This window comes from Streptococcus parasanguinis (assembly GCF_015556095.1).
Taxonomy (GTDB): Bacteria; Bacillota; Bacilli; order Lactobacillales; family Streptococcaceae; genus Streptococcus; species Streptococcus parasanguinis_Q.
This window is the reverse complement of sequence record NZ_JADNLT010000001.1, coordinates 561,172-618,335: the sequence shown is the minus strand read 5'-3', so window position 1 is coordinate 618,335 and position 57,164 is coordinate 561,172. Positions and strand designations below refer to the sequence as shown.

Genomic DNA, 57,164 nt, shown 5'->3' with positions numbered 1-57,164 from the left:
ACAAGTAGAGGTTGTAGCCATCTCTGGAAGTCTTCCTGCTGGTTTACCAGCGGACTACTATGCTAGCCTTGTCAAGGTTGCAAGGGAAGCTGGGAAACCAGTCGTACTCGATTGCTCGGGAGCTTCTTTAGAAGCTGCCATTCAAGCAGCTGTTAAGCCTACGGTCATTAAACCAAACAATGAAGAATTATCACAGTTGTTAGGAAAAGAAGTGAGTAAGAATGTGGAAGACTTAAAAGAAGTTCTTCAGGATGCTCTCTTTGATGGCATCGAATGGGTGATAGTCTCTCTTGGAGCAAATGGCGCTTTTGCGAAGCACGGGGATGTCTTCTATAAGGTAGATATTCCTAAGATTGATGTCGTCAATCCAGTCGGATCTGGTGATTCGACTGTTGCAGGGATTGCATCTGGTCTCTATCATCATGAGAGTGACGCAGACTTGCTCAAGAAAGCAAATGTTCTTGGAATGTTAAATGCGCAAGAAGCACAAACAGGACATGTCAACATGGGGCACTATGATGCCTTGTATCAACAATTAATCGTAAAAGAGGTATAAAATGGTATTAACAGAACAAAAACGCAACTATTTGGAACGTCTTAGTACAAAAGACGGTGTTATTTCAGCTTTGGCCTTCGACCAACGTGGGGCTTTGAAACGCTTGATGGCCAAATACCAAGACACTGAGCCAACTGTAGCACAAATGGAAGAATTGAAAGTTCTTGTGGCAGATGAATTGACAAAATATGCTTCATCTATGTTGTTGGACCCAGAATATGGTTTGCCTGCTACGAAAGCCTTGGATAAAGATGCTGGGCTCTTGCTTGCATACGAAAAAACAGGTTACGATACATCTAGCACCAAACGCTTGCCCGACTGCTTGAACCTTTGGTCAGCAAAACGCATCAAAGAACAAGGTGCAGATGCTGTGAAATTCTTGCTCTACTATGATGTAGATAGTGCAGAAGAACTCAACCAAGAAAAACAAGCTTATATCGAACGCATCGGTTCAGAATGTGTGGCAGAAGACATTCCGTTCTTCCTTGAAATCTTGGCTTATGACGAAGGAATTGCAGATGCAACCTCTGCTGAATATGCAAAAGTGAAACCTCGTAAAGTCATTGAAGCTATGAAAGTCTTCTCAGATCCTCGTTTCAATATCGATGTATTGAAAGTAGAAGTTCCTGTCAATGTCAACTACGTGGAAGGATTTGGAGAAGGTGAAGTTGTCTATAGTCGTGAAGAAGCGGCTGCCTTCTTTAAAGAACAAGAAGAAGCAACTAACCTTCCATACATCTACCTCAGTGCTGGTGTATCAGCAAAACTCTTCCAAGAAACTTTGGAATTTGCTCATGAATCAGGTGCTAACTTCAACGGTGTTCTTTGTGGACGTGCGACATGGGCAGGTTCAGTAGAAGCTTACATCAAAGATGGAGAAGCAGCTGCTCGTGAATGGCTTCGTACAGAAGGTCGTCAAAATATTGAAGAATTGAATGCGGTCTTGGCTAAAGTGGCAACACCTTGGACAGAACGCGTGTAAGAAACAAATCGTTATTGCCTCCTAAAGCAACATTTAGAACATTGGAAGGAAGAAATTCCTTCCAATGTTCTTCATTATATTTAGGCTTTGTTTATTTTTTATAAAAAAATGTTTAAAAATTTTCGCTGTAAGGGTTTACAAAATAAAAAACTTATGATAGAATAAGTCCATAAGTTAAATAGCAGTGAGCGTTACTAAGTTAGATTAGGCGTGACCACAAGTAGATGAACAATTAGTGTATGCTAGTTTTTTCAGTTGCTTCGTGGTCATTTTTATTTGCTTTTAACAAATTTTACAAAGGAGAGCCTCATGTATCGTATTATCCATCCAATGAACAATAATGTTGCTTTGGTTCAAAATGAACTACAACAAGAGTTGATTGTTATTGGGAGTGGGATTGCTTTTGGGAAAAAGAAAAATGATCTAGTAGCTGATGATAAGGTAGAAAAAGTATTTCGTTTAAATACGGATGAGTCAAGAGAAAACTTTATGGCCCTTCTAAAGGATGTTCCTCTTGATTTCATTACAACCACTTATGAAGTGATTGATACCTTGTCTAAGAAATATGCCTATCCTGTTCAAGAATATATCTATGTGACATTAACAGATCACATCTTTTGTTCTTACCAGGCAGTTCATCAGGGAAGATATAAACACAGTGACCTTCCTGATGCGTCTGCTATGCATCCGATTCCCTATAAAATCGCAAAAGAAGCGATTGAGATCTTTCGAAAGCGGCTCTTGGATCAATTTCCTGACGATGAAGTAAATCGCATTGCTTATCATTTCATTAATGCACAAGGGGAAATGATTCATGAGCAAGATCCAGATGTCCAGGACCGACAAGTTATTTTGAAAGCTGTAGAAGAAAAACTAGCTCAAAATGGCTTGAAACGGAAAGAAGAGAACAGTCATTTCTACGATCGCTTTATGATCCATCTCAATTATTTCCTTGACTCCCTAGATAAGGGAAGAGAGGATCCTGAAGGCTTGAGCGAGATGGAACAACTGATCCAGCTAAGTTATCCAAAGGCTTATGAGATTAGTCATCAGATCTACCAAACCATCGCTGAACAGACCGGAGCTAAAATATCTCCTAATGAAAAAGTCTATTTAGCCCTTCATATTCAACGTCTATTATAAAAATTTTCAAAAGGTATCATAAGGAGGAACCAACATGAATAAAGAAGAAGTCCAATTACTTGGGTTTGAAATTGTCGCTTATGCCGGTGACGCTCGATCAAAATTAATAGAAGCATTAAAAGCTGCTGAAAATGGTGATTTTGCGAAAGCAGAATCCTTAGTAGAAGAAGCAGGGTCCTGTATCGCTGAGGCTCACAAATCTCAAACGACCATGCTAGCGCAAGAAGCTGCAGGAGAAGAAATCCCCTATAGCATCACCATGATGCATGGTCAAGACCATCTCATGACAACGATCTTATTAAAAGACGTGATTCACCATCTGATTGAACTATATAAAAGAGGAGCAAAATAATGAATAAACTGATTGAACTAATTGAAAAAGGGAAACCTTTCTTTGAAAAGATTTCTCGTAATAAATATTTGCGAGCGATTCGGGATGGTTTCATTGCAGGGATGCCTGTGATCCTCTTCTCATCTATCTTCATCCTAATTGCGTATGTACCAAACGCTTGGGGGTTCCATTGGTCTAAAGATATTGAAACTTTATTGATGACTCCATATAGCTATTCTATGGGCATCTTGGCCTTCTTCGTTGGTGGGACAACGGCTAAGGCTTTGACAGATTCAATGAACCGTGACCTCCCAGCAACCAACCAAATAAACTTCATTTCAACAATGTTGGCTTCTATGGTTGGCTTCTTGCTCATGGCTGCTGAACCTGTTAAAGAAGGCGGATTCTTAACAGCATTCATGGGGACTAAAGGGTTGTTAACAGCCTTTATTGCTGCATTCATTACTGTTAATGTTTACAAAGTCTGTGTGAAAAACAATGTGACCATCCGCATGCCGGACGAGGTTCCACCAAATATTTCACAAGTATTTAAAGACTTGATTCCATTTACATTATCAGTTGTACTCTTGTACGCACTTGAATTAGTTGTTAAAGCAAGCCTTCATGTAACGGTTGCTGAATCAATCGGTACCCTTCTTGCTCCTCTATTCTCAGCAGCAGACGGTTATGTTGGTATTACGATTATTTTCGGTGCCTTTGCATTCTTCTGGTTTATTGGTATCCATGGCCCATCTATCGTTGAGCCTGCGATTGCAGCGATTACTTATGCCAATGCTGAAGTCAACTTGAACCTTCTCCAACAAGGTATGCACGCTGATAAGATCCTTACATCTGGTACACAAATGTTCATCGTCACTATGGGTGGTACAGGAGCAACTCTTGTGGTTCCATTCATGTTTATGTGGTTGTGTAAATCGAAACGAAATCGTGCTATTGGACGCGCTTCAGTAGTTCCTACATTCTTTGGTGTAAACGAACCAATCTTGTTTGGTGCACCGCTTGTTTTGAACCCAATCTTCTTTATCCCATTCATCTTTGCACCAATTGCAAACGTATGGATCTTTAAGTTCTTTATTGAAACACTTGGCATGAACTCATTTACTGCCAACCTTCCATGGACTACACCAGGACCTCTTGGTATTGTTCTTGGTACAAACTTCCAGTTCTTATCATTCGCTCTTGCAGCATTGTTAATTGTAGTAGATATTGTTATCTACTATCCATTCCTCAAGGTTTATGATGAACAAATTCTTGAAGAAGAACGTTCAGGTAAAACTAATGATGAATTAAAAGAAAAGGTAGCTGCAAACTTTAACACTGCAAAAGCAGATGCTATTCTTGAAAAAGCTGGAGTAGATTCAGCACAAAATACAATTACTGAAGAAACAAACGTCCTCGTTCTTTGTGCTGGTGGAGGAACAAGTGGTCTTCTTGCCAATGCTTTGAATAAAGCCGCAGAAGAGTATAAAGTTCCAGTTAAAGCTGCAGCAGGTGGCTATGGAGCCCACCGTGAAATGTTGCCAGAATTTGACCTTGTTATCTTGGCGCCTCAGGTTGCTTCCAACTTCGAAGATATGAAGGCTGAAACAGATAAACTGGGCATCAAATTGGCTAAGACTGAAGGAGCTCAATACATCAAGTTGACTCGTGATGGTAAAGGCGCTCTCGCATTCGTTCAGGCGCAATTTGAAGAATAAGAACTAAAAAGTGAGATGGAGATGGATGGCTCACTAACTCCTCTCCCCTCACTTTTCATTTTATCCAATCAAGAAATAGGTGAAAAAATGACAAAAACACTTCCTAAAGATTTTATTTTTGGTGGGGCAACGGCTGCCTATCAAGCAGAAGGAGCTACGCATACAGATGGTAAAGGTCCTGTTGCCTGGGACAAATACTTAGCAGACAACTATTGGTATACTGCTGAACCAGCAAGTGATTTCTACCATAAATATCCAGTAGATTTACAGTTGGCGGAAGAATATGGCGTAAACGGAATTCGTATTTCTATTGCTTGGTCACGTATTTTCCCAACTGGCTATGGTGAAGTAAATCCAAAAGGGGTAGAATTCTATCATAAGTTATTTGCAGAATGTCATAAACGTCATGTAGAACCATTCGTAACTCTTCACCACTTTGATAGTCCGGAAGCTCTTCACTCAAACGGAGACTTCTTGAATCGTGAAAATATCGAACACTTCGTAGATTATGCTGCCTTCTGTTTTGAAGAGTTCCCAGAAGTCAACTACTGGACAACCTTCAATGAAATTGGCCCAATCGGTGATGGTCAATACTTAGTCGGTAAATTCCCACCAGGCATTCAGTATGATCTTGCCAAAGTGTTCCAATCACACCACAATATGATGGTTTCTCATGCGCGTGCTGTGAAATTGTATAAAGACAAAGGGTATGAAGGTGAAATTGGAGTTGTTCACGCCCTTCCAACTAAATATCCATTGGATCCTAAAAATCCTGCAGACGTTCGGGCTGCTGAGTTGGAAGATATCATCCACAACAAATTTATCTTGGATGCTACTTACCTTGGTCACTATTCAGATGCAACCATGGAAGGGGTAAATCACATCTTATCCGTTAATGGTGGCGAGTTGGATCTTCGAGACGAAGACTTTGTGGCACTTGAAGCAGCTAAAGATTTGAACGACTTCCTTGGAATCAACTACTACATGAGTGACTGGATGGAAGCCTTTGATGGTGAAACTGAAATCATTCATAATGGTAAAGGGGAGAAAGGAAGCTCTAAATACCAAATCAAAGGTGTTGGACGTCGTGTGGCTCCTGACTATGTACCTCGTACGGACTGGGACTGGATCATCTATCCGCAAGGCTTGTATGACCAAATCATGCGCGTCAAGAAAGATTATCCAAACTACAAGAAGATCTACATCACTGAAAACGGACTGGGATACAAAGATGAGTTTGTGGACAACACTGTTTATGACGATGGCCGGATTGATTATGTGAAACAACACTTGGAAGTCTTGTCTGATGCGATTGCCGATGGTGCAAACGTCAAGGGCTACTTCATCTGGTCATTAATGGATGTCTTCTCATGGTCAAATGGTTATGAAAAACGCTATGGTCTCTTCTATGTTGATTTCGATACACAAGAACGTTATCCTAAGAAATCGGCTCATTGGTACAAGAAATTAGCTGAAACTCAAGTGATTGAATAAGTATCAACTGGAACTGTTTTAGTTCCAGTTTTTTATTTTCACTTGATGAAGGTCTCTTAAACGCATCTCTTCTTTCAGCCCCTAATTTATGGTATAATAGATCGATACTGTAGTAAGGAAAATAGAATGAATATACAACAATTACGATATGTAGTGGCGATTGCCAATAGTGGTACTTTTCGTGAGGCTGCTGAAAAAATGTATGTGAGTCAGCCGAGCTTGTCCATCTCCGTCAGAGATCTGGAAAAAGAATTGGGCTTTAAGATTTTTCGTCGGACCAGTTCTGGGACTTTTTTGACCCGTCGGGGAATGGAATTTTATGAAAAAGCGCAGGATGTGGTCAAAGGGTTTGATATTTTTCAAAATCAATATGCCAGTCCTGAAGAAGAGAAGAAAGAATTCTCTATTTCTAGTCAACACTATGACTTCTTGCCGCCTTTGATGACGGAATTTTCGATCCGCTATCCGGAAAATAAAAACTTCCGCATTTTTGAGTCAACGACAGTTCAAATTTTGGATGAAGTGGCTCAAGGGCATAGTGAGTTGGGGATTATTTATCTCAACCGTCAAAATACCAAGGGGATTATGCAACGGGTCGATAAATTAGGGCTTGAAGTGGTGGATTTGATTCCTTTTCAGACTCATATTTACCTTCGCAAGGGACACCCTCTGGCTAAGAAGAAAAAACTGGTCATGGAAGATCTAGCTCAATTGCCAACTGTTCGCTTTACCCAAGAAAAAGATGAGTACCTCTATTATTCAGAGAACTTTGTCGATACCAGTTCGAGCTCCCAAATGTTTAATGTAACCGACCGGGCTACCTTGAATGGGATCTTGGAGCGGACAGATGCTTATGCGACAGGATCAGGCTTTTTAGATAGCCAGTCAGTGAATGGCATAACCGTGATTCCTTTAGAAGACAACTTGGACAATAAAATGGTCTATGTCAAACGCGAAGAGATGGATCTCTCTCCTGTAGCAGAGAAGTTTGTCGAGGTCATGGTAGAGTATTTTGATCAAAAGAGGTAAGAAATGAAGAGAAAAACAATGGTTCCGGTAGCAATCGTGCTATTGGTCCTACTGGATCAGTTGGTCAAATGGTATGTAGTCAAGAACATTCCACTGGGTGTCGTTAAGTCGTTTATTCCCCATGTGGTCAGCCTGACCTATCTTCAAAACACAGGTGCAGCTTTTTCGCTTCTTGAAAATCAGCAATGGTTCTTTACCCTCATCACTCTAGTCGTGATGGTGGGGGCCTTTTACTATCTTTATAAGCACCTCAAGGGGTCGCTTTGGATGGTGACGGGCTTGACCTTGGTGATTGCAGGTGGCTTGGGGAATTTTATCGATCGCCTGCGTCAAGGCTTTGTGGTCGATATGTTCCACCTGGATTTTATGAATTTTGCCATTTTTAATGTAGCAGATAGTTATTTGACAGTTGGAGTTTTCTTGCTCCTGATCCTGATGTTGAAAGAGGAAACGCATGGAAATTAAAATCGAAGTAGCCGGTGCGCGACTGGATAAGGTTTTGGCGGATTTGACTCCCTTGTCACGAGCTGTAGCCAATGAGCAGATCAAAGAAGGAAAAGTTCTGGTCAATGGAACTGTGAAAAAAGCTAAGTATACGGTCAAAGAAGGAGACATCATCCAGTATGAAGTCCCAGAAGTGGAAGAGGTCAGCTATGACGCAGAAGATCTGCCCTTAGACATCGTTTATGAGGACCAGGATGTTGTGGTGGTCAATAAGCCTCAAGGCATGGTCGTTCACCCAAGTGCGGGTCATACCAGCGGGACCTTGGTCAATGCCCTTTTATACCATGTCAAGGACCTTTCAGGGATCAATGGGGAATTGCGTCCAGGGATCGTTCACCGGATTGACAAAGACACGTCAGGCCTCTTGATGGTCGCAAAAAATGACCAAGCCCACGTCGCCTTAGCAGAGGAACTAAAAGACAAAAAATCTCTCCGGAAGTATTGGGCCATTGTCCATGGCAATCTTCCTAACGATCGGGGCATGATCGAAGCACCAATTGGTCGCAGTGAAAAGGACCGGAAAAAACAAGCGGTGACGGCTAAAGGAAAACCTGCAGTGACCCGTTTTCAAGTCTTGGAACGCTTTGGAAATTACACCTTGGTAGAGTTGCAACTGGAGACTGGTCGCACCCACCAAATTCGGGTGCACATGGCCTATATTGGCCATCCAGTAGCCGGAGATCCTGCTTATGGACCTAAGAAAACACTCAAAGGACAAGGACAGTTTCTTCATGCGCGGACACTTGGTTTTACCCACCCTCGCACAGGAGAGACTTTGGAATTTACAGCAGAAGTGCCAGCGATCTTTGAGAAAACGCTGGAAGACCTTCGAAAAGGATAATGAAGAATGGCTGAATGGAGATTCAGTCACTTTCATTACATACGAAATAAATAGTATTAGAAAGTATCATAGAGATGAAAGCAAAACGAATCGTCTTTAAAGTAGGGACCTCGTCTTTGACCAATCCCAATGGGAGTCTCTCCAGACAGAAGGTCAAGGTCATTACCCAGCAGTTGGCTCTCTTACACGAATCGGGCCATGAGTTGATCTTGGTCTCATCAGGGGCGGTTGCTGCTGGGTTTGGTGCCCTTGGTTTTAAGAAACGGCCGACTAAGGTGGCAGACAAGCAAGCCTCTGCGGCAGTTGGTCAAGGTTTATTGATGGAAGAATATACCTCTAATCTTCTTTTACGCAACATTGTTTCTGCACAAATTTTATTAACCCAGGATGACTTTGCGGATCAACGTCGCTATAAGAATGCCCACCAGGCCCTTTCTGTCCTACTCAACCGTGGGGCCATTCCGATTATCAATGAAAATGATACGGTCTCTATCGCTGAGCTAAAAGTTGGTGACAATGATACCTTGAGTGCGCAGGTTGCGGCCATGGCCCAAGCGGATCTTTTGGTGCTGTTGACGGATGTCGATGGCCTCTATACAGCCAATCCTTCTCAGGATCCAACAGCCAAGCGTTTGGAGCGGATTGATCACATTTCTCGCGAGATGATCGAGATGGCTGGAGGTGCGGGTAGTAGCAATGGAACTGGCGGAATGCTGACCAAACTCAAGGCAGCGACCCTGGCGACAGAGTCTGGGGTTCCTGTCTATATTTGCTCATCTCTCAAGCCTGATGCCTTGATCGAAGCGGCGCAAAAGCAAGCAGATGGCAGTTACTTCCTTGCAGAGGACAAGGGGTTAAAAAACCAGAAGCAATGGCTAGCCTTTTATGCAGAAAGTAAAGGAGCTCTTTGGGTGGATGCTGGAGCTGCTGAGGCCTTGTTGCAATACGGAAAGAGCTTATTAATATCTGGTGTGACCAAGGCAGAAGGGGATTTTTCTTATCAAGACATCGTCAGCGTCTATCATCAAGAGTCAGGACAATTACTAGGGAAAGGGAAAGTTCGTCTCGGCCAGTCGGCTGTGCGCGATATGCTCCAATCTAAAAAAGCCAAGGGAATCCTCATCCACCGTGATGATTGGATCTCGGTAACTCCTGAGATTGACATACTCTTTACAGAATTCTAAAGGAAAATGTATGGAAACAACACAAGAACAATTAGCCTTAGCGAGATTGGCTAAGAAAAGTATCAATACGGCCAGTACAGCTCTTAAAAATCAGGCCTTAGAAGCTATGGCCAGCCAACTTCTGAAAGCGACGGAAGCCATTTTAGCAGCCAATCAAATCGATATGGAAGCAGCACGCGGGAAGATCTCTGAAGTCATGCTCGATCGTCTATTTCTTGATCAAGAGCGGATTGAAGGGATGGCACAAGGTATCCGTGCTTTAATCGATCTGCTAGATCCGATTGGGGAAGTGCTGGATACTGAAGTTTTAGATAATGGCCTTGAAATCCAGAAAGTTCGAGTCGCTATGGGCGTCATTGGGATCATTTATGAAATCCGTCCAAATGTAACGTCAGACGCTGCAGCGCTTGCCATCAAGAGTGGAAATGCAGTGATTCTTCGTACTGGAAGGGATGCCTTTCATTCTGCCCAAGCGATCGTGACCGCTCTTAAGGCTGGATTGGGAGAAGCTGGACTCAATCCAGACCTTCTCCAATTGATCCAAGATACGAGTCGAGCTTCTAGCCTTGCTATGATGAAGGCTAAGGGCTACCTGGACTTGCTTATTCCACGAGGTGGTGCTGGCTTGATCCAAGCAGTGGTTGAAAATGCCATTGTCCCCGTGATCGAGACAGGAACTGGAATTGTTCATGTCTATGTGGACAAGGATGCTGATTTCCAGAAAGCCCTAGCCATTATTGAAAATGCCAAGACCAGTCGCCCCTCTGTCTGCAATGCCATGGAGGTCTTGCTGGTCGATCAAGCGATCGCGTCTGATTTCTTGACCTTGGTCAAAGAGCGCTTAGTGGATGAGCAGGAAAGATCGGTTGAGTTGCGTCTAGATGAGGACGCACAGGCTATCATTTCGGGGACAGCAGCGCAGGAGCAGGATTTTGATACCGAATTTTTAGATTATATATTAGCAGTAAAGGTTGTTGATGGAGTCGATGAAGCGGTAGGCCACATAGAAGCTCATAGTACCCATCATTCGGATGCCATTGTGACTGAAAATCCTGAGACAGCAGCTTATTTTACCAAGCAAGTAGATTCAGCAGCCGTTTATGTCAATGCTTCTACCCGCTTTACAGACGGAGGTCAATTTGGCCTAGGTTGTGAAATGGGGATCTCGACCCAAAAACTCCATGCGCGGGGACCAATGGGACTGCGGGAGATGACTAGTTACAAGTATATCGTCAGTGGAAATGGTCAAGTGAGGTAAGTCATGAAAGTAGCATTTATTGGACTAGGAAACATGGGGACTAGTCTAGCCAAAGCAGTCGCAAAAGAAGTGGCTAGCACAGACCTGCTCTTGGTCAACCGTTCCCCTCAAAAGGTGGAAGAGTTTATCAGCCAGTATGGGGGAACGGCGTCTGGGCTTGAAGAGGCTTTTAAAGAGGCTGAAGTGATCTTTTTAGGTGTCAAACCCTATCAGATTTGCCCTTTACTTGAAGAGTACCAGGACATTTTGGGCCAACGTTCCAATCTCCTCTTGGTGTCTATGGCAGCAGGTCTGGAACTGGAGCAAATGGCAAGTGTAGTTAAAAATGAGCGGGTGGGGCTCATCCGCATCATGCCTAATACGCCCGTAGCCATTGGTCAAGGTGTCATCAGTCTGACCCGCGCCCAAGCAGTGATAGATCAGCAAGTAGCCCAGGTCAACCAGCTCTTAGCAGGAGCAGGGGCCCTCTACGAAATCGAAGAAAATTTGATGGATCCTGCAACTGCTGTTGCAGGCTGTGGTCCAGCCTTTGTCTATCAGATGATCGAGGCCATGGCAGATGCAGGGGTTGCCATGGGATTGCCACGTAGTCAGTCTCTTCAGATGGCGGCTCAGACTTTCAAAGGGGCCGCCAGTATGGTCTTGGAGACGGGGCAACATCCTGGAAGCTTGAAGGATGCAGTTTGTAGCCCAGGTGGCTCTACCATCGCAGGAGTCAATCGCTTAGAAAAAGTTGGCCTGCGGGGCGACATTATTGCAGGTGTGGAAGCGGCCTACAAACGCACCCAAGAAATGGGACAAGAGGCAGGGTGAAATTAGATAAAATAATTGGTCAAAACCAAGCTTGTAGAACGTTGACGAACTGTTCTTTTATACAAATCTAACAAATTCAGAGTTATCCAATCCTCTATTGAAACTTTTCGCCGTGAGAAAAGTGCCTGAAACTTAATGGTTTCAAGCACTCGGGAGTTTTGAGAGTAAAACAGTTCGGGGAACTGTTTTAGCCTGAGCCTAAAAATTGAAAAGCGAAGGGGTTCAAAACGAATTGAACACGGGCTGCGGATTGTGTCAAAAAGATAAGTTCTCCTAGAATCTAAAGATTCTGCGTCAAACTTCCTATTTTGACTTTATCCGCAGACGCCCTCTGTATCTTGATTTAGTCATGGAACTTCTATGAAGTTCGCTGACGTCCGTTCTCGCCTAAGGAAAGTTTCTAAGAGGACTTTATTTTAAATGTAAAAGATTGGTTTTTTGGCCGATCTTTTTTTACGTTAGAGCGACTCTATCTCTACGAAGCCATTTTCCGTCAGACGATAGATTTTTTGGCAGACTTCTTTGAGGAAGGTCCGATCGTGGGAGACTGTAACCAGTCCGCCTGGGTAGTCTGCGAATAGGTGACGAATTTCTGGTTGGGAAGTGGGGGAAAAATTACGAGTAGGCTCGTCCAAGAGCAGAAACTGGGGACTTGTGAGTACTAATTGAAGGAGGAAGAGTTTTCCTTGCTGGCCACCAGAAAGTTCAAAGATAGGATGATGCATTTCAGAATAAGTAAAGTTGAGGGAGGCTAAATGCAATTGAATGGTGTTGATTTCTTCGCGATCACCTGAATGCTGTAGAAATTGAACCGGTGTCTGAGTCAGAGGGAGGCCTTCAGTGTAATCTTGAGGCATATAGGCAGTACGGATGCTCTCATTCTTCCGTAAGATCTCCCAGATCTTTTTTAGGAAAGTGGATTTCCCAACACCGTTGGAACCGATAATCCCTATCTTATCCTGCCCTTGAAGTGTGAGGGAGAGGTTCTTGACCAGGACACGATCCCCAATTGCAAGCTCTTCTTGATCTAAGAGAATGACACGTTTTTGAGGAGACAAGGGAGTGAGGGGAGGGAAATGCAGATTGATGATTTCCTCATCATAGGGTTGGGAAGTCATGGCTTGGAATTCTCGCTCGTAGCGCTTTTCTTGTGAGAGGAGGGACTTCATTTTCTTTGCCAGGAGACGTCCGGCAGTGCTATCCTTGGTGTTTCGTAAGGAAGTTTCGACTCGCTGACGGACGCGACGATGCTTCTCCATTGTTTTTCGGTAGGTTCGTTGATCGTTGGCCGCTTGCTGAGACTGTTGCTTAAATTGTTGTTCCCTCTGGCTACTGTAGTCTTGATAGCCTAGGTGCTCTACGATGGTTTCAGCTTCTTTGCGGTGTTTGATCTGTCTGAGGTGAATGATCGTATCAGCCGTCTGAGTCAAAAAATCCTCATGATGGGAAATAAATATGATGGTTTGGGGACTCGTTTGGATCATCTGCTGGAGCCAATCCAAGGTCTCCAAATCCAGATCATTTGAAGGTTCATCTAAAAATAGCAATTCATGAGGACAACAAAGTTCGTGAAGCAGTTGGACTTTGAGGGCTTCTCCTCCAGATAGACTTCCGATAGCTTGATCGCTTGCAAAGCGCTCGCTATTAAAATGCAATTGATCAGCCAATCTGTAGAGGCTGGCATAGTCTAGCTCGTCCTCTCCAAAAAAATAATCTTCCAAGGTTTTTCCCTTCAAAGCTTCCGGTAAAGTTTGGGGAATATAGGCATAGGAGTGAAAGGAAGTGGTGATTTCTCCTTCTATGGTCAGATAATCTGGTAGAGATTTTGGGGACATGAGGACCTGAAGTAAGGAAGATTTTCCATTCCCTTCTTCGCCAATAATGGCAACTTTTTCTCCTTCATGAATGGTTAGGGACAGATCACGAACCAGATCGCGTAAATCTTTTGTATGTCGGATAGTGAGGTGGGATAGTTTTAGCATAAGATTCCTTTCTACTGGGACAAAAAACAGCTCTACCTATTTAGTAGAGCTGTATTCATGTGGAACCCAAGCAGAAAAAAACCTTATTTAGCCAACAAATGGTTGGAGAATAGGCGAGAGGGTACACAAAAAGAGATAGAACAAGCAGTCCACTAAATAAAGTATTTTATTTAACGAAACTTAGTTGTTCATATCTCCTTACCTCCGAATATGATTAGATTTATTCTATTCCTTTTATTCGTTAATGTCAAGGAATTCCTTGCTTCTTATTCCCTTTTCTTTTCGGACTCGGGGGGATTTTATGGTATAATTAAAGATATGCATACAAAACCAACGTCCGCTTACGTCCACATCCCATTTTGTACCCAGATTTGTTTTTATTGTGATTTTTCGAAGGTCTTTATTAAGAACCAACCAGTCGATGCTTATTTGGATCATTTGATCCAAGAATTTCGTCGGGAAGAAATCACACACTTACGGACTCTCTATATTGGGGGTGGGACACCGACAGCCTTATCTGCAGATCAGCTAGCCTATCTGCTCAAGGAACTGACCAAGTCGCTTGATCTGTCTCAGATGGAAGAGCTGACGATCGAGGCCAATCCTGGTGATTTGGATCCGGATAAGATTGCGGTCTTGAAGGATTCGCCAGTTAATCGGGTTTCATTGGGCGTGCAGACCTTTGATAATCGCTTGCTCAAGAAGATTGGTCGAAGTCACCAAGAGCAGGACATTTATGACAATATCGACCGTCTGAAGCTGGCTGGTTTTGACAATATTTCGATCGACCTCATCTATGCGCTTCCGACACAAACCATGGACCAGGTCAAAGAGAATGTTGCTAAGGCTCGTGCCCTTGACATTCCCCACATGAGTCTTTATAGCTTGATTCTGGAGAATCACACGGTCTTTATGAATCGCATGAGACGGGGCAAGCTTCCTCTACCAAAAGAGGAGTTAGAAGCGGAGATGTTTGAATACATCATTCAGGAGTTGGAGCGTGCGGGCTTTGAGCATTATGAAATTTCTAATTTCTCCAAGCCTGGTTTTGAAAGTCGACATAATCTCATGTATTGGGACAATGCTGAGTATTATGGTCTGGGAGCTGGAGCATCCGGCTATGTCGATGGGATTCGCTACAAGAATCATGGCCCCATTCGTCACTATATGCAGGCTGTCGAAGAGGGAAATGCGCGTGTCCAAGAAGAGTATCTGACTCAGACAGAAATGATGGAAGAAGAGATGTTTCTAGGACTACGTAAGAAAACAGGCGTTTCCAAGAAGCGTTTTGAAGAGAAGTTTGGTGTGAATTTTGACCAACAATATGGACCAGTGGTTGAGGAATTGACCCAGCAGGGCCTTTTAGTACCTGACAAGGACATTGTACGAATGACCAAGAAAGGTCTCTTTTTAGGAGACACTGTAGCAGAGAAGTTTATTTTGGAGTAGAAAATGGCAAAAACATTTGAATACAGCATGAAAATTCCGTTTGATATGAGCGATGTCAATGGTTATATTAAGATTCCCCAATTGATCTTGCTGTCTTTACAGGTATCGGGCATGCAATCGATTGAGCTGGGTATGAGTGATATGTACATTTTAGAGAACTACAATCTAGTCTGGATTATCACGGATTACAATATGAAGATCGAGCGTCTCCCTGTTTTTGATGAGAAAATCACTATCGAAACCTATGCCAAGAGTCACAATCGACTTTTCTGCTACCGGGCCTTTAATATCAAGGATGAAGCAGGAAATACTATCATTGAGATGGTCGCGACCTTTGTCTTGATGGATCGTGATACACGCAAGGTTCATCCTGTTATGAGTGAAATCACGGATGCCTTTGACTCTGAATTTTCAAAAACCATGCTCCGTGGTCCCCGTTTCAAAGAATTAGAAGGCGGCGTCGAACAAGAATACCGGGTTCGGTTTTACGACTTGGATATGAACGGACATGTCAACAATAGCAAGTACTTGGACTGGGTTTTTGAGGTGATGGGAGCAGACTTCTTGACCCATCATATCCCTAAAAAAGTTCATCTAAAATATGTCAAAGAAGTGCTAGCAGGAGGTCTCATCACCTCTCAATATGAACAAGAGGGCTTGAAAACTCAGCACCAAATTACTTCAGATAGTCAGATCAATGCCCAAGCTGAAATTGAGTGGGAAGAAGTAGAAGAAAAGGGTTGGAATTATGGAAAGTAGAAGATTAAAAAATAAAAAACAGGAACTTGAAAGCTATCAAAAACGGGTTGTGGCCTATGCCAAGCGTCAAAAGAACCCTTTGTACATGTTGGGAGATTGGCTCTTGACTCTTTGTGCTTTGGGCATCATCCTGGTAGAGGAAATTTATAAATTTTTCCGCTATCGCTTGAATTTAGAGAGTTTTAATCGCTTTTTAAGAGAAGATATACGCTGGTATCGGGTCTGGATCCATTTCACCTTGGCCTTTCTTTTACCGGTCATGATCTTCTCGATTGGGATTACTAGCCAATCAGGATCCTTCTGGTCCAATTTCTATCACCGCTTGTCTCAAGGCGTGCTCTTTAGCACAACAGTCAGCCTCGCTGCGACCTTAGTGACGGATTTTGTCGAGAATTTGCAACCAGAAACTAAGTCTGACGGGAAAAATCGGAGCACTAAACGCACGGTTTATCAAATCAGTGTGGATCAGGCAACCGTGATAGGCTTGTTATTGACCATTGTCATCCTCATGGTAGCATCCTTCTTGTTCACCCAATCGGGAAGTCAAGGGATTAATTTTACAGGTTTGGTGTTACAATTTGTCCTCTATGCTGGAGCCTTGCTCTTATATGGTTCTGGTGGACGAGTCGATGCAGAGAAGTTACATGAAGAAGCTGACACAGAAAGGGAAGAATAAATGCACTATAAGGGCTATTTGATTGATTTGGATGGCACTATTTACAAAGGAAAATCACGAATTCCTGCAGGAGAAGCTTTTGTTCATGAACTGCAGGCGCGTGAGATTCCCTATCTCTTTGTGACCAACAATACAACCCGCACACCAGAGACTGTTCGGGATATGCTGGCCACTCATTTCAATATTGAAACCCCAGTTTCGACTATCTATACAGCTACCCTTGCGACCATTGACTACATGAATGACCAAAATTTGGGCAAAAAGGTCTATGTGATCGGAGAAGCGGGGCTCAAAGATGCTATTGAAGAAGCTGGCTATATCATCGATGAAGAAGCACCTAATTATGTCGTGATTGGCCTCGATTGGCAAGTGGATTATGAGAAGTTTGCTAAAGCAACCTTGGCGATTCAAAAGGGAGCACACTTTATCGGGACCAATCCGGACCTGAATATCCCGACGGAGCGTGGCTTGCTGCCAGGTGCAGGATCCTTGATTGCTCTTGTCGAAGCAGCAACACGGGTGGAGCCTGTGATTATTGGAAAACCAAAGGCCATCATCATGGATAAGGCTATTGAACACTTGGGTCTTGAAAGAGAAGAAGTCGTAATGGTCGGGGACAATTATCTAACAGATATTCGTGCAGGTATTGACAATGGGATTCCAACCCTTTTGGTGACGACAGGTTTTACCAAACCAGAAGAAGTGCCGACCTTACCAATTGCACCGACACATGTTGTTTCCAGTCTAGCGGAGTGGGATTTTGATGCTTAAAAGTCTGAAATCAATCAACCAATTTTTCTTTATCTTGTCAGCTACGATCCTTCTCACCATTGCTCTGGCTTGGGTCCTCTATCCTATGGAGATTCATTGGTTGGGGATTCAAAGCCGAACTGGTTTTTCGGCTTCAGTCATCATGAAGAATTTTAATGTCTTGATGAACTACTTGACCAATCCTTTTCAATGGGTGTTGAAGATGCCTCAATTCCCCTCTTCAAAAAATGGCTTGCACCATTTTGAGGCCGTCAAGTACCTGTTTCATTTGGTGACGGTCGTTTTCTTGGTGACTCTACCTGGTTTTATCCAGTTTATGCGGACAGTCGTTAAAAAAGGTTACCTGGCCTTGTACCGAAGTCTCTTCTTTTGGATGATGGTTTTACCAGTAGTGCTTGCAGTGATGACTGTTATAATTGGCTTTGATCAATTCTTTACGCTCTTTCATCAGGTCTTATTTGCTGGGGACAATACTTGGCTCTTTGATCCGCGCGTGGATTCGATTATTCTTGCATTACCAGAAGACTACTTTATGCATGCCTTTTTGATTTTCTTTGTCTTATACGAAGGAGTCTGTGCGAGTTTTTATCTATTTTCTAGGAGGAAGAAATGAACCAATATAACAGATTATTAGACCCTAAAAAAGATATAGGAAGGTATTCTGGGACACTTGCCATTTATCTCTTGGTAATGACCTTAGTAACCGTCCTGTGGGAAGTCCTCTTAGGCTTAACCCTAGCAGGCTCTCTCAGAAAAGATCCAAGTCAAGTAACGGAGAAACTAAACGCCCTGAATGTTTGGGCTGGTATTCCCTACCTCATCTCTATTTCCATTGGACTCTTTCTTTTTAATGCCTATCGCAAGAAGGCCCTTTATAAATATGATCTTAAGCATAAGGGACGTAAGATGACACTTTCAGTCTTCTTTATTCTTCTCGCCTTTCTTGGCTTTTCTCAAGTCTTTTCATCTGTGATGACACAAGTGATTGAGCGCATGTTTGAGACCATTGGCCTTCATTCTCCAACACCAGATCTAGGAGATACGATTGAGCGATCTTGGACTATGCTCTTGTATGCTGGCTTTTTTGGTCCTATCACAGAGGAATTCTTCTTCCGTGGGGCTGGCTTGCGAGGCTTGGAACGGTATGGCAAAATCTTTGCCATTGTCATGACGGCTATTTTATTCGGCCTCTTCCATGCCAATTTTGACCAGCTCTTTTTTGCAAGTATCATTGGTCTAGGATTTGGCTACATTGCTTTTGAATACAATATCTGGTGGGCGATTTTCTATCACATATTCAACAACTTTGTCATTTCCCAAGGTTTGCATTATGTGGCCTATCATGTGGATGAAGGATTAGCGAATTGGCTCCAAATCGGCGTTTTAGCCATTGGTTCCATTGTCATGATAGTGGTTCTTGCGACTAAATGGCCAGCTATCAAGGCTTATATTCAGGCCAATAAACCACAGCCGGGAGTTTTCCAGCGTGCCCTCGCTTCCTTCTGGTTCTGGTTCTTCGTGCTATTCACTATCCTGATGTCTATTGTTCCTTATGTGATTCCGCTCTTCCAGATGGCTAATCTCAAAGGATAAAGATTATCGATTGCTAGTAAAGGGGGATCCTTTTAGATCTCTCTTTTTTGCTATAATAGAGAAAGTAGAAATGCAAAATTTGAACATGAAAATAACACAACTTAAAAGATTAAAAATGGAGTAATGACTACTGATGAAAAATAAATCTAAAAAATGGAAATGGTTTCTATTGATAATCCCTGCACTGATGATTTTAGGGATTATCAGGATTAACCTTGATGAGATGAAATCAAAAGATGGAATATACTATCTGACAGTAAAAAATGAATCTACTAAAACGGCCTCCCTAGATAAAACATCATGGATAAAAATAGACGGAGAGCAGATCACCATAAAGGAAGGTAGTTCAGAGCATACTTACTCATATGACCCTGAAAATGAAGAATTTACAAGAGATTCAGAGAAGTATTCTTGTATGATATATGATGGACTTTTAACTCTTTCAGGAGATCAGCCACAAAAGGAATTACCTGAATATGTCAGTCCAGATAGCAGTTGGTATTCAGCATACGAAAAAGGGCAAGTGAAGATAAAGGATTGAGGATGAGGGTCTGATATATCATTTAAAAATTATTTTTAACTTGGTGAAGGTGGATAACAATAATACAAACATACTAGAGAGAGGCTAACCCCTCCCTTTTTTGCTATAATAGAGAGTATGAATAACTTGATTAAATCCAAGCTCGAGCTCTTGCCGACGAGTCCGGGCTGTTACATTCACAAAGATAAGAACGGTACCATCATCTATGTGGGGAAGGCCAAGAATCTTCGCAATCGGGTGAGGTCCTATTTCAGAGGGAGCCACGATACCAAGACGGAAGCCCTGGTATCTGAGATTGTGGATTTTGAGTTTATCGTTACCGAGTCCAATATTGAGGCCTTGCTTCTTGAGATCAACCTCATCAAGGAGAACAAGCCTAAGTACAATATCATGCTCAAGGATGACAAGTCCTATCCCTTCATCAAGATTACCAATGAGCGCTATCCACGCCTCATCATCACGCGCCAGGTCAAAAAGGACGGTGGACTCTATTTTGGTCCCTATCCAGATGTGGGAGCGGCCAATGAGATCAAGCGGCTTTTGGATCGGATTTTCCCATTCCGCAAGTGTACCAATCCGCCTTCCAAGATCTGCTTTTACTACCATCTAGGGCAATGTATGGCCCATACAGTCTGCCACAAAGACGAGGCCTATTTCAAGGGCATGGCGCAGGAGGTTTCTGATTTCCTCAAGGGGCAGGATGATAAGATTATCGATGAGCTCAAGCTCAAGATGAATACTGCTGCGCAAAACATGGAATTCGAGCGGGCAGCCGAGTACCGCGATCTGATCCAGGCCATCGGGACCCTGCGGACCAAACAGCGGGTCATGGCTAAGGATTTGCAGAACCGGGATGTCTTTGGCTACTACGTGGACAAGGGCTGGATGTGTGTGCAGGTCTTCTTTGTCCGTCAGGGCAAACTGATCGAGCGCGACGTCAATCTCTTTCCTTACTATAATGATCCAGACGAGGATTTCTTGACCTATGTGGGGCAGTTTTACCAGGAGAAATCCCACCTGATCCCTAATGAAATCCTGATCCCTCAAGATATCGATGAGGAAGCGGTCAAGGCCCTTGTAGATACCAAGGTTCTCAAGCCCCAGCGCGGGGAGAAGAAGCAGTTGGTCAATCTGGCCATCAAGAATGCGCGTGTTAGTCTGGAGCAGAAGTTTAATCTCCTTGAAAAATCCATGGAAAAGACCCAAGGTGCTATTGAAAATCTTGGAAAACTCCTGCAAATCCCAACTCCTGTGCGCATTGAGTCCTTTGACAACTCCAACATCATGGGGACCAGTCCGGTCTCAGCCATGGTGGTCTTTGTTAATGGGAAGCCAAGCAAAAAGGACTATCGCAAGTACAAGATCAAGACCGTTGTCGGACCAGATGACTATGCCAGCATGCGAGAAGTCATTCGCAGACGCTACAGCCGGGTTATGCGGGATGGCCTGACGCCACCAGATCTGATCGTCATAGATGGGGGTCAGGGCCAGGTTAATATCGCTAAGCAAGTCATCCAAGATGAGTTGGGGCTGGACATTCCCATCGCAGGCCTGCAAAAGAATGACAAGCACCAAACCCATGAATTGCTCTTCGGTGATCCTCTCCAAGTCATCGAACTTTCTCGGACCTCGCAGGAATTTTTCCTCCTCCAACGGATCCAGGATGAGGTCCACCGTTTCGCCATCACCTTCCACCGCCAGCTCCGATCCAAGAATTCCTTCTCCTCACAGCTGGACGGCATAGAAGGTTTGGGACCAAAACGCAAGCAGTTGCTGATGAAGTACTTCAAGTCACTGACCAAGATCAAAGAAGCTACTGTGGATGAGATCGTCACAGTTGGCATCCCACGAGCAGTGGCTGAAGCGGTGCAAGAAAAGCTGAATAGAAAAGAAGTTTTCGAAGTTAAACAAGAATAGATAAAAAGGATAAGTAATGAAATTACTTATCCTTTTTAGTTTAAAATCAACAGATAGTTGCCATATGTTTATATTGGTAAAAAATAAGGGTTGATTCTATAAATGATGCTTCAAATATGATAAACTAATACAATATACATGAAAGGTAGGAGATATTATGGCGAGTGACGCAGTCTTAAAAAGTCAGTACGATAGTTTAAAAGCGAAACGAAATAAATATATAAAAGTGCGTGATGGTATAAAAAATTGTAATCTTGACCATAAACGCTCGACCTCAGAAATGGACGAGTATATCGAGTATACAAATGGGATTATAGATAAGATTGATGGTCACGCTGGTTATGCTTATTTGGATACTGCTTCCAGTAAGTTGAAAACAAATCGTGATAAATTGCAAGATTACGTTGATTTTGTAAATGATTCGAATGCTTCTTTTGTAGACCTATATAATGAGTTGGTTGCCCAAATTGCCACACTAAATTCTCAGATGGAATCTGTGAAAGCAGAGTATAACAAAGGCAAAAAAGGAGGGGAAAGACTAGGAATAGAAGAAAATTGGTTGGAATTAGGGAAAGGATGGTTTTAGCATATGAATACAAATATTAATGATATTGAATCACGTTTTACTCATGATACCGTTCTTTATGAGGATAGTGAGCTAAGGGCATTGATTGAACAACTGAATAGTGTTCATAATCTAATCAATTCCACCATCCCATCACAAGTCAGTGCTTTATCTCAAAAGGAATCACTTTGGTCTGGGGAGACTAAGGAAAAATATCTTGGACTTAAAGATTTTATCCAACAATATCAAGCAGACTTTGCGGATGCAGTTGGTAAGTTACACGAAGCAGCAGATGGTTTAGAAACACTCTTTTATCACATAAAAGACGCAAAGAGAATCAAGGAAATAGATAGCGTATGATTTTTTCAATTGAAGCATTATATGCATTGCATATGATTACAAACGACGGTTATAGTGAAGATCTCTTTCTCCTTCCTCTTCCTGAAGTTGAAGGGAAAGAGAAATTAGAACAGTTAAAAGAAATCCTAGAGAAAGGTTTTGAAAATTTGCGCTCCATGGACTTGATTGATGAGAACGATGAGCCGACTGAAGCCTGTATGGCTAGAGGAATCTACCTGGATCAGTACCAAAAGGCTTTTTCCCACTGTGAAGTGGATCAGCAATTTTATTGTGCACAGTTGGTCGATTCAAATCGTTGGTACCATATCGTTATTGAACGGGTTGGGGAAAATGCATACACCCTTAATCGGATTCATAGTTTTCAGTTCCTTGGGATGACGATACAGCTTCATGATTTTTTGAGTGCTCAAAATCCCAGAAGAGAAGAAAATGGCAATGCTTCTTCTTGGAGACCGTATTCTGATGAGCGATTACTGATTTATTACGGTCAAAGACCTGCATTAACTGTGATGACTTATTCTTATAAGAAACGCTCGACAGCTTATCTTTATTTGGATGCTCCTTCAGGCCTCTATCAGTACGATATGCTGGAACAACGGATCCGGTCTGTCAGTACTGAAGTAATGGAAAAAGAAGTGATCAAGCAATTGAAAGTGAGGATTGAACCATGCCAAAGATTAGTATTTCCTTGACAGAACAAGAAGAACTTTTATTAGCTGCGCGTGAATTGGTCATGAGCACGATGGATCTAACGACCCAGTTACAAGAGTTGGTAGAAAAAGTGCCAGCAGTTTGTAAAGAAGGTTCTCTAAAATCACGATTAAGTGAATTGCAATTAAGTCATTTTACAGCTAAGGCTCAAACCTTCCAATCCTTAACAGAGTTGATGTACAATCATATCCAAACAACCTATCGAGCCATGATTGACACAGACAAACTCTTAGCAGCAGACATTGTTAATGCAGCCTTAGTAGATCCAACTATTGATCCGGAAACAAAAAAAGCACTGGAACAGGATCCCCAACAGGCTTTTGAACTTACTAAAGAAAATATTAAAGAAAATCAGACTAAACAGGACTATAAAGGTCCAAAATCAGAAGATGCTATCCTCTACAGTGGACGGACCGATAAAGGAGGTGCTTGATGACAGAGTATTATACAAATAAAAGTGACTTTGAAAAAGGCGATAACCTAGGTCTTATTGAAAATAATGTTCAACAGGTTGTTGACTTGTTGAGAGATATAAAAAATGCCACTGAGATTGTTAAAACGAATCAAGTTGAGGATCTTTATGTCGCTCAAGGTGAAGGGATCTTAGGAAAAGACATGCCGGAAAGTGACTTTCTAGATGCTGAACATAAGGTTCTAAAAATTATGAGAGCCTTAAAGGAAGTTCACACTGAGATCGTGCAAAATATTGAGAACAAGTATATCGGTGGTTTAGAAGATGCCATGGAGGCCCTTAACAAGGTCAATGAGGGAAAAAATCAATATAAAACTGACCATCTTACCTATCAAAAAACTGAAAAGTCTTATATCAATAATGGGATGGTTGGACAAATTGAGCAAACTACAACCCAAACCAAATATTTCACATTATCTGATATTTTGAATAGTCCTAAAAGTCCGATACCAGCAGCTGCTGCTAAATATAAAAATAAGCTCAAAGTTGCTAAGGAGCACCTTAAAGAACTTGAAAAATCTGATAGAGATACGTATAATAAACTTAAGGACTTAAGTGCTCGGGAGTTAATGGATGCTTTCTATCCAACCGAAATGGGTGAATACAAACGGATGAAATCCACCTTTGCTAAAGACAATGAAAAGTGGCTTGGTTGGGTGGAAACGGGAGTCAAGGTCCTTGGAGTTGGTTTGCTAGTTGTGGGGACCTTTGCCTCTGGGGGAACTCTTGCTCCGTTAGCATATGGAGCTGGGACTGTACTCGTTGGAGGAGAAGCTCTTTATCGTACAGCTAAAGGAGAGACGATCTCCGGAGAAGTTCTCTCGACAGAGCAACGTTGGTGGGCTGGAGCAGAAGCTGTAACAACACTCTTGTCTGGTGGGTTAACAACTGGCACAAAGGTAGCTGGGAAAACAGCTTCAGAGTCCCTTCTTGCAGCTGAAAGGTTTGCTCATATGGGAGCAAATGTCTATGACACTGCCCAGTTTGGGCATGACTTTGTGGAAGACCCTCAGATGGCCTTGACGAACCTAGCAACCAGTCAAATGATTGGTCGTACCATTGGTCACCTTGGGAATAAATACAAATCCTACCGAGCAAGTCAAGCAGCCAATGTCAACATCCACAGTGGGGAAGCAACTAGCTTTAAGGCTAGCATTAAAGATCGCGTCAAATCAACTTGGACAGATGTCAAGACCAAGGTGGGTGATGTCAAGGTTCAAGCTGGAGAAGCTTTTGATAACTTCAAGAACCGTGTTTCAAATGTGAAGAATAAAACCGTTGCGGCAGGAGCAGAAGCGCTTTCCAATAAAGTACGGAACTTCAATGATGCGATGGAAACAGGTCGACAAAATGTTCAAAATATAATGGATTCCATTGGAAATCAACGTCAACCTGCCTTTGCTCTTGCAGGGGATGGAAATGTTAATCTACCAAAGTCTAACGTTTCAACGAAGATAGATGATTTCGCCGATCGCATCCAACAAATCTCAGTCGATCACAAACAGAAAATTGCGGCATTTGAAGGCAGAGGTGGGGGAAGATCGATCCCTACACCAGTTAATAATATGCAAGAATTTTTTGAGACGGATTTTGGTGAACAGTTAAAAAGTTCGGTGAGAAAGACCAAGAGACAGTATGATGGACAAACCATATATGAAGTGGTAGATAAGAGAATTCCTGGCCTTAAAAAAGGTGATCAGTTATACTTAGATGGTTTGCATAAAGACCATATTGAAGTATTTGATAAGAGAGGTAGATTTAGAAAAGTAATTAATTTGGATGGATCTAAAAATATAATTAAATCAGATGCAGGAGTAGGAAGGAGTATTTAATTGTTATGAAAGAATTATTACAACAATTAACAGCCGTTTATTCTAAACTAAATTCTTATTACAGTGAACAATTAGTTGATTCAGAAAAGATATCAGATGTTAATGACGACATTAACGAAGATTTCCAGGAAGATATTGAGAACCTTGCCAGAGGGATTCATTTAATGGAAAAATTAGACATAGATACATTGAAAGATACCAACAATCAATTATACTTAAACGGGATGTTTGATATTTACACTTCATTGCTGAATTTTGAGAATTATTTTGCTGATTTGAGAGAGATTCATATACAAGTTTCAAAGAAAATTAGATATCTAAATGGTGAAATCACTCAAGAAGAATACCTGGATGATGGTCGCTTGAATGTCGAGGTTGTTGATGAAGAAGAGGATGACGCAGGGAATATCTAGTTCATTCTAGAAGCCTAATAAAAATATAGTCTAAACCATCCAATTCAAATGGATGGTTTTCACTTTTTTTTTGTTTTTGTTATACTTAAGGCACACAGATTTTTCAATCCATAAAGGAGTAGTTATGAACCATCGAATCGCCATTTTATCTGATATACACGGAGATACGACAGCCCTTAAGGCAGTGATTGCGGATGCACGTGCTCTAGGCGCGACGGAATACTGGCTTTTAGGGGACATTTTGCTTCCGGGGCCTGGAAGAGAGGACCTTTTTGAGTTGCTGGATGCGATTCCGATTACAGCGGCTGTTAGAGGAAATTGGGACGATTGTGTCCTAGAGGCCTTGGATGGCGAGTACGGACTTGAGGATCCGCAGGAGATCCAGCTTCTACGTCTTACTCAGTATCTTATGGAAGGACTAGATCCTAAGAGGATCGATTGGCTTCGTTCGCTTCCATTAGTAGAGAAGAAGGAGGTCAATGGCATTCGCTTTTCACTGAGCCATAACTTGCCAGAAAAGAATTATGGTGGGGATTTGCGTCCAGCTAATGCGACGGAGAACTTTGACCAATTGCTGGATGATCAGACGGATATGGCGATCTACGGTCATGTCCACAAACAGTTGCTTCGCTATGGCAGTCAGGGCCAACAGATCCTCAATCCAGGAACTATTGGTATGCCTTATTTTGACTGGGAACCAATTCAAAACCACAGAGCTCAATATGCTCTGATCGATGTCGAAGAAGATGGGGTGACCAACCTGCAATTTCGTAAGGTGGCCTATGACTATGAAGCAGAGCTCCAAGATGCCAAGGACAAGGGCCTTCCCTTTATTGAGATGTACGAAGAATTGAGACGCGAGGATAACTATCGGGGTCATAACATCGAGCTCCTAACTGGCTTAATTGAGAAATACGGTTATGCCAAAGAAGTAGCTGCCTATTTCAATTTTTTCAATGAATCATAGGTAGATCTCTTGTGTATTCAACCTATCCCAAAAGAGGCGGATCTTTAAAATGTCCGCTTCTTTTTTCACAATCTTAGGCTGTAAAACCCTGCAAGCTCTTTCATTTTGTGTTAAAATAGAGGTAACAGAAATAGAAAAGGAAGAAGCTTATGAAATTTCTAGAGCTCAATAAAAAACGCCATGCGATCAAGCATTTCACTGACCAACCGGTCGATCCAAAAGATGTACGGACTGCCATTGAGATCGCAACCTTGGCCCCTAGTGCCCACAATAGCCAGCCTTGGAAATTTGTGGTCGTTCGTCAAAAAAATGCGGAATTGGCAAAATTAGCCTATGGTTCAAACTATGATCAAGTCATGGAAGCACCTGTGACCATCGCCCTCTTTACAGATACTGATTTGCAAAAACGGGCTCGCAAGATTGCGCGTGTTGGTGGGGTGAAAAACTTCACAGACGAGCAGTTGCAATACTTTATGCAAAATCTTCCTGCTGAATTTGCGCGCTATGATGCCCAACAAACAAGTGATTACTTGGCTTTGAATGCCGGTCTTGTGGCTATGAACTTGGTACTTGCTTTGACGGACCAAGGCATTGGAACCAATATTATCTTGAGATTTGATAAATCAAAAATCAATGAAGTATTGGACATCGAAGAGCGTTTCCGTCCGGAAGTCTTGATTACGGTTGGCTATGCGGCTGAAAAAGTAGAGCCAAGCTACCGCTTACCAGTGGACGAAATCATTGACAAATGCTAAGCCAATTAGCAAATAGAAGATCGAGGAGGAATTCATGACAACAGTTGACTTTAAAGCAGAAGTAGAAAAACGTCGCGATGAGATGATGGCTGACCTATACAGCCTCTTGGAAATCAATTCTGAACGCGATGACAGCAAGGCAGATGCAGAGCATCCTTTTGGACCTGGTCCTGTAAAAGCTCTTGAAAAATTCTTGGAAATTGCCAAACGTGATGGCTATGAAACCAAGAATGTCGACAATTATGCCGGTCACTTTACTTTTGGTGAAGGAGAAGAAGAGCTTGGGATCTTTGCCCATATGGACGTCGTGCCTGCAGGTAGTGGCTGGAAAACGGACCCATATAAACCAGAAATTATCGATGGCAAGCTCTATGCGCGTGGTTCGTCTGATGATAAAGGGCCTACAATGGCCTGCTACTATGGTTTGAAGATCATTAAAGACCTAGGACTCCCTGTTTCCAAGCGCGTGCGCTTTGTTATCGGTACAGATGAAGAATCAGGCTGGGGCGACATGGATTACTATTTCAAACACGTCGGACTTCCTGAGCCAGATTTTGGCTTCTCACCAGATGCGGAATTCCCAATCATCAATGGGGAAAAAGGAAACATCACAGAGTACCTTCATTTTGGAAATGACAACACAGGAAGTGCCCATCTTCATAGCTTTACAGGTGGCCTTCGTGAAAACATGGTACCAGAGTCAGCGACTGCAGTCGTTTCTGGACAACTACCAGATCTTGCTGGCCTCTTAGATGCCTTTGCCAAGGAACACCAGCTCAAGTATGAAATCTCAACTGTTGATGAAGAAACCTATACCGTTACGATTGTTGGGAAATCTGCTCATGGATCAACTCCTGAAGATGGAATTAATGGTGCGACCTACTTGGCTCTCTTGTTGAACCAATTTGATTTTGGTGGTGCTGCTAAGGCTTACCTTCATGTGACAGCTTCACTTCTTCACGAAGATTTTGCTGGTGAAAAATTAGGTATTGCCCATACAGATGCCAAAATGGGACCATTGAGCATGAATGCAGGTGTCTTCCATTTTGATGAAAGCCAAGCAGACAACACTATTGCCCTCAATATCCGTTACCCTCAAGGTACAGATCCTGAAACCATCAAATCCACCCTTGAAAAGATCGAAGGAGTGGCTACAGTAAGCTTGTCAGCCCACGGTCACACACCTCACTATGTTCCGATGGATGATGAATTGGTATCCACCCTCTTGCGTGTTTACGAAAAACAAACTGGCCTCAAAGGACACGAACAAGTGATCGGTGGTGGTACCTTTGGTCGTCTCTTGAAACGTGGAGTTGCCTTTGGTGCTATGTTCCCAGACTATGTCAATACCATGCACCAAGCTAATGAGTTCGCAGATGTCGAAGATCTCTATCGTGCAGCTGCAATTTACGCAGAAGCTATCTATGAACTAATCAAATAATCCACTACTCGGCCAGTTTTTCTGGCTGAGTTTTTCCATAAAAGGAGGACTTATGTCAAGGATTGAAAGCATTAAACAAGCCATTATGGCAGATCCTCAAAATAAAGAATATACGGATAAAGGAATCGAGCCACTCTTTGCAGCCCCAAAGACAGCTCGTATCAATATTATCGGACAAGCTCCAGGGATGAAGACGGAAGAAGCCGGTATTTACTGGAAGGATAAGAGTGGTGACCGCCTGCGCGAATGGTTAGGAGTTGACGAAGACACCTTTTATAATTCTGGTTTGTTTGCGGTCATTCCTATGGACTTTTATTTCCCAGGTCATGGAAAATCCGGTGACCTTCCACCTCGCAAAGGCTTTGCGGAAAAGTGGCACCCTCAACTCCTCAAGGAGTGTCCGGATATTGAGTTAACCCTCTTAATTGGACAATATGCCCAAGCATACTACCTTCATGAAAAGGTTAGTGGCAAGGTAACCGAACGGGTTCACCATTTTAAAGACTATTTGCCAACCTATTTTCCACTTGTTCACCCTTCCCCTCGCAATCAAATCTGGATGGCTAAAAATCCTTGGTTTGAGGCAGAGGTGGTGCCAGAATTGCAAACCTTAGTACAACAGATTATTCAAAAATAAAGGAGAGCGAAGATGGATCCTTATCAACAAGTTAAAGAAAAATTAGATGAGTTGGGAATTTCATTTGATGTGGTGGAACACCCACCTGCATTTACGACGGAGCAGGCGGATTCTTATATTGAAGGCTTAGAAGGTGTCCGGACCAAGACCATGTTTTTGACCAACAAGAAGAAAACCCAATACTATCTGCTCATCATGGATGACCAGAAACCATTGGATATGGATGATTTCAAAGAGCAAGTGGAAGCCAATCGGATCCGCATGGCTTCAGCAGATTCTTTAGCTGAAAAAATGAAATTACCGCCAGGGACGGTTTCTCCATTTGGTTTATTGAACAATGAAGAAAAAGATATTCGAGTCTATTTCGATAAAGACATTGTGTCAGAGGAGATCATGACCTTCCATCCCAATACCAACGAAAAAACGATCTTTATTAAAACCCAAGACTTGTTCCGATTTTTAGAGTCTATTGGCTTTAACTATGAAATCCTAACCCTTCCATAACAAAGGAGAAATCATGAAAGAAATTCCATTTTCAAGCTTTTACCAAGCTTATCAAAAAGGGAACATACACGTTCTTGATGTACGCGAGCAGGAGGAATATGATGCCCTTCACTTAGATGGGGTTCGTCTTCTTCCCTTATCCGAATTAGCAGATCGCTACCAGGAATTAGAGAAGGATCATCCCTATTATGTCATCTGCAAGTCAGGTCGACGCTCAGCACGTGCTTGCCAATTTTTGGAAGAGCAAGGCTATGATGTGACCAACGTCCAAGGTGGCATGGATGCATTTGAATCCTAAGAAACGGGAGTGGGAAAGAACTCCGTAAAATAAAAAAAGTTGAAAAGGTTCCCCAAACCTTTTCAATCTTCCCACCTCCGCATAGCTTCAACAGTCTGGGAGACTGTTGAAGGTTGTGGATAAAGGAAACTTTGTTTCCCTCATTAGGTCATCTTTGGAGATTAAAAGGCGAACAAAGATGCCAATCAACCACTGCGTCTTGCACTTATTCCTATCAAACATCAAAGGCTGGACAGTTTTTGCCCAGCCTTTTTCTTTACTAATTTCTAGAAATGAGTAGAATTTGTATGTTTTTCAAAAGATATTACAGGGATTTTCCAGTCTTTCATTGAAAATGGTTCAGAAATTTTGTATAATACCCTAGTATAAACAATTGTTAAGGAGATTCATTATGTCAAAACAAGATTGGCTGGATTATTTCGAAGCCGTAAATGGTCGTTCTGCTAGTGCAGAAGAAATCGCTCAAGCGCTGGCTGCAGGAGAATTTCAAGAAGAAGTAGTGGTTCCAGAAACCCCACAAACCACAGAATTTGTTGCAGCGCCAACTGCCCCTGTTGAAGAACCAGTAGCAGCTCCACAAGCCCCAGAGTTTGTTGCAGCGCCAACTGCCCCTGTTGAAGAACCAGTAGCAGCTCCTCAAGCTCCAGAATTTGTCGCAGCACCAACAGCGCCAGCAGCCCCAGAGTTTGTTGCAGCGCCAACTGCACCTGCAGAAGAACCAGTTGCAGCTCCAGTTCAAGAACCGGCTCCTCAAGCTGCTTCAGCGAATGGACCTGCTTTCCAACAAGCTCCACAGCAAGCCTACCAACAACCGACTCAAGCAGCTTATCAACAAGCTCCTTTCCAAGGACAAACAGGACAAGCTTATCCTGCCCAACCAAGTCAATTTGGTGTTGCCGTTGGTGGTTATTGGAATTGGTTTCTTTCAGCTTTGAAACGTCCAACAGCTGTAGAAAATCCAAAAGCTCTTAACGGAATTTTACAGTATATCTTGACTGCCTTTGTCTTGACCTTGGGGACCTTCTTCACAGCTAGTGGAGCTACAGGTGGTTATGGTGCAGATTTCCGTGCCTTTCTGATCATCTTGATCATGGCTTTTTTCAATATCTATACCTTCCAGGTAGCAGGTTTCTTTGTCCGTCGTGTCGTTCTTCAAGATAAAGAATATTCATACGGCCGTTCATTTGAAGAGTTTGGACGTTTGTCTGTTTACACCTTGCCTATTTCTCTATTTGCTTTCTTAGTTGGACTTGTAAAAGCTTATGAATTCTATGGATTCCTTAACTTCTTGATCTTCTTCTTGTATACAGTTGGAACCTTGTATGTAGTATACCAAGCCTTGAACAACACAAAATTTAAAGCCGATAAATTCATATTGCTTGTAGCATCCATTGCGATTTTAATTGTCTTTGCAGGACTTGTTGTTTACTTGGATCGTCAAATTTTGGAACAAGCTATTATGGGATCTATTACAAATACTCCAAATTTTGGAGACTTGGGTAATTTTGGATACTAAACACATCACAAAAAGGAAGGTGGGAATACCCACTTTCCCTATTTTATAATGAGGGAGAAGAGATCCATGCAAAAGAAATGGGTTGAATTATTTGAAAAAGTGATCGGTCGCAAACCGTCACCAGAAGAGTTTATGGCTGGGAAAGCTTGTGGATTTGATTTGAAACAAATTCAGTCTATCGCTGGAAATGCCCCAGCAGAGGAAGTAGCTCCTGTCAAGGAACCAGTGGTTGAACCAGTTGAAGAAGTGAAGAATGTCGATCCACTTCTAGCACCTCGACAGGCTTGGTTGCAACATTTTGAAGAAACCTATGGCCGCAAGCCAAGTGCAGAAGAATTTACCGCGGCTAAAAGTCAAAACTTCGAGTTTTTTGTAGGACCTGTGCCTGAAGCAGAATTTGCGACCCCAGATTCAACAGAAGAAACACAGGAATATGTCTCTCAACAGCAAACTCAAGAGTATACGGCTCCACTTGCTGCTGAGCAAACGCAGGTCTTTGCTGGTCCAAATGTTACAGAAGCAGGCCCAGCTCAGAAAAAACAAAAGGCCCCTAAAACGAAGGGTGAAAAGAAACTTTCCAAGAAGAAAATTGGGATTATTTCTGCTATTGCAGTCCTTGTGATAGCTTTGGTAGCAGCCTTCTTTTACTTCCAGTCAACAACGCGTGTCGAAGTGACTGCAGATAAATTTATTAAGGCAGTGGACACCAAGGATTATCGCGAAGCAGCAGATCTGCTTTCAACCGATAACGATAAATGGACAAAGGATGAAGCCGAAAGCTTTATTACCAGCATGGAAGATCAAGGGGTCGATATCGGCACAGAGTTGAACAAGATCATTGATAATGGTGGAGAAGGCAGCTATACGGATAAATCTGGAAACAAGATCTTTGGTTTGGAAAAAGCGGACAAGAAATTTGGAATCTTCCAAGAATACCGTGTGGCCAGCTATCCAGTGCAAGTGAAGGTCAAGACCAATTTGGATCAAGCCAAACTCAAAGTTGCTGCCAATAAAACAGTGACCTTGAAGAAAGATGCAGTGACAGACCTTGGTTCTTTCCATTACAATACAAAAGAAATGGAATTGACTGCTAAAACAGAGGTCGGAAATGTTACTTCTAAGATCCATCTCAATCCTAAAAAAGCAACAAAGAATAATTTAGAATTGCAGTTGAATTCTGAAAAACGCAATTTAGAAGTTGAGTTCCCAGATGAAGTTGAAAACCCAACGGATGTGAAGGTTGTGGTCAACGGCAAAGAAGTCGGAACCAGCACGACCTTTGAAGTAGACAGCATTCCTTATCAAGAAATTGAAGTACATGCCGTCTTCAACATGAATGGGGAAACCTATACAACTGAAAAGGCTAAGGTGACGATTGAAGAGGGTGAGAACGATCCGATCGAACTTAAACTAGCCAAAGATACCCTAAAACGCATCAAGAGTGCACAAGATGCTAAGAAAGCGCAAGCTGCCAAAGAAGAACAAAATCGGACCTTGGCGGAAGAATTCTTGAAAGAGTACCGCGACGCTGTCTTTAGCTCCGTTTCAAATCGAAATAACACCTACTCTAAATACTATGACACACAAAGTCAAGCCTACAAAGACATGGTTGAGTTCACAACTGGTGATGGTGTTCGAAAGGCTAAGATTGACTACTATACTCCAGGAGCTTTGGACATTCAAAGTGTCACGGAAGAAAATGGTGTGGTAACGATCAAGACTTATGAAGACTTTACCGTGCATTATACAGATAGCCATCCAGATTCACAAAACCGCAAGTACAAGACCTACACCTTGAAAAAAGTAGGTGCAAGTTATGTGATTACAGATATTGTCGTAACAAAAGAATCATAGGAGATTCCCATGAAAGCAAGATTTTCCAAATTAACGTTGGTGACAGTTGCCTTGTTAACCCTGACAGCTTGCTCCCAATCTCAATCCACTAGTTCTAAATCTTCTGCAAAAGAAGAAACCAAACAAACGCAAACCAAGTCTTCCAAAGAAACGTCTTCTGTAAAGGATACGTCAAAAGAGACAGGAAAAGAAGAATCGTCAAAAGCTGGTAAGTCAGATGTGAAAGTGGATTCTGGTGTGAGCTATAATGGTTCCTACTATAGTGTCAAAGGGAAATATGGTGAGGTCATGATCGCCAACAAACATTATCCCTTGTCGCCTGACTTTAACCCAGGGGAAGATCCTGAAGCTGTTTCAGCCCTTCATGAATTGATCGCAGCCATGCAGGCAGAAGGTTATCCGATTAGTGACCAATATAGTGGTTTTCGTAGCTACGACACCCAAGTTGGCCTCTACCAAAACTATGTCAATCAAGATGGTCAGGAGGCCGCAGATCGTTATTCTGCTAGACCAGGTTATAGTGAACACCAGACAGGTTTGACCTTTGATTTGATTGATACCAGTGGGAATCTGGTGACAGAACCTGGACCAAGTAAGTGGTTGCTCAAGAACGCAGCTAAATATGGATTTGTGGTTCGTTACCAAGAAGGTAAAGAAAAAGTGACAGGCTACATGCCTGAAAGCTGGCATCTCCGCTATATCGGAAAAGAAGCACAAGATATCGCTGACTCAGGTTTGAGTCTGGAAGAATACTATGGCTTCACCGGTGGCGATTACGTTGATAAATAAGAAAAGGTTGGGGTTGATATCCCAACCTTTTTATTATATGTTTTTTAGAAACGTATCCAGTTCTTTTTGATTTTTAAGAGAGATAAATTTGTCTGGATAGGTTTGGCCGATAGTCCGATAGCGTGTGACCTGTCTGGCTTGGCGTCCATCCCAAAGAATCCAACGGATGAATTCCCAGTCAAAGCGTTCAGGGCAGCCTGCTGCCATACTCTCACGGACGCGTCCTTTATAACGGCAGTATCGTTTCCAGGCTCTAAAGAGGCAGTTCCAACGAGAGAAGTTGAGAAAGATAATCTGGTCGGCTTGCTCCATTCTCTCCTCATAGCAGCACCAAGAGTAATTGCCATCAATGACCCAGTCTTTATGGTCACTAAGAAACTGTCTCATCTCACCTTCCATCGTATCTCGGTCACTGTCTATCCAGCCCGGTTGAAATTGAAGGGTATCCATGTGGAGCTTGGGAATGGAGTAGTAGCGAGCTAAGTTTTCAGCCAAGGTGGATTTACCTGAGCCAGAATAGCCGATAATAACGATTTTCATAAGCACCTCTCAAAAAATTAGGCACAAAAAAAGCTCCGGAGAGCTTGATTTTTATGCTGTTCTTGATTAACCAAGTTTCGCTGCAAGACGTGCTTTATCACGGCTAGCTTTGTTCTTGTGGATCAAACCTTTAGTTTCTGCTTTATCGATAGCTGAGCTAGCAGCGCGGTAAAGTTCTTCAGATGGGTTTGCTTCAAAAGCTTTGATTGCAGTACGCATAGCTGATTTTTGAGCTGAGTTTTTTTCGTTTTGTTTAACGTTCAATTCAGCGCGTTTGATAGCTGATTTAATGTTTGCCAAGTTATTCACCTCCATTGATAATCTAACTATCTCATTATATATGAAAAGTTAAGATTTGACAAGCCTAAAATAGCTTTTCCTAAAAAAAGTACCGTTAACAGGCCATTTTATCTAACGTTTGAGATAAATTTCGTCGATTTCATGGTTGGTTGCTTTATGGAGAATCAGATCAGCCCGGTTTCTGGTTGGTTGGATGTAATGTTGCAAGTTGACTAAATTAATGGATTCCCAGACCTGATGGGCCATGCTTAAAACTTCTTCTAGGGGTTGCTCTGTAAATCGATAGTAGTAGTTATTAGGATCATTTTGAGCTAATGCAAGTAGTTTTTGGAAACGATCGATATACCAAGATTCGATATCATCAACTGCGGCATCCACATAGATTGAAAAATCAAAGAAATCGGTCATATAGAGACTGTCATTTTGCGGATTTTGAAAGACATTAATCCCTTCGACAATGACAAAATCAGCCGGTAAAATGGTTTGCTTCTCATCTGGGACAATATCGTATATTTCGTGAGAATAGACAGGGATTTCTACGCTCTTGTTGTTTTTGATTTGATTAAGAAAATCAAGAAGCAATTCCATATCATAGCTTTCTGGAAATCCTTTTCGATTGAGGATCTCTTGTTCTTTTAAGATAGCATTTGGATAGAGGAAACCATCTGTTGTCACCAATTCTACTGTCGAGCCTTCGAAGGTTCGCGACAGCAGGATTTGAAGTAAACGGCTAGTGGTAGATTTTCCAACCGCAACGCTCCCTGAAACCCCAATGATAAAGGGTTGGCGTTCACTCGTTTTTTGAAGAAAAATACCTTTTGAGAAGGCCAAATCTTCTTTGGAACGCTTGTAGATTCCAATTAGGTTTGTCAAAGGCAGGTAGACGTCACGTACATCCTGGAGGTTGATGCGGTCGTTAAAACTTTTAATAGAATTGAGCTCTGTTTGAGAGAGAGGTGGGGTGGTTTTGCGGTGCAAATTTTGCCAAGTTTCACGATTAATTTTTTCAAAATGTAGAAATTCTTTGTCCATATGTCACTCCTATTGTAGTCTTTAGTATACCAATTTTTAGAGGTCGTGTAAACGATTTAAAAAAGGAATGAATTATGATAAAATAACCTTATGAGTAAAATGTATTTCGATGTAAACCCAGATGCAGCCCATGATATTCATGATCTGGCTGTTGTTTTATTGGGGCAAAAGATGAATTTTTATACGGACGCCGGCGTCTTTAGTAAAAAAATGATTGATTATGGAAGCCAGGTGCTCTTATCAACCCTGGTTTTTCAAGAAGGAGAAAGTGTCCTAGATGTTGGCTGTGGCTATGGACCGATCGGCCTCTCTCTAGCTAAAGCCCAGGGAGTCGCTGTGACCATGGTCGATGTTAATGAGCGGGCGCTGGACTTGGCTAAGAAAAATGCCAGCCGAAACGGTGTTGAAGCTCAGATCTTTTCTTCGGATGTCTATGAAGCAGTAGAAGGGGTCTTTGACCATGTGATCAGTAATCCGCCGATCCGAGCTGGTAAGAAAGTGGTCCACCAAGTGATCACCGGTAGTTTTGAACATTTGAAACCAGGTGGAGACTTGACCATTGTCATTCAGAAAAAACAAGGGGCTCCGAGCGCTAAGGCCAAGATGGAAGAGACGTTTGGCAATTGTGAGACCGTAAAAAAAGACAAAGGCTATTATATTTTAAGAAGTGAGAAAGAATCATGAGAGCAGTAGATATCATTCAGAAAAAAAGAGATGGTCTTGCCTTAAACAAGGAAGAAATTGAATGGCTGATTGAGGGCTATGTGGCTGGAACAGTACCAGATTACCAAATGTCCGCTTTTGCTATGGCTGTTTATTTTAAAGGGATGACGACAGAAGAAATCTCTCATATGACCATGAAGATGGTCCAAACAGGGCAACAGTTTGATTTGTCAGCTATTCCAGGGATCAAGGTGGACAAACACTCGACTGGTGGTGTGGGAGACAAGGTGACCTTGGTCTTGGTGCCTTTGGTTGCAAGTTTCGGAGTGCCGGTTGCCAAAATGAGCGGTCGTGGTTTAGGCCACACGGGTGGAACCATCGATAAGTTGGAATCCATTAAAGGCTTCCAGATTGAACGGACCCAAGAGGAATTTATCCAGCAGGTGCAGGAGATCGGCTTATCGGTCATTGGTCAATCCGACCAACTTGTAAAAGCAGACAAACTTTTGTATGCTCTGCGTGATGTGACAGCGACAGTGGATACCATTCCTTTGATTGCTAGCTCCGTTATGAGTAAGAAAATCGCTGCTGGAGCGGATGCTATTCTTTTGGACGTGACGGTAGGCGAGGGTGCCTTCATGAAGAATATTGAGGATGCTCGTCGCTTAGCACGTACCATGGTGGATCTTGGAAATGCAGTGGGTCGGAAAACCATCGCTGTCATTACAGATATGAGCCAACCATTGGGAACCAGTATTGGCAATCGTTTAGAGATTTTGGAAGCCCTGGATATTCTGAAAGGACAGGGGCGCGCTGAAGTCACTGAGTTTATTTGTGAATTAGCGCAAATCATGTTGAAATTGGCCAATGTAGATCAATCGATTGAAGCCATCCTTGAACACTTGACCAATGGTCAAGCTTTAGCGAAGTTTGAAGAAATGGTGGTGGCTCAAGGTGGAGACTTAGAAGATTTGCATCGTCCCGTTAAAGTGGATCAGGTCCTTGAAGTAACAGCGGACCAAGATGGCGTCATTGCTGCTTTACCTGCCATGGAGTTTGGCTTGTTTGCAATGCGATTGGGTGCTGGCCGTGCTGTCAAATCGGATCCCCTCGATTATGAAACAGGAATTGTGTTTGACAAAAAAGTGGGAGAGCGCGTCAAAAAAGGGGAACGTATTGCCCGTATTTTCATGAATGAAAAAAATTCACAAGAAGGCGTTACAGAATTCAAAAAAAATGTTAAAATACTAGAAAGGGCTGAAAGCGTTAAAGAAATTATTGAAATAATATCTTAAGCAGCTCAGGAGATTGTATGAAGTTAAATAAATATATCGATCACACTCTTTTAAAACCAGATGCACAACAAGAACAGATCGAAAAGCTGATCGAAGAAGCCAAGGTTTATGATTTTGCGAGTGTCTGTGTGAACCCGACATGGGTGAATTTTGCGGCTGAGGGCTTGCGCGATTCAGACGTTAAAGTTTGTACCGTCATTGGTTTTCCTTTAGGAGCAAATACACCATTTGTCAAAGCGTGTGAAACAAAAAATGCGATTCAAAATGGTGCCGATGAGATTGACATGGTCATTAATATCGGGGCTCTTAAGTCTAAGAATTTAGCACTAGTTGAGGAAGATATCCAAGCTGTAGTCGAAGCGAGCGGTGATAAGCTCGTCAAAGTCATCATTGAGACTTGTCTCTTAACCGATGATGAAAAGATCGTTGCTTGTCAGATTGCTAAGTCAGCTGGAGCTGACTTTGTGAAGACTTCAACTGGTTTCTCAACTGGAGGAGCAACGGTAGAAGATGTTGCCTTAATGCGTCAAACTGTTGGACCCGACATGGGTGTTAAGGCTTCTGGTGGTGCTCGCTCTTATGAAGATGCTCTTGCTTTTATCGAAGCTGGTGCGACCCGTATTGGGACTTCTTCTGGTGTAGCCATCATGGAAGGAAAGGTGGCTCATGGCGACTACTGAGTTGATTGACTTAGCAGTTGAAGTGAGTAAACAAGCCTATGTGCCTTACTCTCATTTCCCAATTGGAGCTGTACTGCTAACGAAGGATGGAGAAATCTATACAGGGGTCAATATCGAAAATGCCAGTTTTGGTTTAACCAACTGTGGAGAACGGACAGCCATTTTTAAAGCTGTTTCTGAAGGAGCTCGCGATTTCAAAGAGCTCATTATCTACGGGCAAACAGAAAAGCCCATCTCTCCATGTGGTGCTTGTCGCCAGGTCATGGCTGAATTTTTTGAGCCAGACCTTCCTGTAACCTTAGTATCTAAAGATAAATCGACGGTCGTGATGACGGTCAAGGAATTACTTCCATATTCCTTTACAGACCTGACTTAATAGGTCTGTGAGGCGGTCTTTTGACCCTTTCAATACTTCGCAACAATGTTGCACAATAATTTAGGAGGTTCAGTAATGAACAAGAAACAATGGCTAGGCCTTGGTCTAGTAACTGTCGCTGCTATCGGACTTGCAGCATGTGGAAATCGTGCGTCTAAAAAAGATAGCGCAAACTCAGAATCTAAAACAGATTTGAAAGCTGCTATCATTACCGATACTGGTGGTGTGGATGACAAATCATTCAACCAATCTGCTTGGGAAGGTTTGCAAGCTTGGGGTAAAGAAAACGGTCTTTCTAAAGGGAACGGATTTGACTACTTCCAATCAACAGATGAATCTCAATATGCGACAAACCTTGATGAAGCTGTTTCTAACGACTACAAATTGATCTTTGGTGTTGGTTTTGCCTTGAGCGACTCTGTTAAAAAAGCTGCAAAAGACAACCAAGATGTGAACTATGTCATCATCGATGACCGTATTGAAGGACAAAAGAACGTAGCATCTGCTGTTTATGCCGATAACGAAGCTGGTTACCTTGCTGGTATCGCTGCTGCGAAAACTACAAAAACTAAACAAGTTGGTTTTGTAGGTGGTATGGAAAGTGAAGTTATCACTCGTTTCCGCGCTGGATTTGAAGCTGGTGTTAAATCTGTTGACCCATCTATCAAAGTTCAAGTAGACTACGCTGGTTCATTCGGTGACTCTGCTAAAGGTAAAACAATTGCTGCCGCACAATATGCTGCAGGTGCAGACGTTATCTACCAAGTAGCTGGTGGTACTGGTGCAGGTGTCTTCTCTGAAGCTAAAGACTTGAACGAGAAGAAAAATGAAGACGAAAAAGTTTGGGTTCTTGGTGTTGACCGTGACCAAAAAGCTGAAGGTGAATACACTTCTAAAGATGGTAAAAAATCTAACTTTGTATTGGCTTCAAGCTTGAAGAAAGTCGGAGAATCTGTAAAAGACTTGGCTAAGAAAACTGCTGATGGTAAATTCCCTGGCGGTAAAGTGATTACTTATAGCTTGAAAGATGGTGGAGTTGATTTGACAACTGACAACCTTTCTGCAGATGCTAAAAAAGCTGTAGAAGATGCTAAAGCTAAAATCCTTGATGGGTCTCTTAAAGTTCCTGAAAAATAATATTTGATTGGAGCGGCCCTCCCTTTAAGGGCCGTTTCTTTTAAAGTGAGACATTTTTGTCTCAATAAAATCTGTTAGTCGCCTAGCAGATTTTATTGAAATAAAAAATTTTGAAAGGAAACACCCCATGACACATGAATATGTCATCGAAATGCGTGAGATTACCAAAAAATTTGGTGACTTTGTAGCAAATGACAAGATTAATCTTCAGTTGCGCAAAGGTGAAATCCATGCACTTCTTGGAGAAAATGGTGCAGGGAAATCTACCCTGATGAATATGTTGGCTGGTTTGTTGGAACCAACTAGCGGAGACATCGTGGTAAATGGAAAAACTGTTAACCTAGACTCACCTTCAAAAGCAGCTTCTTTAGGAATTGGAATGGTGCACCAACACTTTATGTTGGTTGAAGCCTTCACTGTTGCTGAAAATATCATCCTTGGGTCTGAAACCACTAAACATGGTATTTTGGATCTTAAGAAAGCCAGTCAAGATATCCTTGATTTGTCTAAAAAATATGGCTTAGCAGTGGATCCAAATGCTAAAGTTGAGGATATTTCCGTTGGTGCGCAGCAACGTGTGGAAATCTTAAAGACGCTTTATCGTGGAGCCGACATCCTAATCTTCGATGAACCAACTGCGGTGTTGACACCAGCTGAAATCGAAGAATTGATGACAATCATGAAGAACTTGGCGAATGAAGGAAAATCTATTATCTTGATTACGCACAAGTTGGATGAAATCCGTGCTGTTTCAGACCGCGTAACGGTTATTCGCCGTGGTAAATCGATTGAGACAGTCGAGATTGGTGGAGCTACCAACCAAGACTTGGCCGAAATGATGGTCGGTCGTTCTGTTTCCTTTAAAACGGAGAAAGGTCCTTCTCAACCAAAAGAAGTCGTCTTGTCGATCGAAAACTTGGTTGTAAACGAAAACCGGGGTGTCCCAGCTGTTAAGAATCTTTCACTGGAACTTCGTGCTGGTGAAGTCGTGGGGATCGCAGGGATTGATGGAAATGGTCAGTCTGAATTGATCCAAGCGATTACAGGTCTACGGAAGGTAAAATCTGGTTCAATCAAGATTAAAGGCAAGGATGTTGTAGGACTTCGTCCACGTCAAATCACAGAAATGAAGGTAGGGCACGTCCCTGAAGACCGTCACCGGGATGGATTAGTCCTTGATATGATGATCTCTGAAAACATTGCTCTTCAAACCTATTATAAAGAACCTCTTAGCAAGAATGGTATCTTGAATTATCCAAATATTACCTCTTATGCCAAGAAGTTGATGGAAGAGTTTGACGTTCGTGCAGCCAGTGAAGTGGTACCTGCTAAGGCTCTCTCTGGAGGGAACCAGCAAAAAGCCATTATCGCTCGGGAAATTGATCGTGATCCAGATCTCTTGATCGTTAGTCAGCCGACTCGTGGATTGGACGTTGGAGCGATTGAATATATCCACAAACGTTTGATTCAAGAACGGGATAATGGAAAAGCCGTTCTGGTTGTCAGCTTTGAATTAGATGAAATTTTGAATGTTTCTGACCGTATTGCGGTTATTCATGATGGGAAGATCCAAGGGATCGTAACCCCTGAAACAACGAATAAGCAAGAACTTGGAATCCTCATGGCAGGAGGACAAGTAAAGGAGGGAGCATCAAATGAATAAGAATTTAAAACAAATTGCCGTTCCATTGGTGTCTGTCCTTTTAGGATTGGTCTTGGGTGCCATTATTATGTGGGCCTTCAGCTATGATGCCCTTTGGGGATATGAATTGCTGTTTAAAAAAGCCTTTGGTTCGATTAAGAGTTGGGGAAATATTTCCCGTGCCATGGGGCCACTGATTTTAGTTGCTCTTGGATTTTCAGTAGCTAGCCGGGCCGGCTTCTTTAACGTTGGACTTCCTGGTCAGGCTTTTGCAGGATGGATCATGGCGACTTGGTTTGCCCTGTCCTTCCCAAATATGCCTCGCTTACTGATGATTCCGATGACTGTTTTGATTGCGGCTATCGCAGGTGGATTTATTGGAGCGATTCCTGGTTTCCTTCGTGCCTATCTCGGAACCAGTGAGGTCATCATCACCATTATGATGAACTACATTGTTCTCTATGGTGGGAATGCCTTGATACATAGCTTCCCAGCTTCCTTGATGAAAAACAAGGACTCAACCATTGATGTGGGAGCTAACGCTGTCTACCAGACAGAGTGGCTGCGTAATTTGACGGACAAATCACAAATGAACATCGGGATCTTCTTTGCCATCATCGCAGTGGTGGTCATCTGGTTCTTGATGAAGAAAACAACACTTGGGTTTGAAATCCGTGCCGTTGGTCTCAATGCGAATGCGGCGGAATATGCTGGGATGTCTGCAAAACGGACCATTATCCTTTCTATGATCATTTCTGGTGCTCTTGCTGGTATCGGTGGGGTAGCAGAAGGTCTGGGTATTTACTCGAATGTCTACGTTCAAACCAGCTCGATGAGTGTTGGATTTAACGGAATGGCCGTTGCCCTTCTTGCGATGAATTCACCAATTGGTATTCCATTTGCTGCCTTCTTGTTTGGAGCACTTCAAATTGGGGGAGTTGGTATGAAGCCAGCTGCCATCCCTGAAGAAGTCGTTCAAATTGTGACAGCATCCATTATCTTCTTCGTATGTGCCCACTACATTATCGAAAAGATGATCTCGATGCGTTCAGCTAAAAAAGGAGGAGCAAACTAATGAGTATTGTAACGATTTTAAGTATTCTTGTTTCCTCTATGATTGTGTATGCGGCGCCGCTGATCTTCACAAGTATCGGAGGAGCATACTCAGAACACGCTGGGGTTGTTAACGTTGGTCTAGAAGGAATCATGGTTATGGGAGCCTTCTCAGGTATTATCTTTAACTTGACTTTTGAGCCTGAGTTAGGAAGTTTGACACCATGGTTGTCCTTGATCGTTGCTGCAGGGATTGGAGTACTCTTCTCCTTGATTCACGCGGTGGCAACCATTCATTTCCGTGCTGACCATATCGTCTCAGGTACGGTATTGAACTTGATGGCACCTCCATTGGCCGTCTTCCTTGTTAAAGCGATGTATAACAAGGGACAAACTGATAATATCAAAGTTGCCTTCGGGAAAACATCGATTCCAGTCTTATCTAAAATTCCGGTGATTGGGGATATTTTCTTCAACAATGCCAGCATCATCGGTTGGGTTGCGATTCTCTTTTCATTCTTTGCTTGGTTTATCATGTTCAAGACGAAATTTGGATTGCGTCTTCGTTCAGTTGGTGAACACCCTCAAGCAGCAGATACATTGGGAATCAATGTATATAGAATGCGCTACTTAGGAGTGATGATCTCAGGTGCCCTTGCAGGAATCGGAGGAGCCATTTACGCTCAGTCAGTTTCTGTTAACTTCGCGGTGACTACTATTGTAGGTCCTGGATTTATCGCCCTTGCGGCTATGATTTTCGGGAAATGGAACCCAATCGGGGCCATGCTTGCTAGTCTCTTCTTTGGAGCTTCACAAAGTTTGGCTGTTATCGGGAATCAATTGCCTTTGCTTAAAGGTATCCCATCCATCTACTTGCAAATTGCGCCTTACGTCTTGACCATGGTTGTCTTGGCAGCCTTCTTCGGACAAGCAGTTGCGCCAAAAGCAGATGGTGTTAACTACATTAAATCGAAATAATGCACAGAGAGAGGTTGGGACAAAAGTCCTAGCCTCTCAATTGTTTTTGGATTGTCGAGTAAGACGCAGTGGTTGAGTGGGCTCTACTACGCTGATTTTATCAGCTTTTACAGCCCTACTCAACTGTGCGGAGGTGGGACGACGAAATCGAATTCTAACGAATTACCGATTTCTGTCCCACGCTCTCTTTTGCTTTCTAAAGGCCCCTCATAGTCGCAATTTCTTTAGATTTAGGGTACAATAAGAATACAACTTTACACGTATTGGAGGAGCAGATGTTTAAGTGGATGAGACGCCTGATTGGCATGGTGATCGTTTTATTTATGTTATTAGTGATCTTGTTGGTCCCTGGATCTATTCCTGAAGGGGAGCAGCTGAGAAATGTGCAGGCAGGGAGTTCTTTGATTGAGCTGGCTCAAAATGCTGTTTCAAACGCCTCTGTAAGCACTGAAGGACTCTCAACTGAGCTGAATCTCAATTCTGTGCAATTGAGTCAGGTCGTAAAAACAAGTGCTGGTTCTGCCCTTGACAATTCTGACTATCAAAAGATGGCACTAGGAATGGATGGCAATGACCTTCACGTCAAAGTTCCTGTTTCCTTAGGACCAGTTGATAGCTATTTAGATTTAACTATGACCGGCCAAGTTGAAAACAATGTCATGAGTTTGACCGTTACCGGTGCTAAATTAGGGAAAATGCCCATTCCAAAATTCTTGGTTCTCAACTATTTGAAGGATCAATCCAATCAAAATGGAGGCGGCTTCACAGTGAATGGTGATCAAATCACCCTTGAAATTCCTCAAGCAGGCTATAGTATCTCAAAAGCGAGAGTGGAAAATGGCAATGCTAAGGTAACCGTTAGTATATCCTTGTTTTAAGTCTTTGTAAATGGAGTTGTCATGCTTGTCTTTGAATTTTGTGCAGAGAATTTAACTTATATTGACAAGGCGATTGCTGCTGGGGCAGGTCGCATTGAACTGTGCGACAACTTGGCAGTAGGAGGGACCACACCGAGTATAGGTGTGATCAATGAAGCAATCAAACTGACAAGAGCGAAGTCCGTGGATCTATGTGTCATTATCCGGCCCCGTGGTGGCGATTTTGTCTACACTGATCTGGAAGTCGAAACTATGCTGACGGATATTCGTGCTGCGAAAGAAATAGGGGTTACTTGTTTTGTGCTGGGAGCGTTGACGAGCGATCGAAAGTTGGACCAGAGGGTCATGCAGCTTTTACTAGCAGCCTGTGGAGAGGCAGAGGTAGTCTTTCATATGGCCTTTGATGAGTTAGCTCATACAGATCAGCTAGAAGCGATTGAGTGGCTTTCTGATCAGGGTGTGGCCCGCATTTTAACACGAGCCGGAAGTCCAGGTGACCCACTAGAGCAACGTTTTGTACACTATCATCGTTTATTAGATGCGGCTAAGGGAAAGATTCAGATCCTGCCAGGTGGAGGTGTGACCCTTGACAATCGTCAGCTCTTTTTGGAGCAATTGGGCGTTTGTCAACTGCATGGCACGCGCATCGTGTTTTAAAGAAGAATCGATTGCTGCTTTAGGTAGTTTTGAGGATCTGTTATCAAGGTTGGGGACGTTGTTTCCAGCCTCTTCTAGTGCAAAAATGAATAAGGGAGAGAAAATGTTTTTAGAGCATTATTTTGACCGGTACACCTTTCAGCCAGAAAAGGGATTGGCTTATGGATTTGAAAAGAGAGAAGCAGGTTATGAGTACCAGTGTCCCGTCTTATCGGACACTTTTCTCTTAAAAGTCAGAGTCTGCGACCAGAAGATTTCTTTTCAGGTCTATGATCAGGATACAGGAGACGAGTACATCCAGATCCATCAGGAACAGCTACAAGGAAATTTCGTTGGCCAAGTCAGGGAAGCCTGTCAGGAATGTCTCGCAAGAATCCGGCAAGCTTGTTTTGAGGTAGAAGAATTTCTCTATCCTCAAGCCAAGCGTCTCATGGCCTATATCTCCCTGCACTATCAGGGGACGATTGAGTATTTGTGGGAGAGATCTCCGGAATCGGGTGCCATTCGCCACCGAGACACTCTCAAGTGGTATGGTGTCTTTATGACCATTGATTGGAAAAAACTGGATGCTAGCAAGTCTGGGAAAATAGAAGTTTTGAATGTCAAGTCTGATCAAGTAGCCCATTTCATCCAGCAGAAGGGGATTTATCCAGCTTTTCATATGAATAAAAAATATTGGGTGAGTATCCCGCTCGATGGAACAATTGCTGATGAGGAGTTGTTTGCTCTAGTGGATAGTAGCTGGCGGCTCACCAAAAAGGGGAAATAAGATGCATCTGTTGAGGAAATTATCTTGGTTTTTTAAATTAGAGAAGAAGCGTTACTTCATCGGGATAGGGGCCTTGATCTTGGTTAGTTTTTTAAATCTCATTCCTCCAAGAATCATGGGACTTGTGATCGATTTGATCGATAAAAGAAGGTTGACACTGAGTCAGTTGGTCGTGAATATTGGATTTCTAGTCCTAGCAGCCCTTGCCATGTATGGACTTCGTTTTGTCTGGAGACGCTATATTTTTGGGACGGCTAATAAGTTAGCTCGGATTTTGCGTTACCGTTTGTTCAAGCACTTTACGCTCATGTCACCGTCTTTTTATCAGCGTTATCGGACAGGGGATCTCATGGCCCATGCTACCAATGATATCAATGCGGTAACCATGTTTGCCGGTGGTGGGGTTATGTCTGCAGTGGATGCTTCTGTCACAGCCTTGGTGACCCTGGTCAGCATGTTTTTCATGATTGATTGGCGCTTAACCCTCTTAGCTATTTTGCCCCTACCAGTTATGGTAGTAGTGACTTCAGCCATTGGACGCAAAAATCACCAAGCCTTCAAAGAAGCTCAAGAAGGCTTCTCGGCGCTCAACAACTTTGTGCAGGAATCAGTATCAGGAGTCAAGGTAACCAAATCCTTTGGTTTTCAGTCAGATGAGATTCAGGCTTTTGAAAAGACCAATCAAATGGTCTTTTCAAAGAATATGACTTCCGCCAGTTACAATGCCTTGTTTGATCCGACCACTCTTCTTTTTGTTGGTCTCTCTTATGTCTTGACCCTATATTTCGGGGGCCTTTTTGTGCAGGAAGGAAGCTTGACAGTTGGACAAATCGTAACCTTTATCACCTATCTCAATATGCTCGTGTGGCCCCTTCAAGCCATGGGCTTCTTATTTAATATTAGTCAGAGGGCTAGCGTCTCGTATGACCGAATTGAGACACTTTTAGCAGAAACACCTGAAATCCAAGATCCAAACCATCCAGTCAGAGACATTCAAAATGGAGATTTGGAATATGACATTAAAGAATTCGCCTACGAGAAAGAGCCTGTTCTTGAAAAGGTTACATTTCATTTAGAAAAAGGACAAACCCTTGGAATTGTGGGTCCAACTGGATCTGGAAAGACCACCTTGTTGCGTCTCTTACTCAGAGAGCATGACTTGGATCAGGGAGATATCTTTCTAAATGGAATCTCCATCAAAGATTATCGTTTGGAAGATCTGCGTAGTTTGATCGGCTATGTTCCTCAAGATCAGATTCTCTTTGCTATGACTATTCGCGAGAATGTTGCTTTTTCGGATCCGCAGATCAAGGAAGAAGAGTTGATAAAAGCGCTAAGAACCTGTGGGGTCTATGAGGATGTCTTGGCTATGCCAGACCAGATGGAGACTGTGCTTGGAGAGAGAGGGGTCTCTCTTTCTGGCGGGCAAAAGCAACGGATTGCCATGAGTCGCGCTTTGGTCATGAATCCTGAGATCTTGCTTCTGGATGATTCCCTCTCTGCAGTAGATGCGAATACGGAGCACCAGATCATCGAAAATATGAAGCAGGAACGCAAGGGGAAAACAACCATGATCACAGCCCATCGCTTATCCGCTATCGTTCATGCGGATTTGATTCTGGTAATGGAGAATGGTCAAATCAAGGAGCGCGGAAATCACGAGGAATTAATGGCTCAAAAAGGTTGGTACTATGAAACCTACCAAGCCCAACAATTATCAGAAGAAATGGAGGGAAAGCTCAATGAAAACATCTGAAGCTCGTGTGATGACGCGGCTCTTGGCTTATATGTGGCGCTATAAATGGCTCACGGCTTTGGCCTTAGTCTTTACCCTTTTGACCAGCCTTTTATTGACAGCGATCCCTCTAGCGGCACGCTGGTATATTGACCACCTAGTCGATCCAACGGAAGCCGGCTCTCCAGTACTGACAGCTTTTCAGTTTCTCATTCTCTACTATGGCTTATTCATTGGGCGCGTGCTGGCAACTTATCTGAGTCAGTTAACCTTTGCGCGTGTATCCAATTCTATCGTAAGAGACATTCGTCTAGATATTTTCCAAAATCTTCAAAGGCTGGGTATGTCCTTTTATGACCAGACAGCAGCAGGTTCGATTGTTTCTCGAGTGACCAATGATACCCAGGCAGTCGCAGATATGTTTTCTACGGTCTTTTCAAGCCTGGTTTCATCCTTTTTACTCTTTCTAGTCACCCTGGTAACCATGTTTAGCTTGGACTGGCATTTGACCATTTGGATCCTGCCTTTTCTTCCCATCATTTGGTTTTCCATCCGTCTCTATCGCAAGTTATCCAATCGCTTGGTCAAGATGACCCGACAAAAATTATCAGATATCAATGTGAAATTATCGGAATCCATTGAAGGAATGCGGATCGTGCAGGCCTTTCGTCAAGAAAAGCGCTTGACGGATGAATTCGAACAGATTAATGGGGAACATTTGGACTATGCCAACCGATCTGTAGATGTCAATTCCCTCTTTTTGAGGCCAGCTATGACCCTGTTACAGGTCCTGGCTTATGCGGTTATTCTAACCTTTTTCGGCTTAAATTGGCGTAACTCTGGCTTTACAGCCGGTCTTATCTATGCCTTTATCCAGTATGTTAGCCAGCTTTTCCAACCCTTGATTGATGTTACGCAGAACTTTGCTACCTTGCAGACCTCAACCATTTCTGCAGGTCGTGTCTTTGAAATGATGGATCGAGACGACTATGATCCCAAGCAAGCTGGTAGCCTGAAAGAAATTGAGCGGGGAGATATTCGTTTTGAGCATGTATCTTTTTCTTATGATGGCAAACGGGATGTCCTAAAAGAGATCTCCTTTGAGGTCAAAAACGGACAAACCATCGCTTTTGTTGGCCATACTGGTTCTGGTAAATCCTCTATTATCAATCTCTTCATGCGCTTTTATGAATTTGATCGTGGCCAGATCTTGATTGATGGACAGGATATCAAGGACTACAGCCAGGAAGCCTTGCGCAAGTCCATTGGTCTAGTGTTGCAGGAACCCTTCCTCTATCATGGAACCATTGCTTCTAATATCCGAATGTATCATGAAGAACTGACAGATGAGGAAATCCGACAAGCAGCTGCATTTGTGGATGTAGCAGACTTTATTGAGAGTCTACCTGGTGGCTATGATCATCCGGTAACAGAGCGGGGTTCTACCTTATCGACCGGTCAGCGTCAGCTTCTGGCTTTTGCCCGAACGATTGCTGCCCAGCCTAAGATCCTCATTTTGGATGAGGCCACTGCCAATATCGACCAAGAGACGGAAGAGATGATCCAAAATTCTCTGAAGAAGATGCGCCAAGGGCGGACAACCATTGCCATTGCCCATCGCCTTTCTACCATCCAAGATGCCGATTGCATCTATGTTCTCGATAAAGGAAAAATCATCGAATCAGGCAACCACGACCAACTCATTGCTCTAGGAGGAACGTATAAGAAAATGTATGACCTCCAGGCTGGTATGATGAAATAAGGATAAACAAGGTCTAAATGCAAATTTAACCTTGTTTTTCTTTCTTGAAAGCTGTAAAATAAAGAAAAGAACAGAAAAAGGGAGCATAAACCATGTCAAACGATCTGATCATGATGGGAGTTGTCATTGTCTTATTTGGACTCTATTTCACCCTTCAAGTTGAGCTCAATAAAGTCAGAAATCAATTTACCTACTATCTTCTAAAACCAGGTAGTATTTCAAAGGAACAAAGAGAGAAGTACCTCAAAGAACCAGAGATGGAAGCGATTCGCCTGATTCGCCTCGATTATCGGATCGGCCTTCAAAATGCCAAACTTGTTTATGAGCAATTGAAGAAATAAGAAAGACCCTCGTATAGTCTATACGAGGGTTTCTCTTTTAAAAAAAGGCGTAAGCTTTGGTAAAACATTGCCCACATCTGCCGATTTGATCTTGGCGAGTTGATAAGGACAAGAAGTGATGTAGGCTGCTTCAAAGAAATCAAGCGGGAGTCCACTGTGTTTTAAGGCAGCAAGAGATTGAACTTGGTCGAGTTCTAGAAGGATCCCATCGTGGGTCAGGGTCAGATGAGGGAGAAGAGGAGACTGGGCCATTAAGGTCTTTAGACTGGCTTCTTCCTCTTTTTTTCTGGCTAGGAGTCGCTTTTTATTGGTCAGATACATACCGTTATCAATGTAGAGACTCAAGGCCTTTTGCATGATCAGATTGCTATCATAGTCCAGGATCGTCTTATAGGTCAAGAACGGCTTAAGAAGGGCTTGGGGAAGGATCATGGAAGTGATGCGAAGAGCAGAAAAGAGATTGGTCGAAAAAGACTTGATATAGATGACCCGGTCCTTTTGATCCAAATAATGAAAAGATGGAGCATTGCTGCCATCAAGATCTCCCAAATAGTCGTCCTCAACAAGGTAGACATCATATTGGTCAGCTAGTTGCAAGATCGCTTCTTTCTGCTTGGTCAAATAGCTATGACCAAGCGGATAGTGAAAACGAGGGATCGTGTAGAAGAATTTGATATGGCCACTTTTGAAAATCTCTTCAAGTTCCTCGAGATCAATCCCCGTTAAATTACGTTGAATGGTACGGTAGGCAAGTTGCTGCGAATCTAGGAGTTGGTTCATCCGATGATAAGTCGGTTGCTCGATCAAGATCTGAGACTTTTTATTGGGAAAGTCAATCTGGCTGAGGATATTAAGTGCCTGCTGAGTACCAGCAGTCAAAACAATCTGATCTGAAGTCGTATAAATACTTTCTTCCTTTAATAAGCCTTGAATCGATTGGCGTACTTCGAGTAAGCCTGCTTGGTCCGAAAAGTTATTAAAGAGATAATTCTCCCGACCAATCAAGGTTTCATTGATACAGGTCCGGAAGTCCTCGAAAGCCTGGTTGCGGTCTTTCTCTAATTTTAGTGGAATATCCTCATGTCGATCAGGTTCTTGCTCCAAAACATAGTAGCCACTTTGAGGCTTAGCATAGAGGAAGTGCTGGTAAGTCAAGTCCAGCAAGGCCCGTTGCACTGTGTCCTTACTACAAGAAAATTGACTAGCTAGCTGGCGAACGGAGGGAATTTTCTGTCCAGTTTCTAGTTCTCCATCTTGAATAGCTTTTTTTAGTACATGAATGATTTGTTGGTATTTGCTTGTCTTCATCCTGCCTGTCCCCATACAGTTTTTTACTATTGTACAGAAAAAATCACAAAAAAACCACTCATAAGAGTGGTGAGCGTATCACATAAAGTAAACGATGGCTAAATACTGAAGCGCAGAAGCTGCCAGGATGAAGAGGTGCCAAATCATGTGGAAGTATGGTTTTTTCTTGGCATAAAAGCCAGCTCCAACCGTGTAGCACAGACCGCCCATGAGCATGAGACCCCAGAAGATCGGATTGGTTTGGCTAATGATTTGGGGAATAATAAAGATGACCAACCAGCCCATGATCAAGTAAAGAGCGAGACTGAACTTTTCATTGACTTTTTTGGCAAAGATCTTGTAGAGAATACCAAAGATGGTGGTCCCCCATTGGATCAAGATAATGCTGTAGCCCATCCAGTTGTTCATCAAGGTAAGGACAACCGGTGTGTAACTACCTGCGATCGCAATGTAGATCATGGAATGGTCGATAATACGAAGCACATACTTTTGAGGCGAATCGTAAGACATAGCATGGTAGACGGTCGAAGACAGAAACATCAAAAAGAGACTGATCACAAAGATAGAAGTCCCAAAAGCACTGAGCAGACCGTGTTGTTCAAAGCTATAGACTGCTGAGATCGGAAGTAAGATCAACATGAGGAGGGCGCCAACAGCATGGGTTACGCTATTTGCGATCTCTTCTCCAAAGGATAATTTTTTACTTAGTTTCATGGTGTAATTCATCAGTTTCTTCCTCCGTTTTTACTGGTTGAATATAAGATAGGGTTTCTAGATAAAGTTGAACGGTCTGACAGGCAGAGCGAATGATAGGAGCGATCGGCTCTTTTTGCTCATTGAGATAAGCGACAAAGCTATTATAGAGAAGATCTGAACTCGCCTGGTCCTGCAAGAAATTTAAGGTAGAAGCGATCTCCTGAATAGAAAAGACCGTTTTTAAGGTTGTAATAGCGATTAAGCGAGCCACCTGTCTACGCTGGTATTTCTTCTTATCTGGTTTTTCGACATAGCCATGTTTTACGTAATTGTTGATCATGGCAGCCGTCAAGCCCTTGTCTGAAGAAGAGAGAACAGGTGCACAGGTTTTATTGACATAAAGTAGGACCTGATCAAGATAGAGGTCTAGTTCAGGTAGTTGCTCCCACGTTGGATAGGAAAAAGTGGACACGAAATCTTCACCTTTCTTTTATCTAGTTTTCATAACTAGATAATAACATTAATAAAAACTCCTGTCAAGAAAATTTTAAAAATATGGTACAATAGACCTATGAAACTATTAATTCCATCCGCTAAAGAACTGAACGAACAGGCTCGTATCGTCGAGCCCCAACCCTTGTCAGAGAACACAAAAACCATTCTCCAAGCTTTGAAGCAATTCTCGCTAGAAGAATTAGCGACCTTTTACGGGATCTCAGAAGAAAGAGCCCTAGTAGAAAAAGAAAGAATTGAGGCTCTGATAGATGGGAGTGCTAAAACCTATCCTGCTTTGGAACTGTTTGATGGCCTTATGTACCGTAGTATCGAGCGTCAAGACTTATCTGAAAAAGAGCAGGCTTATCTTCAGGAACATTTGTTGATCACGACTGCTTTATACGGTGTGCTACCTGCCTATGAAGGGATTGCGCCCCATCGCTTGGATTTTATGATGAAGCTAAAACCAGCTGGAAAATCTCTAAAGGCATTCTGGAAAGAGGACTATGATCAGGCAGTAGAAGGTGAGGAGCAGATCTTATCCCTTTTGTCTTCTGAGTTTGAACAGGTCTTTTCAAAAGCCATTCGTGAGCGAATGATTCGGATCAAATTTATGGAGAATCGTGGTGGGACACTAAAGATTCACTCAACGATTTCAAAGAAAGCACGTGGGGCCATGGTGACAGCTATGATGAAGGAAGAAATCACCCATCTAGAAGATCTGAAATCACTAGAAGTAGCAGGTTTTTCTTATCGTGAGGATTTATCGCAAGAGAAAGAATGGATCTTTGTGAAAGAATAAATAAAAATATTCCTGAGAAGCGTCAGGAATATTTTTTTGATCTGTTAGATAAAGAGAATGCACGATGAAAACTCCAAAATAGAGGATTTTGGAGTCAGAATCGTCTTGAGCAGTAGGCTTAGGCGATATGTTTGAATTTCTTCAAGAGTTCTGTCAACTCAGCTTGCTCGCCACTATTAAAGACTTGCATCAAGCGTTGAATATTTTTGATATGATCTGGAAGAGCTTCTTCGATCTTTTTACGACCGGCATCTGTAATAGATACAAGATAAGCACGGCGGTCTTCTGGATCGGTTTCGCGTGTAATCCAACCATCGCGGACCATATTGCGAATAACCACAGTCATATTTCCAGAGGTCGCAAGAATGCTATCAATCAGATCTTGAATGCGGAGATCGCCCTTGCTGTACAAGGTCTCAAGAACAGAGAATTGAGTTGGTGTCAACTGGTGCTTTTTAAAGATATGAGCCTCAGACGCACGGATCAATCGTTCTGCCTTGTGGAAGACGATCATGGTTTTTAAATCTACGTTTGCTTCTTTGAATAATCTCTTTAAATTTTCCATATCTATATTTTATCAATAAATAGTGTTTCTGTCGTTTAATTTTATTTTCAAATTAGTTACAAAATTGTGACAAATTTATTGAACTATGAACATAAAATATACAAGGTGTTAATTTTAGTTTGTTTATCAAACAATTTTATACTAAAACATTGTAATAGGTATGAAATATTAGTAACAATTCTTTCTTGAAAATCTATAGAATTCTAGGTGGCTTTGGTGTATAATGGGGGAGTGAAACAGAAAAATAATCTTTTTATAATATGGCAACATATAATAGGAATCTGTATCTTAGTATTGACGATCCTTTTTTCTTGGCTATTTCTTGCTGAAAAAACTTCTGATCACATGCAGGATCAAATGGCGCAAGCAAGAAAAATAGCTCTGTCTCACTCTTCGATTGCTACCATTGAGACGGAGAGTTTCTTTCATGGCAAAGAAGCGTATCTTTCCTTTATTGGAAAGGACCAAGAGGGGCAAGGACTAGCGGTTTTGGTGGCGCAGGCGGATGATGCAGTCTATACCTACCCTTTGAAAGAAGGAGTTAGCTCCAAAGAGGCAGCTTCTGTCGTCAAAGAGAAGAGTCAGGACGCGATTGATCGGGTAACTTTTGGACGCTTTAAAGGCAAACCGATCTGGGAAGTCAAGGCCGGGAGCTCCTATTATGTGGTGGATTTTAAGACTGGAAAAGTCACCGGTGTTTTTTAGGATTTGAGGAGGAAATATGAAATTATCAAATCGTGTATTGGAAATGGAAGAAAGTGTGACCTTGGCTGCAAATGCGCGTGCCAAAGCTTTGGCAGCAGAAGGTCGTGATATCTTAAGTTTGACCCTGGGTCAACCTGACTTTGCGACTCCAAAAAATATTCAAGAAGCAGCAGTCGCATCGATCGAGGATGGTCGCGCTAGCTTTTATACGGTAGCATCTGGACTTCCAGAATTGAAGGATGCCATTAGCGACTACATGAAAGAGTTTTATGGCTATGCAGTGAATCGAAATGAGGTTGTGGTCGGTACTGGTGCTAAGTTTATCATCTATGCCTTCTTTACTTCTGTCATCAATCCAGGTGATGAAGTCATCATTCCAACCCCTTGCTGGGTTTCTTATGTAGACCAGGTGAAGATGGTAGAAGGCACACCTGTTACTTTCCAAACAACAGAAGAAAATCACTTCAAGGCAACGGTAGAGCAATTGGAAGCAGCACGGACAGACAAGACCAAGGTTGTCTTGCTGAATTCGCCATCCAATCCAACAGGAATGATCTACAGTAAAGAAGAACTCGAAGCAATCGGAAACTGGGCTGTCGAGCATGATATCTTGATTTTGGCAGACGATATCTATGGGCGATTAGTCTACAATGGCAATACCTTTACGCCCATTTCTAGCTTATCAGAAGCAATTCGCAAGCAAACGATCGTGATTAATGGAGTTTCTAAAACCTATGCTATGACTGGTTGGCGGGTTGGTTTTGCAGTGGGAGATCCTGAGATTATCGGAGCTATGGCCAAGGTGATCAGCCAAACAACTTCCAACTTAACAACCGTTTCCCAATATGCCGCAATCGAAGCCCTCACAGGAGACCAATCTTCTATTGAGATCATGCGTCAAGCTTTTGAGGAGCGTTTGAATACCATTTATCCTTTGTTGAATGAAGTACCTGGGTTTGAAGCCATCAAACCACAAGGAGCCTTCTATCTCTTCCCAAATGTCAAGAAGGCCATGGAGATGAAGGGCTATACGGATGTGACGGAATTTACCACTGCAATTTTAGAAGAAGCAGAGGTTGCTTTAGTAACGGGAGCTGGCTTTGGTGCCCCTGAAAATATTCGCTTGTCTTATGCGACAGATTTGGACACCCTGAAAGAGGCTGTTCGCCGACTCAAGGCCTTTATGGAAAAATAAAATCGCAAGATCCTTAGTAATGAGCTGAGGATCTTTTTCTTTAAAAAAATCTGGTTTTCACAGGTAGAGCCTAGCACTGAAAGCCTTTTTATGATACAATTAAGAAGATAATGTCTTCGGACAAGTTTAACGAGAAAAGGAAGATGAATGATGACAAAACGGATTACTATCATCGAAGTAAAAGACTATGTTGGTCAAGAAGTGACCATCGGTGCTTGGGTGGCCAACAAATCAGGTAAAGGAAAAATTGCTTTCTTGCAATTGCGTGACGGGACTGCCTTTTTCCAAGGTGTAGCTTTTAAACCAAACTTTATCGAAAAATTCGGCGAAGAAGTGGGGCTTGAAAAATTTGACACCATCAAACGCTTGAGCCAAGAAACATCAGTGTTTGTGACTGGGATTGTCAAAGAAGACGAGCGTTCTAAATTTGGTTACGAATTGGATATTACAGACATCGAAGTGATCGGTGAATCTCAAGATTACCCAATCACTCCTAAAGAACACGGGACAGACTTCTTGATGGACAACCGCCACTTGTGGTTGCGTTCACGCAAACAAGTTGCCGTTATGCAAATCCGTAATGCCATTATCTATGCAACTTATGAGTTCTTTGATAAGAATGGCTTCATGAAGTTTGATAGCCCAATTCTTTCAGGAAATGCGGCGGAAGATTCAACTGAATTGTTTGAAACAGATTACTTCGGTACACCAGCTTACTTGAGCCAATCAGGTCAGCTTTACCTTGAAGCTGGTGCTATGGCCCTTGGTCGCGTCTTTGACTTTGGTCCAGTATTCCGTGCTGAAAAATCAAAAACTCGTCGTCACTTGACTGAGTTCTGGATGATGGATGCTGAGTACTCATACTTGACACACGATGAGTCACTTGACTTGCAAGAAGCTTATGT

61 protein-coding genes (2 of these 61 only partly in view) are annotated in these 57,164 nt (G+C 42.6%); 53 read left to right on the top strand and 8 right to left on the bottom strand.

Annotated features, from left to right (window positions below):
* The 12 genes from I2E70_RS03095 to proC all read left to right on the top strand — a co-directional run.
* Positions 1 to 556 carry the 3' portion of a tagatose-6-phosphate kinase gene (locus I2E70_RS03095; protein WP_195423369.1) on the top strand. The gene continues 374 nt to the left of window position 1, outside the view, so 556 of the gene's 930 nt are visible here — the last part of the coding sequence; the start codon falls outside the window, past its left edge; it ends in the stop codon at positions 554 to 556.
* A 1-nt stretch (position 557) separates the two neighbouring features.
* A complete protein-coding gene (gene lacD / locus I2E70_RS03090) occupies positions 558 to 1,538 on the top strand; it encodes a tagatose-bisphosphate aldolase (protein WP_070587281.1) in 981 nt (326 codons plus the stop codon).
* Positions 1,539 to 1,847: 309 nt separating this feature from the next.
* Positions 1,848 to 2,681, top strand: coding sequence for a PRD domain-containing protein (locus tag I2E70_RS03085; RefSeq protein WP_195423368.1), 834 nt, complete (start codon positions 1,848 to 1,850; stop codon positions 2,679 to 2,681).
* Between the two features lie 34 nt (positions 2,682 to 2,715).
* Positions 2,716 to 3,033 carry a PTS lactose/cellobiose transporter subunit IIA gene (locus I2E70_RS03080; RefSeq protein ID WP_049498249.1) on the top strand — a complete coding sequence of 106 codons (318 nt, stop codon included), beginning with the start codon at positions 2,716 to 2,718 and terminating at the stop codon, positions 3,031 to 3,033.
* Positions 3,033 to 4,730 carry a lactose-specific PTS transporter subunit EIIC gene (locus tag I2E70_RS03075; RefSeq protein ID WP_195423366.1) on the top strand — a complete coding sequence of 566 codons (1,698 nt, stop codon included), beginning with the start codon at positions 3,033 to 3,035 and terminating at the stop codon, positions 4,728 to 4,730. The genes I2E70_RS03080 and I2E70_RS03075 overlap by 1 nt, the downstream gene beginning before the upstream one ends.
* Positions 4,731 to 4,817: 87 nt before the next feature.
* Entirely contained in the window at positions 4,818 to 6,224 is a 1,407-nt protein-coding gene (gene lacG, locus I2E70_RS03070) for a 6-phospho-beta-galactosidase (RefSeq protein WP_247923354.1), read from the top strand.
* Between the two features lie 126 nt (positions 6,225 to 6,350).
* Positions 6,351 to 7,253 carry a LysR family transcriptional regulator gene (locus tag I2E70_RS03065; protein ID WP_003001728.1) on the top strand — a complete coding sequence of 301 codons (903 nt, stop codon included), beginning with the start codon at positions 6,351 to 6,353 and terminating at the stop codon, positions 7,251 to 7,253.
* A 3-nt stretch (positions 7,254 to 7,256) separates the two neighbouring features.
* A complete protein-coding gene (gene lspA, locus I2E70_RS03060) occupies positions 7,257 to 7,718 on the top strand; it encodes a signal peptidase II (protein ID WP_003001852.1) in 462 nt (153 codons plus the stop codon).
* A complete protein-coding gene (locus I2E70_RS03055; RefSeq protein WP_195423361.1) occupies positions 7,708 to 8,598 on the top strand; it encodes an RluA family pseudouridine synthase in 891 nt (296 codons plus the stop codon). The genes lspA and I2E70_RS03055 overlap by 11 nt, the downstream gene beginning before the upstream one ends.
* A 74-nt stretch (positions 8,599 to 8,672) precedes the next feature.
* The gene (proB, locus tag I2E70_RS03050; protein ID WP_195423359.1) at positions 8,673 to 9,782 is read left to right on the top strand and encodes a glutamate 5-kinase; all 1,110 of its coding nucleotides are present in this window, start codon (positions 8,673 to 8,675) and stop codon (positions 9,780 to 9,782) included.
* Between the two features lie 10 nt (positions 9,783 to 9,792).
* Positions 9,793 to 11,040 (top strand): glutamate-5-semialdehyde dehydrogenase, encoded by a 1,248-nt coding sequence (locus I2E70_RS03045; RefSeq protein ID WP_195423357.1) that lies wholly within the window; start codon positions 9,793 to 9,795, stop codon positions 11,038 to 11,040.
* A gap of 3 nt (positions 11,041 to 11,043) precedes the next feature.
* Complete coding sequence (gene proC / locus I2E70_RS03040; RefSeq protein WP_195423355.1) at positions 11,044 to 11,853, top strand: pyrroline-5-carboxylate reductase; 810 nt, start codon at positions 11,044 to 11,046, stop codon at positions 11,851 to 11,853.
* 458 nt (positions 11,854 to 12,311) lie between these two features.
* Here proC and I2E70_RS03035 read toward each other — a convergent pair whose 3' ends face one another.
* Entirely contained in the window at positions 12,312 to 13,835 is a 1,524-nt protein-coding gene (locus tag I2E70_RS03035) for an ATP-binding cassette domain-containing protein (protein WP_195423353.1), read from the bottom strand.
* Positions 13,836 to 14,153: 318 nt separating this feature from the next.
* On the opposite strand from I2E70_RS03035, the gene hemW reads away from it, so the two are divergent.
* From hemW to ldcB, 23 genes are all read left to right on the top strand, one after another.
* On the top strand, positions 14,154 to 15,284 hold the full coding sequence (gene hemW, locus I2E70_RS03030; protein WP_195423351.1) for a radical SAM family heme chaperone HemW: 1,131 nt from the start codon (positions 14,154 to 14,156) through the stop codon (positions 15,282 to 15,284).
* Positions 15,285 to 15,287: 3 nt separating this feature from the next.
* On the top strand, positions 15,288 to 16,043 hold the full coding sequence (locus I2E70_RS03025; protein ID WP_021153379.1) for an acyl-ACP thioesterase domain-containing protein: 756 nt from the start codon (positions 15,288 to 15,290) through the stop codon (positions 16,041 to 16,043).
* On the top strand, positions 16,033 to 16,719 hold the full coding sequence (locus I2E70_RS03020) for a hypothetical protein (RefSeq protein WP_195423349.1): 687 nt from the start codon (positions 16,033 to 16,035) through the stop codon (positions 16,717 to 16,719). The genes I2E70_RS03025 and I2E70_RS03020 overlap by 11 nt, the downstream gene beginning before the upstream one ends.
* Entirely contained in the window at positions 16,720 to 17,490 is a 771-nt protein-coding gene (locus I2E70_RS03015) for a TIGR01457 family HAD-type hydrolase (RefSeq protein ID WP_049471932.1), read from the top strand. It abuts the gene before it with no gap.
* The gene (locus tag I2E70_RS03010; RefSeq protein ID WP_049483833.1) at positions 17,483 to 18,103 is read left to right on the top strand and encodes a TIGR01906 family membrane protein; all 621 of its coding nucleotides are present in this window, start codon (positions 17,483 to 17,485) and stop codon (positions 18,101 to 18,103) included. Before I2E70_RS03015 ends, I2E70_RS03010 begins: the two co-directional genes overlap by 8 nt.
* Positions 18,100 to 19,083, top strand: coding sequence for a CPBP family intramembrane glutamic endopeptidase (locus I2E70_RS03005; protein ID WP_195423346.1), 984 nt, complete (start codon positions 18,100 to 18,102; stop codon positions 19,081 to 19,083). The genes I2E70_RS03010 and I2E70_RS03005 overlap by 4 nt, the downstream gene beginning before the upstream one ends.
* 133 nt (positions 19,084 to 19,216) lie before the next feature.
* On the top strand, positions 19,217 to 19,624 hold the full coding sequence (locus I2E70_RS03000; protein WP_003016198.1) for a hypothetical protein: 408 nt from the start codon (positions 19,217 to 19,219) through the stop codon (positions 19,622 to 19,624).
* 117 nt (positions 19,625 to 19,741) lie between these two features.
* On the top strand, positions 19,742 to 21,541 hold the full coding sequence (gene uvrC, locus I2E70_RS02995) for an excinuclease ABC subunit UvrC (protein ID WP_195423344.1): 1,800 nt from the start codon (positions 19,742 to 19,744) through the stop codon (positions 21,539 to 21,541).
* Positions 21,542 to 21,698: 157 nt separating this feature from the next.
* On the top strand, positions 21,699 to 22,127 hold the full coding sequence (locus I2E70_RS02990) for a hypothetical protein (protein ID WP_049507151.1): 429 nt from the start codon (positions 21,699 to 21,701) through the stop codon (positions 22,125 to 22,127).
* Between the two features lie 3 nt (positions 22,128 to 22,130).
* Positions 22,131 to 22,466, top strand: a complete 336-nt coding sequence (locus I2E70_RS02985; protein ID WP_049507148.1) for a hypothetical protein — start codon at positions 22,131 to 22,133, stop codon at positions 22,464 to 22,466.
* Positions 22,463 to 23,158, top strand: a complete 696-nt coding sequence (locus tag I2E70_RS02980; protein ID WP_049507147.1) for a hypothetical protein — start codon at positions 22,463 to 22,465, stop codon at positions 23,156 to 23,158. The genes I2E70_RS02985 and I2E70_RS02980 overlap by 4 nt, the downstream gene beginning before the upstream one ends.
* A complete protein-coding gene (locus I2E70_RS02975; RefSeq protein WP_049507146.1) occupies positions 23,134 to 23,610 on the top strand; it encodes a hypothetical protein in 477 nt (158 codons plus the stop codon). The genes I2E70_RS02980 and I2E70_RS02975 overlap by 25 nt, the downstream gene beginning before the upstream one ends.
* The gene (locus tag I2E70_RS10540; RefSeq protein ID WP_229060243.1) at positions 23,610 to 25,481 is read left to right on the top strand and encodes a hypothetical protein; all 1,872 of its coding nucleotides are present in this window, start codon (positions 23,610 to 23,612) and stop codon (positions 25,479 to 25,481) included. The genes I2E70_RS02975 and I2E70_RS10540 overlap by 1 nt, the downstream gene beginning before the upstream one ends.
* A gap of 5 nt (positions 25,482 to 25,486) precedes the next feature.
* On the top strand, positions 25,487 to 25,894 hold the full coding sequence (locus tag I2E70_RS02965) for a hypothetical protein (protein WP_049507145.1): 408 nt from the start codon (positions 25,487 to 25,489) through the stop codon (positions 25,892 to 25,894).
* Between the two features lie 124 nt (positions 25,895 to 26,018).
* The gene (locus I2E70_RS02960) at positions 26,019 to 26,861 is read left to right on the top strand and encodes a metallophosphoesterase family protein (RefSeq protein ID WP_049507144.1); all 843 of its coding nucleotides are present in this window, start codon (positions 26,019 to 26,021) and stop codon (positions 26,859 to 26,861) included.
* 149 nt (positions 26,862 to 27,010) lie between these two features.
* Positions 27,011 to 27,616, top strand: a complete 606-nt coding sequence (locus I2E70_RS02955; protein WP_195423342.1) for a nitroreductase family protein — start codon at positions 27,011 to 27,013, stop codon at positions 27,614 to 27,616.
* A gap of 34 nt (positions 27,617 to 27,650) precedes the next feature.
* On the top strand, positions 27,651 to 29,057 hold the full coding sequence (gene pepV / locus I2E70_RS02950) for a dipeptidase PepV (RefSeq protein WP_049507140.1): 1,407 nt from the start codon (positions 27,651 to 27,653) through the stop codon (positions 29,055 to 29,057).
* A 52-nt stretch (positions 29,058 to 29,109) separates the two neighbouring features.
* Positions 29,110 to 29,694 carry a uracil-DNA glycosylase family protein gene (locus I2E70_RS02945; RefSeq protein WP_049507138.1) on the top strand — a complete coding sequence of 195 codons (585 nt, stop codon included), beginning with the start codon at positions 29,110 to 29,112 and terminating at the stop codon, positions 29,692 to 29,694.
* A 12-nt stretch (positions 29,695 to 29,706) separates the two neighbouring features.
* On the top strand, positions 29,707 to 30,198 hold the full coding sequence (locus I2E70_RS02940; RefSeq protein WP_049507136.1) for a prolyl-tRNA synthetase associated domain-containing protein: 492 nt from the start codon (positions 29,707 to 29,709) through the stop codon (positions 30,196 to 30,198).
* Positions 30,199 to 30,211: 13 nt separating this feature from the next.
* Positions 30,212 to 30,496: a rhodanese-like domain-containing protein gene (locus I2E70_RS02935; RefSeq protein WP_049507134.1), complete on the top strand. Its 285-nt coding sequence runs from the start codon at positions 30,212 to 30,214 to the stop codon at positions 30,494 to 30,496.
* A gap of 391 nt (positions 30,497 to 30,887) precedes the next feature.
* The gene (locus I2E70_RS02930) at positions 30,888 to 32,012 is read left to right on the top strand and encodes a DUF6574 domain-containing protein (protein ID WP_195423340.1); all 1,125 of its coding nucleotides are present in this window, start codon (positions 30,888 to 30,890) and stop codon (positions 32,010 to 32,012) included.
* Between the two features lie 66 nt (positions 32,013 to 32,078).
* Positions 32,079 to 33,866, top strand: a complete 1,788-nt coding sequence (locus I2E70_RS02925) for a TcaA second domain-containing protein (RefSeq protein WP_195423338.1) — start codon at positions 32,079 to 32,081, stop codon at positions 33,864 to 33,866.
* 9 nt (positions 33,867 to 33,875) lie between these two features.
* A complete protein-coding gene (gene ldcB / locus I2E70_RS02920) occupies positions 33,876 to 34,655 on the top strand; it encodes an LD-carboxypeptidase LdcB/DacB (protein ID WP_049506552.1) in 780 nt (259 codons plus the stop codon).
* Positions 34,656 to 34,688: 33 nt separating this feature from the next.
* Here ldcB and I2E70_RS02915 read toward each other — a convergent pair whose 3' ends face one another.
* From I2E70_RS02915 to coaA, 3 genes are all read right to left on the bottom strand, one after another.
* On the bottom strand, positions 34,689 to 35,195 hold the full coding sequence (locus I2E70_RS02915; protein ID WP_195423335.1) for a DNA topology modulation protein: 507 nt from the start codon (positions 35,193 to 35,195) through the stop codon (positions 34,689 to 34,691).
* Between the two features lie 66 nt (positions 35,196 to 35,261).
* On the bottom strand, positions 35,262 to 35,510 hold the full coding sequence (rpsT, locus tag I2E70_RS02910; protein WP_003007640.1) for a 30S ribosomal protein S20: 249 nt from the start codon (positions 35,508 to 35,510) through the stop codon (positions 35,262 to 35,264).
* 96 nt (positions 35,511 to 35,606) lie between these two features.
* Positions 35,607 to 36,527, bottom strand: a complete 921-nt coding sequence (coaA, locus tag I2E70_RS02905; RefSeq protein WP_003007638.1) for a type I pantothenate kinase — start codon at positions 36,525 to 36,527, stop codon at positions 35,607 to 35,609.
* Between the two features lie 90 nt (positions 36,528 to 36,617).
* Between coaA and I2E70_RS02900 the strand changes: the two genes are divergently transcribed.
* The 14 genes from I2E70_RS02900 (at position 36,618) to I2E70_RS02835 (ending at position 50,493) form a co-directional block, all read left to right on the top strand.
* Positions 36,618 to 37,211, top strand: coding sequence for a class I SAM-dependent methyltransferase (locus I2E70_RS02900; RefSeq protein WP_129299186.1), 594 nt, complete (start codon positions 36,618 to 36,620; stop codon positions 37,209 to 37,211).
* Entirely contained in the window at positions 37,208 to 38,485 is a 1,278-nt protein-coding gene (locus tag I2E70_RS02895) for a pyrimidine-nucleoside phosphorylase (RefSeq protein WP_129299187.1), read from the top strand. The genes I2E70_RS02900 and I2E70_RS02895 overlap by 4 nt, the downstream gene beginning before the upstream one ends.
* Positions 38,486 to 38,502: 17 nt before the next feature.
* A complete protein-coding gene (deoC, locus tag I2E70_RS02890) occupies positions 38,503 to 39,165 on the top strand; it encodes a deoxyribose-phosphate aldolase (RefSeq protein ID WP_195423333.1) in 663 nt (220 codons plus the stop codon).
* Entirely contained in the window at positions 39,152 to 39,541 is a 390-nt protein-coding gene (locus tag I2E70_RS02885) for a cytidine deaminase (protein ID WP_070466087.1), read from the top strand. Before deoC ends, I2E70_RS02885 begins: the two co-directional genes overlap by 14 nt.
* Before the next feature lie 75 nt (positions 39,542 to 39,616).
* The gene (locus I2E70_RS02880; protein WP_031573707.1) at positions 39,617 to 40,678 is read left to right on the top strand and encodes a BMP family lipoprotein; all 1,062 of its coding nucleotides are present in this window, start codon (positions 39,617 to 39,619) and stop codon (positions 40,676 to 40,678) included.
* Between the two features lie 127 nt (positions 40,679 to 40,805).
* Complete coding sequence (locus I2E70_RS02875) at positions 40,806 to 42,341, top strand: ABC transporter ATP-binding protein (protein ID WP_023918304.1); 1,536 nt, start codon at positions 40,806 to 40,808, stop codon at positions 42,339 to 42,341.
* Positions 42,334 to 43,395, top strand: coding sequence for an ABC transporter permease (locus I2E70_RS02870; RefSeq protein ID WP_003007621.1), 1,062 nt, complete (start codon positions 42,334 to 42,336; stop codon positions 43,393 to 43,395). Before I2E70_RS02875 ends, I2E70_RS02870 begins: the two co-directional genes overlap by 8 nt.
* A complete protein-coding gene (locus tag I2E70_RS02865) occupies positions 43,395 to 44,351 on the top strand; it encodes an ABC transporter permease (protein WP_021153355.1) in 957 nt (318 codons plus the stop codon). Before I2E70_RS02870 ends, I2E70_RS02865 begins: the two co-directional genes overlap by 1 nt.
* Positions 44,352 to 44,626: 275 nt before the next feature.
* Positions 44,627 to 45,229 carry a hypothetical protein gene (locus I2E70_RS02860; protein WP_024055989.1) on the top strand — a complete coding sequence of 201 codons (603 nt, stop codon included), beginning with the start codon at positions 44,627 to 44,629 and terminating at the stop codon, positions 45,227 to 45,229.
* Positions 45,230 to 45,250: 21 nt separating this feature from the next.
* Positions 45,251 to 45,886 (top strand): copper homeostasis protein CutC, encoded by a 636-nt coding sequence (locus tag I2E70_RS02855; RefSeq protein WP_024055988.1) that lies wholly within the window; start codon positions 45,251 to 45,253, stop codon positions 45,884 to 45,886.
* A 103-nt stretch (positions 45,887 to 45,989) separates the two neighbouring features.
* Positions 45,990 to 46,655, top strand: coding sequence for an MmcQ/YjbR family DNA-binding protein (locus I2E70_RS02850; RefSeq protein ID WP_024055987.1), 666 nt, complete (start codon positions 45,990 to 45,992; stop codon positions 46,653 to 46,655).
* A 1-nt stretch (position 46,656) separates the two neighbouring features.
* Positions 46,657 to 48,411, top strand: coding sequence for an ABC transporter ATP-binding protein (locus I2E70_RS02845; protein WP_024055986.1), 1,755 nt, complete (start codon positions 46,657 to 46,659; stop codon positions 48,409 to 48,411).
* Positions 48,398 to 50,152: an ABC transporter ATP-binding protein gene (locus tag I2E70_RS02840; protein ID WP_195423331.1), complete on the top strand. Its 1,755-nt coding sequence runs from the start codon at positions 48,398 to 48,400 to the stop codon at positions 50,150 to 50,152. The genes I2E70_RS02845 and I2E70_RS02840 overlap by 14 nt, the downstream gene beginning before the upstream one ends.
* Positions 50,153 to 50,244: 92 nt before the next feature.
* Positions 50,245 to 50,493: a hypothetical protein gene (locus I2E70_RS02835; RefSeq protein WP_024056003.1), complete on the top strand. Its 249-nt coding sequence runs from the start codon at positions 50,245 to 50,247 to the stop codon at positions 50,491 to 50,493.
* 18 nt (positions 50,494 to 50,511) lie between these two features.
* Here I2E70_RS02835 and I2E70_RS02830 read toward each other — a convergent pair whose 3' ends face one another.
* From I2E70_RS02830 to I2E70_RS02820, 3 genes are all read right to left on the bottom strand, one after another.
* Positions 50,512 to 51,816: a PLP-dependent aminotransferase family protein gene (locus I2E70_RS02830; protein ID WP_195423329.1), complete on the bottom strand. Its 1,305-nt coding sequence runs from the start codon at positions 51,814 to 51,816 to the stop codon at positions 50,512 to 50,514.
* A gap of 63 nt (positions 51,817 to 51,879) precedes the next feature.
* Entirely contained in the window at positions 51,880 to 52,527 is a 648-nt protein-coding gene (gene trhA / locus I2E70_RS02825; RefSeq protein WP_003014710.1) for a PAQR family membrane homeostasis protein TrhA, read from the bottom strand.
* Positions 52,502 to 52,969 carry a DUF1836 domain-containing protein gene (locus tag I2E70_RS02820; protein ID WP_003011421.1) on the bottom strand — a complete coding sequence of 156 codons (468 nt, stop codon included), beginning with the start codon at positions 52,967 to 52,969 and terminating at the stop codon, positions 52,502 to 52,504. Before I2E70_RS02820 ends, trhA begins: the two co-directional genes overlap by 26 nt.
* A 99-nt stretch (positions 52,970 to 53,068) precedes the next feature.
* Between I2E70_RS02820 and yaaA the strand changes: the two genes are divergently transcribed.
* Positions 53,069 to 53,794 (top strand): peroxide stress protein YaaA, encoded by a 726-nt coding sequence (gene yaaA, locus I2E70_RS02815; RefSeq protein WP_195423326.1) that lies wholly within the window; start codon positions 53,069 to 53,071, stop codon positions 53,792 to 53,794.
* Positions 53,795 to 53,912: 118 nt separating this feature from the next.
* Here yaaA and I2E70_RS02810 read toward each other — a convergent pair whose 3' ends face one another.
* Positions 53,913 to 54,359 carry a MarR family winged helix-turn-helix transcriptional regulator gene (locus I2E70_RS02810; protein ID WP_003001765.1) on the bottom strand — a complete coding sequence of 149 codons (447 nt, stop codon included), beginning with the start codon at positions 54,357 to 54,359 and terminating at the stop codon, positions 53,913 to 53,915.
* 207 nt (positions 54,360 to 54,566) lie between these two features.
* Between I2E70_RS02810 and I2E70_RS02805 the strand changes: the two genes are divergently transcribed.
* From I2E70_RS02805 to asnS, 3 genes are all read left to right on the top strand, one after another.
* Positions 54,567 to 55,064 (top strand): DUF5590 domain-containing protein, encoded by a 498-nt coding sequence (locus I2E70_RS02805; RefSeq protein WP_195423324.1) that lies wholly within the window; start codon positions 54,567 to 54,569, stop codon positions 55,062 to 55,064.
* Positions 55,065 to 55,080: 16 nt separating this feature from the next.
* Entirely contained in the window at positions 55,081 to 56,259 is a 1,179-nt protein-coding gene (locus tag I2E70_RS02800) for a pyridoxal phosphate-dependent aminotransferase (RefSeq protein ID WP_195423322.1), read from the top strand.
* Positions 56,260 to 56,406: 147 nt separating this feature from the next.
* On the top strand, positions 56,407 to 57,164 hold the 5' portion of the coding sequence (gene asnS, locus I2E70_RS02795) for an asparagine--tRNA ligase (RefSeq protein ID WP_003007581.1). 589 nt of this gene lie beyond the right edge of the window; only the first 758 of its 1,347 coding nucleotides appear in the window; the start codon lies at positions 56,407 to 56,409; its stop codon lies beyond the right edge, outside the window.

Coding starts and splice junctions, on each gene's coding strand:
- I2E70_RS03025 (WP_021153379.1), top strand. CDS start 15,288: ATGGCAAAAACATTTGAATACAGCATGAAAATTCCGTTTGATATGAGC.
- I2E70_RS10540 (WP_229060243.1), top strand. CDS start 23,610: ATGACAGAGTATTATACAAATAAAAGTGACTTTGAAAAAGGCGATAAC.
- I2E70_RS02860 (WP_024055989.1), top strand. CDS start 44,627: ATGTTTAAGTGGATGAGACGCCTGATTGGCATGGTGATCGTTTTATTT.
- I2E70_RS02865 (WP_021153355.1), top strand. CDS start 43,395: ATGAGTATTGTAACGATTTTAAGTATTCTTGTTTCCTCTATGATTGTG.
- proB (WP_195423359.1), top strand. CDS start 8,673: ATGAAAGCAAAACGAATCGTCTTTAAAGTAGGGACCTCGTCTTTGACC.
- I2E70_RS03035 (WP_195423353.1), bottom strand. CDS start 13,835: ATGCTAAAACTATCCCACCTCACTATCCGACATACAAAAGATTTACGC.
- uvrC (WP_195423344.1), top strand. CDS start 19,742: ATGAATAACTTGATTAAATCCAAGCTCGAGCTCTTGCCGACGAGTCCG.
- I2E70_RS02945 (WP_049507138.1), top strand. CDS start 29,110: ATGTCAAGGATTGAAAGCATTAAACAAGCCATTATGGCAGATCCTCAA.
- I2E70_RS02925 (WP_195423338.1), top strand. CDS start 32,079: ATGCAAAAGAAATGGGTTGAATTATTTGAAAAAGTGATCGGTCGCAAA.
- proC (WP_195423355.1), top strand. CDS start 11,044: ATGAAAGTAGCATTTATTGGACTAGGAAACATGGGGACTAGTCTAGCC.
- I2E70_RS02810 (WP_003001765.1), bottom strand. CDS start 54,359: ATGGAAAATTTAAAGAGATTATTCAAAGAAGCAAACGTAGATTTAAAA.
- rpsT (WP_003007640.1), bottom strand. CDS start 35,510: ATGGAGGTGAATAACTTGGCAAACATTAAATCAGCTATCAAACGCGCT.
- I2E70_RS02830 (WP_195423329.1), bottom strand. CDS start 51,816: ATGGGGACAGGCAGGATGAAGACAAGCAAATACCAACAAATCATTCAT.
- I2E70_RS03080 (WP_049498249.1), top strand. CDS start 2,716: ATGAATAAAGAAGAAGTCCAATTACTTGGGTTTGAAATTGTCGCTTAT.
- I2E70_RS02880 (WP_031573707.1), top strand. CDS start 39,617: ATGAACAAGAAACAATGGCTAGGCCTTGGTCTAGTAACTGTCGCTGCT.
- I2E70_RS02800 (WP_195423322.1), top strand. CDS start 55,081: ATGAAATTATCAAATCGTGTATTGGAAATGGAAGAAAGTGTGACCTTG.
- deoC (WP_195423333.1), top strand. CDS start 38,503: ATGAAGTTAAATAAATATATCGATCACACTCTTTTAAAACCAGATGCA.
- I2E70_RS02895 (WP_129299187.1), top strand. CDS start 37,208: ATGAGAGCAGTAGATATCATTCAGAAAAAAAGAGATGGTCTTGCCTTA.
- I2E70_RS02955 (WP_195423342.1), top strand. CDS start 27,011: ATGAAATTTCTAGAGCTCAATAAAAAACGCCATGCGATCAAGCATTTC.
- I2E70_RS02985 (WP_049507148.1), top strand. CDS start 22,131: ATGAATACAAATATTAATGATATTGAATCACGTTTTACTCATGATACC.
- I2E70_RS02885 (WP_070466087.1), top strand. CDS start 39,152: ATGGCGACTACTGAGTTGATTGACTTAGCAGTTGAAGTGAGTAAACAA.
- I2E70_RS02900 (WP_129299186.1), top strand. CDS start 36,618: ATGAGTAAAATGTATTTCGATGTAAACCCAGATGCAGCCCATGATATT.
- I2E70_RS02835 (WP_024056003.1), top strand. CDS start 50,245: ATGTCAAACGATCTGATCATGATGGGAGTTGTCATTGTCTTATTTGGA.
- I2E70_RS03010 (WP_049483833.1), top strand. CDS start 17,483: ATGCTTAAAAGTCTGAAATCAATCAACCAATTTTTCTTTATCTTGTCA.
- I2E70_RS03085 (WP_195423368.1), top strand. CDS start 1,848: ATGTATCGTATTATCCATCCAATGAACAATAATGTTGCTTTGGTTCAA.
- I2E70_RS02980 (WP_049507147.1), top strand. CDS start 22,463: ATGATTTTTTCAATTGAAGCATTATATGCATTGCATATGATTACAAAC.
- I2E70_RS02940 (WP_049507136.1), top strand. CDS start 29,707: ATGGATCCTTATCAACAAGTTAAAGAAAAATTAGATGAGTTGGGAATT.
- I2E70_RS03020 (WP_195423349.1), top strand. CDS start 16,033: ATGGAAAGTAGAAGATTAAAAAATAAAAAACAGGAACTTGAAAGCTAT.
- I2E70_RS03000 (WP_003016198.1), top strand. CDS start 19,217: ATGAAAAATAAATCTAAAAAATGGAAATGGTTTCTATTGATAATCCCT.
- I2E70_RS02850 (WP_024055987.1), top strand. CDS start 45,990: ATGTTTTTAGAGCATTATTTTGACCGGTACACCTTTCAGCCAGAAAAG.
- I2E70_RS03045 (WP_195423357.1), top strand. CDS start 9,793: ATGGAAACAACACAAGAACAATTAGCCTTAGCGAGATTGGCTAAGAAA.
- yaaA (WP_195423326.1), top strand. CDS start 53,069: ATGAAACTATTAATTCCATCCGCTAAAGAACTGAACGAACAGGCTCGT.
- coaA (WP_003007638.1), bottom strand. CDS start 36,527: ATGGACAAAGAATTTCTACATTTTGAAAAAATTAATCGTGAAACTTGG.
- ldcB (WP_049506552.1), top strand. CDS start 33,876: ATGAAAGCAAGATTTTCCAAATTAACGTTGGTGACAGTTGCCTTGTTA.
- lspA (WP_003001852.1), top strand. CDS start 7,257: ATGAAGAGAAAAACAATGGTTCCGGTAGCAATCGTGCTATTGGTCCTA.
- I2E70_RS03015 (WP_049471932.1), top strand. CDS start 16,720: ATGCACTATAAGGGCTATTTGATTGATTTGGATGGCACTATTTACAAA.
- I2E70_RS02930 (WP_195423340.1), top strand. CDS start 30,888: ATGTCAAAACAAGATTGGCTGGATTATTTCGAAGCCGTAAATGGTCGT.
- trhA (WP_003014710.1), bottom strand. CDS start 52,527: ATGAATTACACCATGAAACTAAGTAAAAAATTATCCTTTGGAGAAGAG.
- I2E70_RS02960 (WP_049507144.1), top strand. CDS start 26,019: ATGAACCATCGAATCGCCATTTTATCTGATATACACGGAGATACGACA.
- I2E70_RS03065 (WP_003001728.1), top strand. CDS start 6,351: ATGAATATACAACAATTACGATATGTAGTGGCGATTGCCAATAGTGGT.
- I2E70_RS02840 (WP_195423331.1), top strand. CDS start 48,398: ATGAAAACATCTGAAGCTCGTGTGATGACGCGGCTCTTGGCTTATATG.
- I2E70_RS03005 (WP_195423346.1), top strand. CDS start 18,100: ATGAACCAATATAACAGATTATTAGACCCTAAAAAAGATATAGGAAGG.
- pepV (WP_049507140.1), top strand. CDS start 27,651: ATGACAACAGTTGACTTTAAAGCAGAAGTAGAAAAACGTCGCGATGAG.
- I2E70_RS02870 (WP_003007621.1), top strand. CDS start 42,334: ATGAATAAGAATTTAAAACAAATTGCCGTTCCATTGGTGTCTGTCCTT.
- I2E70_RS02935 (WP_049507134.1), top strand. CDS start 30,212: ATGAAAGAAATTCCATTTTCAAGCTTTTACCAAGCTTATCAAAAAGGG.
- I2E70_RS02915 (WP_195423335.1), bottom strand. CDS start 35,195: ATGAAAATCGTTATTATCGGCTATTCTGGCTCAGGTAAATCCACCTTG.
- I2E70_RS03075 (WP_195423366.1), top strand. CDS start 3,033: ATGAATAAACTGATTGAACTAATTGAAAAAGGGAAACCTTTCTTTGAA.
- I2E70_RS02855 (WP_024055988.1), top strand. CDS start 45,251: ATGCTTGTCTTTGAATTTTGTGCAGAGAATTTAACTTATATTGACAAG.
- I2E70_RS03055 (WP_195423361.1), top strand. CDS start 7,708: ATGGAAATTAAAATCGAAGTAGCCGGTGCGCGACTGGATAAGGTTTTG.
- lacD (WP_070587281.1), top strand. CDS start 558: ATGGTATTAACAGAACAAAAACGCAACTATTTGGAACGTCTTAGTACA.
- I2E70_RS02875 (WP_023918304.1), top strand. CDS start 40,806: ATGACACATGAATATGTCATCGAAATGCGTGAGATTACCAAAAAATTT.
- lacG (WP_247923354.1), top strand. CDS start 4,818: ATGACAAAAACACTTCCTAAAGATTTTATTTTTGGTGGGGCAACGGCT.
- hemW (WP_195423351.1), top strand. CDS start 14,154: ATGCATACAAAACCAACGTCCGCTTACGTCCACATCCCATTTTGTACC.
- I2E70_RS02965 (WP_049507145.1), top strand. CDS start 25,487: ATGAAAGAATTATTACAACAATTAACAGCCGTTTATTCTAAACTAAAT.
- I2E70_RS02990 (WP_049507151.1), top strand. CDS start 21,699: ATGGCGAGTGACGCAGTCTTAAAAAGTCAGTACGATAGTTTAAAAGCG.
- I2E70_RS02845 (WP_024055986.1), top strand. CDS start 46,657: ATGCATCTGTTGAGGAAATTATCTTGGTTTTTTAAATTAGAGAAGAAG.
- I2E70_RS02975 (WP_049507146.1), top strand. CDS start 23,134: ATGCCAAAGATTAGTATTTCCTTGACAGAACAAGAAGAACTTTTATTA.